Origin of the sequence: Burkholderia sp. MSMB1078WGS, assembly GCF_001528895.1 — a bacterium.
Taxonomy (GTDB): domain Bacteria; phylum Pseudomonadota; class Gammaproteobacteria; order Burkholderiales; family Burkholderiaceae; genus Burkholderia.
In genome coordinates this window covers 1-57,671 of sequence record NZ_LPDI01000088.1, presented here as the reverse complement: position 1 = coordinate 57,671, position 57,671 = coordinate 1, and the positions used below count along the sequence as shown (strand labels likewise).

46 protein-coding genes and 1 pseudogene (1 of these 47 running past the window's edge) are annotated in these 57,671 nt (G+C 68.6%); 21 read left to right on the top strand and 26 right to left on the bottom strand.

The genetic code is table 11. The features are described from left to right. On the top strand, nt 1-1,995 hold the 3' portion of the coding sequence (locus WT24_RS21940) for a xanthine dehydrogenase family protein molybdopterin-binding subunit (protein ID WP_060035842.1). It extends 231 nt beyond the left edge of the window; the window shows 1,995 of its 2,226 coding nt (coding positions 232-2,226); its start codon lies beyond the left edge, outside the window; the stop codon is at nt 1,993-1,995. A gap of 18 nt (nt 1,996-2,013) precedes the next feature. Here the strand turns inward: WT24_RS21940 and WT24_RS21935 are convergent, their stop codons facing one another. Beyond that, the gene (locus WT24_RS21935) at nt 2,014-2,934 is read right to left on the bottom strand and encodes a LysR substrate-binding domain-containing protein (RefSeq protein ID WP_059506426.1); all 921 of its coding nucleotides are present in this window, start codon (nt 2,932-2,934) and stop codon (nt 2,014-2,016) included. A gap of 110 nt (nt 2,935-3,044) precedes the next feature. On the opposite strand from WT24_RS21935, the gene WT24_RS21930 reads away from it, so the two are divergent. Both WT24_RS21930 and WT24_RS21925 read left to right on the top strand, forming a co-directional pair. Further along, nucleotides 3,045-3,683 (top strand): glutathione S-transferase family protein, encoded by a 639-nt coding sequence (locus WT24_RS21930; RefSeq protein WP_060035841.1) that lies wholly within the window; start codon nt 3,045-3,047, stop codon nt 3,681-3,683. A 142-nt stretch (nt 3,684-3,825) separates the two neighbouring features. Next, entirely contained in the window at nt 3,826-6,027 is a 2,202-nt protein-coding gene (locus WT24_RS21925; protein WP_060035840.1) for a TonB-dependent siderophore receptor, read from the top strand. 55 nt (nt 6,028-6,082) lie between these two features. Here the strand turns inward: WT24_RS21925 and WT24_RS21920 are convergent, their stop codons facing one another. Further along, nucleotides 6,083-7,351, bottom strand: a complete 1,269-nt coding sequence (locus WT24_RS21920; protein WP_060035839.1) for an MFS transporter — start codon at nt 7,349-7,351, stop codon at nt 6,083-6,085. A 106-nt stretch (nt 7,352-7,457) separates the two neighbouring features. Between WT24_RS21920 and WT24_RS21915 the strand changes: the two genes are divergently transcribed. The 3 genes from WT24_RS21915 to WT24_RS21910 all read left to right on the top strand — a co-directional run bounded on the left by WT24_RS21915 (nt 7,458) and on the right by WT24_RS21910 (nt 9,213). Further along, nucleotides 7,458-8,510 carry a LysR substrate-binding domain-containing protein gene (locus WT24_RS21915; protein WP_059506417.1) on the top strand — a complete coding sequence of 351 codons (1,053 nt, stop codon included), beginning with the start codon at nt 7,458-7,460 and terminating at the stop codon, nt 8,508-8,510. Nucleotides 8,511-8,605: 95 nt separating this feature from the next. Further along, nucleotides 8,606-8,833, top strand: coding sequence for a hypothetical protein (locus WT24_RS33340; RefSeq protein ID WP_082742258.1), 228 nt, complete (start codon nt 8,606-8,608; stop codon nt 8,831-8,833). Further along, complete coding sequence (locus WT24_RS21910; protein WP_060035838.1) at nt 8,833-9,213, top strand: type II toxin-antitoxin system VapC family toxin; 381 nt, start codon at nt 8,833-8,835, stop codon at nt 9,211-9,213. Before WT24_RS33340 ends, WT24_RS21910 begins: the two co-directional genes overlap by 1 nt. A gap of 57 nt (nt 9,214-9,270) precedes the next feature. Here the strand turns inward: WT24_RS21910 and dapA are convergent, their stop codons facing one another. Continuing rightward, nucleotides 9,271-10,164, bottom strand: coding sequence for a 4-hydroxy-tetrahydrodipicolinate synthase (gene dapA, locus WT24_RS21905; RefSeq protein ID WP_060035837.1), 894 nt, complete (start codon nt 10,162-10,164; stop codon nt 9,271-9,273). 449 nt (nt 10,165-10,613) lie between these two features. Between dapA and WT24_RS21900 the strand changes: the two genes are divergently transcribed. Next, nucleotides 10,614-11,633, top strand: coding sequence for a sulfate ABC transporter substrate-binding protein (locus tag WT24_RS21900; protein WP_060035836.1), 1,020 nt, complete (start codon nt 10,614-10,616; stop codon nt 11,631-11,633). A 165-nt stretch (nt 11,634-11,798) separates the two neighbouring features. After that, complete coding sequence (locus tag WT24_RS21895) at nt 11,799-12,767, top strand: ion channel (protein ID WP_060035835.1); 969 nt, start codon at nt 11,799-11,801, stop codon at nt 12,765-12,767. Nucleotides 12,768-12,799: 32 nt separating this feature from the next. Here WT24_RS21895 and WT24_RS21890 read toward each other — a convergent pair whose 3' ends face one another. Next, nucleotides 12,800-13,414 carry a glutathione S-transferase family protein gene (locus WT24_RS21890; protein WP_059506407.1) on the bottom strand — a complete coding sequence of 205 codons (615 nt, stop codon included), beginning with the start codon at nt 13,412-13,414 and terminating at the stop codon, nt 12,800-12,802. Between the two features lie 333 nt (nt 13,415-13,747). On the opposite strand from WT24_RS21890, the gene WT24_RS21885 reads away from it, so the two are divergent. Together WT24_RS21885 and WT24_RS21880 are read left to right on the top strand one after the other, a co-directional pair. Further along, nucleotides 13,748-14,305: a DapH/DapD/GlmU-related protein gene (locus WT24_RS21885; protein ID WP_060035834.1), complete on the top strand. Its 558-nt coding sequence runs from the start codon at nt 13,748-13,750 to the stop codon at nt 14,303-14,305. A 2,257-nt stretch (nt 14,306-16,562) separates the two neighbouring features. After that, nucleotides 16,563-20,135 (top strand): indolepyruvate ferredoxin oxidoreductase family protein, encoded by a 3,573-nt coding sequence (locus WT24_RS21880; RefSeq protein WP_060035833.1) that lies wholly within the window; start codon nt 16,563-16,565, stop codon nt 20,133-20,135. 92 nt (nt 20,136-20,227) lie between these two features. Here WT24_RS21880 and WT24_RS21875 read toward each other — a convergent pair whose 3' ends face one another. Then, nucleotides 20,228-21,895, bottom strand: coding sequence for a Na+/H+ antiporter (locus WT24_RS21875; protein WP_059506402.1), 1,668 nt, complete (start codon nt 21,893-21,895; stop codon nt 20,228-20,230). A gap of 308 nt (nt 21,896-22,203) precedes the next feature. On the opposite strand from WT24_RS21875, the gene WT24_RS21870 reads away from it, so the two are divergent. The 4 genes from WT24_RS21870 to WT24_RS21855 all read left to right on the top strand — a co-directional run bounded on the left by WT24_RS21870 (nt 22,204) and on the right by WT24_RS21855 (nt 25,256). After that, nucleotides 22,204-23,490 carry an EAL domain-containing protein gene (locus WT24_RS21870; RefSeq protein ID WP_059506401.1) on the top strand — a complete coding sequence of 429 codons (1,287 nt, stop codon included), beginning with the start codon at nt 22,204-22,206 and terminating at the stop codon, nt 23,488-23,490. A gap of 166 nt (nt 23,491-23,656) precedes the next feature. Continuing rightward, the gene (locus WT24_RS21865) at nt 23,657-24,043 is read left to right on the top strand and encodes a hypothetical protein (RefSeq protein ID WP_060035832.1); all 387 of its coding nucleotides are present in this window, start codon (nt 23,657-23,659) and stop codon (nt 24,041-24,043) included. Further along, nucleotides 24,040-24,444: a hypothetical protein gene (locus tag WT24_RS21860; protein WP_060035831.1), complete on the top strand. Its 405-nt coding sequence runs from the start codon at nt 24,040-24,042 to the stop codon at nt 24,442-24,444. Before WT24_RS21865 ends, WT24_RS21860 begins: the two co-directional genes overlap by 4 nt. Before the next feature lie 83 nt (nt 24,445-24,527). Then, nucleotides 24,528-25,256 carry a copper homeostasis protein CutC gene (locus tag WT24_RS21855; protein WP_059506394.1) on the top strand — a complete coding sequence of 243 codons (729 nt, stop codon included), beginning with the start codon at nt 24,528-24,530 and terminating at the stop codon, nt 25,254-25,256. Between the two features lie 19 nt (nt 25,257-25,275). Here the strand turns inward: WT24_RS21855 and WT24_RS21850 are convergent, their stop codons facing one another. From WT24_RS21850 to aceK, 10 genes are all read right to left on the bottom strand, one after another. Then, nucleotides 25,276-25,677, bottom strand: coding sequence for a hypothetical protein (locus WT24_RS21850; protein ID WP_059506392.1), 402 nt, complete (start codon nt 25,675-25,677; stop codon nt 25,276-25,278). Nucleotides 25,678-25,861: 184 nt separating this feature from the next. After that, the gene (bioB, locus tag WT24_RS21845) at nt 25,862-26,881 is read right to left on the bottom strand and encodes a biotin synthase BioB (RefSeq protein WP_059793540.1); all 1,020 of its coding nucleotides are present in this window, start codon (nt 26,879-26,881) and stop codon (nt 25,862-25,864) included. 41 nt (nt 26,882-26,922) lie between these two features. Then, nucleotides 26,923-27,645, bottom strand: a complete 723-nt coding sequence (gene bioD / locus WT24_RS21840) for a dethiobiotin synthase (protein WP_059506388.1) — start codon at nt 27,643-27,645, stop codon at nt 26,923-26,925. Further along, nucleotides 27,642-28,826, bottom strand: a complete 1,185-nt coding sequence (bioF, locus tag WT24_RS21835) for an 8-amino-7-oxononanoate synthase (RefSeq protein WP_060035830.1) — start codon at nt 28,824-28,826, stop codon at nt 27,642-27,644. The genes bioD and bioF overlap by 4 nt, the downstream gene beginning before the upstream one ends. Further along, on the bottom strand, nt 28,823-30,169 hold the full coding sequence (gene bioA, locus WT24_RS21830) for an adenosylmethionine--8-amino-7-oxononanoate transaminase (RefSeq protein ID WP_179949382.1): 1,347 nt from the start codon (nt 30,167-30,169) through the stop codon (nt 28,823-28,825). Before bioA ends, bioF begins: the two co-directional genes overlap by 4 nt. Nucleotides 30,170-30,683: 514 nt before the next feature. Continuing rightward, the gene (locus WT24_RS21825; protein ID WP_060035828.1) at nt 30,684-31,955 is read right to left on the bottom strand and encodes a dienelactone hydrolase family protein; all 1,272 of its coding nucleotides are present in this window, start codon (nt 31,953-31,955) and stop codon (nt 30,684-30,686) included. 106 nt (nt 31,956-32,061) lie between these two features. After that, complete coding sequence (locus WT24_RS21820; RefSeq protein ID WP_059506379.1) at nt 32,062-32,499, bottom strand: YchJ family protein; 438 nt, start codon at nt 32,497-32,499, stop codon at nt 32,062-32,064. Between the two features lie 53 nt (nt 32,500-32,552). Further along, a complete protein-coding gene (locus WT24_RS21815; RefSeq protein ID WP_059506377.1) occupies nt 32,553-33,230 on the bottom strand; it encodes an SDR family oxidoreductase in 678 nt (225 codons plus the stop codon). Between the two features lie 112 nt (nt 33,231-33,342). Further along, on the bottom strand, nt 33,343-34,110 hold the full coding sequence (gene can / locus WT24_RS21810; protein WP_059506375.1) for a carbonate dehydratase: 768 nt from the start codon (nt 34,108-34,110) through the stop codon (nt 33,343-33,345). A 56-nt stretch (nt 34,111-34,166) separates the two neighbouring features. Further along, on the bottom strand, nt 34,167-35,984 hold the full coding sequence (gene aceK, locus WT24_RS21805; protein ID WP_060035827.1) for a bifunctional isocitrate dehydrogenase kinase/phosphatase: 1,818 nt from the start codon (nt 35,982-35,984) through the stop codon (nt 34,167-34,169). 304 nt (nt 35,985-36,288) lie between these two features. Between aceK and WT24_RS21800 the strand changes: the two genes are divergently transcribed. After that, a complete protein-coding gene (locus tag WT24_RS21800) occupies nt 36,289-37,368 on the top strand; it encodes an MBL fold metallo-hydrolase (protein WP_060035826.1) in 1,080 nt (359 codons plus the stop codon). Between the two features lie 16 nt (nt 37,369-37,384). On the opposite strand, the gene WT24_RS21795 is transcribed toward WT24_RS21800, so the two are convergent. From WT24_RS21795 to argS, 6 genes are all read right to left on the bottom strand, one after another. Beyond that, a complete protein-coding gene (locus WT24_RS21795) occupies nt 37,385-39,031 on the bottom strand; it encodes an ABC-F family ATP-binding cassette domain-containing protein (RefSeq protein WP_060035861.1) in 1,647 nt (548 codons plus the stop codon). Nucleotides 39,032-39,223: 192 nt separating this feature from the next. Then, nucleotides 39,224-40,819 carry an ABC transporter substrate-binding protein gene (locus WT24_RS21790; RefSeq protein ID WP_059506368.1) on the bottom strand — a complete coding sequence of 532 codons (1,596 nt, stop codon included), beginning with the start codon at nt 40,817-40,819 and terminating at the stop codon, nt 39,224-39,226. Between the two features lie 386 nt (nt 40,820-41,205). Continuing rightward, the gene (locus WT24_RS21785; protein WP_059506366.1) at nt 41,206-41,979 is read right to left on the bottom strand and encodes an SDR family oxidoreductase; all 774 of its coding nucleotides are present in this window, start codon (nt 41,977-41,979) and stop codon (nt 41,206-41,208) included. 19 nt (nt 41,980-41,998) lie between these two features. After that, nucleotides 41,999-42,637: a thiol:disulfide interchange protein DsbA/DsbL gene (locus tag WT24_RS21780; RefSeq protein ID WP_034208512.1), complete on the bottom strand. Its 639-nt coding sequence runs from the start codon at nt 42,635-42,637 to the stop codon at nt 41,999-42,001. Between the two features lie 69 nt (nt 42,638-42,706). Beyond that, a complete protein-coding gene (locus WT24_RS21775; protein ID WP_034201311.1) occupies nt 42,707-43,597 on the bottom strand; it encodes an SPOR domain-containing protein in 891 nt (296 codons plus the stop codon). Between the two features lie 120 nt (nt 43,598-43,717). Beyond that, on the bottom strand, nt 43,718-45,499 hold the full coding sequence (gene argS / locus WT24_RS21770; RefSeq protein WP_059506362.1) for an arginine--tRNA ligase: 1,782 nt from the start codon (nt 45,497-45,499) through the stop codon (nt 43,718-43,720). A gap of 200 nt (nt 45,500-45,699) precedes the next feature. Between argS and WT24_RS21765 the strand changes: the two genes are divergently transcribed. After that, nucleotides 45,700-46,023, top strand: coding sequence for a DUF1840 domain-containing protein (locus tag WT24_RS21765; protein ID WP_059506360.1), 324 nt, complete (start codon nt 45,700-45,702; stop codon nt 46,021-46,023). A gap of 110 nt (nt 46,024-46,133) precedes the next feature. On the opposite strand, the gene metH is transcribed toward WT24_RS21765, so the two are convergent. The 5 genes from metH to WT24_RS21740 form a co-directional block, all read right to left on the bottom strand. Beyond that, nucleotides 46,134-48,851, bottom strand: coding sequence for a methionine synthase (gene metH, locus WT24_RS21760; protein ID WP_060035825.1), 2,718 nt, complete (start codon nt 48,849-48,851; stop codon nt 46,134-46,136). A gap of 42 nt (nt 48,852-48,893) precedes the next feature. Further along, the gene (locus tag WT24_RS21755) at nt 48,894-49,961 is read right to left on the bottom strand and encodes a homocysteine S-methyltransferase family protein (RefSeq protein WP_059793563.1); all 1,068 of its coding nucleotides are present in this window, start codon (nt 49,959-49,961) and stop codon (nt 48,894-48,896) included. Nucleotides 49,962-50,163: 202 nt separating this feature from the next. Further along, nucleotides 50,164-50,421 carry a DUF3567 domain-containing protein gene (locus WT24_RS21750; protein WP_006477667.1) on the bottom strand — a complete coding sequence of 86 codons (258 nt, stop codon included), beginning with the start codon at nt 50,419-50,421 and terminating at the stop codon, nt 50,164-50,166. A gap of 244 nt (nt 50,422-50,665) precedes the next feature. After that, nucleotides 50,666-51,919, bottom strand: coding sequence for a DUF3108 domain-containing protein (locus WT24_RS21745; RefSeq protein ID WP_060035860.1), 1,254 nt, complete (start codon nt 51,917-51,919; stop codon nt 50,666-50,668). Nucleotides 51,920-52,032: 113 nt separating this feature from the next. After that, nucleotides 52,033-52,899 carry an IclR family transcriptional regulator gene (locus tag WT24_RS21740; RefSeq protein ID WP_059506354.1) on the bottom strand — a complete coding sequence of 289 codons (867 nt, stop codon included), beginning with the start codon at nt 52,897-52,899 and terminating at the stop codon, nt 52,033-52,035. Nucleotides 52,900-53,026: 127 nt separating this feature from the next. Between WT24_RS21740 and WT24_RS21735 the strand changes: the two genes are divergently transcribed. The 5 genes and pseudogenes from WT24_RS21735 to WT24_RS34550 all read left to right on the top strand — a co-directional run. After that, on the top strand, nt 53,027-54,019 hold the full coding sequence (locus WT24_RS21735; RefSeq protein ID WP_059506352.1) for a fumarylacetoacetate hydrolase family protein: 993 nt from the start codon (nt 53,027-53,029) through the stop codon (nt 54,017-54,019). A 129-nt stretch (nt 54,020-54,148) separates the two neighbouring features. After that, complete coding sequence (locus WT24_RS21730) at nt 54,149-54,976, top strand: enoyl-CoA hydratase/isomerase family protein (RefSeq protein WP_006495425.1); 828 nt, start codon at nt 54,149-54,151, stop codon at nt 54,974-54,976. An 81-nt stretch (nt 54,977-55,057) separates the two neighbouring features. Further along, nucleotides 55,058-55,828: a PhaM family polyhydroxyalkanoate granule multifunctional regulatory protein gene (locus WT24_RS21725; protein ID WP_060035824.1), complete on the top strand. Its 771-nt coding sequence runs from the start codon at nt 55,058-55,060 to the stop codon at nt 55,826-55,828. Nucleotides 55,829-55,852: 24 nt separating this feature from the next. Next, nucleotides 55,853-57,079 (top strand): patatin-like phospholipase family protein, encoded by a 1,227-nt coding sequence (locus WT24_RS21720; RefSeq protein WP_059793570.1) that lies wholly within the window; start codon nt 55,853-55,855, stop codon nt 57,077-57,079. 464 nt (nt 57,080-57,543) lie between these two features. Next, nucleotides 57,544-57,671, top strand: a pseudogene (locus tag WT24_RS34550) (ferritin-like domain-containing protein); the annotation flags it as partial.

The following is a 57,671-nucleotide window of genomic DNA, read 5'->3' as shown; positions in this document are numbered from 1 at the left end:
GGCCGGCCGCCGCTGTCGCCGCCCGCCGGGCGCCGGCTCACGTTGCTGCAGGACGACACGGTGCGCTACAGCAACGAACCCGTGGCGGTCGTCGTCGCCGAAACGCTCGAGCAGGCGACCGACGCCGCGAATGCCGTGCGGGTGCGCTATCGCGCGACCGATGCCGCGCTCGATTTCGCGCATGCGAAGCGCGGCGCACGCGTGCCGCCGAAGCAGCAGGGGCGCCCGATGGACACGCAGCGCGGCGACGTCGATGCCGGCCTGCGCGAAGGCGCGGTGCGCATCGACGCAACCTATACGACGCCGATGCAGCACCACAACCCGATCGAGCCGCACGCGACGATGGCGCACTGGGACGGCCCGACGCTCACGCTGCACGATGCGACGCAGGGCGTGTCGGGCGCGAGCACGGCGGTGGCCGCCGTGTTCGGCATTGCGCCGGAACAGGTGCGCGTGATTTCGCCGTTCCTCGGCGGCGGCTTCGGCTGCAAGGGTTCGTCGTGGTCGCACGTGTCGTTGTGCGCGATGGCCGCGAAGCAGGTGGGGCGCCCGGTTCGCCTTGCGCTGACGCGGCCGCAGATGTTCGGCCCGGTCGGCGGTCGGCCGTTCACCGAGCAGCGCGTCGTGCTGGCCGCACGCCGGGACGGAACGTTGACGGCGATGCGTCACGACTCGATCGTCACGACGTCGACGTTCGAGGACTGGACGGAAATGTGCGGGATGCCTGCGCGGATCATGTACGCGGTGCCGAACCAGGCGACCACGCACCGGATCGTGTCGCTGAACGTCGGCACGCCGACGTTCATGCGCGCGCCCGGCGAGGCGTCCGGCTCGTTCGCGCTGGAATCGGCGATGGACGAGCTCGCGTGGCGGCTCGGCATGGACCCGGTCGCGCTGCGGCTCGCGAATTACGCGCAGGTCGATCCGCAGGACGGCAAGCCGTGGTCGAGCAACAAGCTGCGCGAGTGCTACGAGGTCGGCGCGCGGCGCTTCGGCTGGTCGCGCCGCACCGGCGCGCCGCGCACGATGCGAGACGGCCACACGCTGATCGGCCTCGGGATGGCGGCCGCCACGTATCCGGCCAACCGCAGCGAGGCGTCGGCGAGCGCGCGCATCTTGCCGGACGGCACGGCCGAAGTCGCGTCGGGCACGCAGGACATCGGCACCGGCACCTACACGGTGATGACGCAGGTCGCGGCCGACGCGCTCGGCTTCGCGCCGCAGAGCGTGCGCTTCGTGCTCGGCGATTCCAGCCTGCCGCGCGCGCCGGTGTCGGGCGGCTCGCAGTCGGCGGCGAGCGTGGCGCCGGCCGTGCGCGAGGCCGCGTTGCTGGCGCGCGCCAAGCTGATTGCGCTGGCGATCGCCGATCCCGGGTCGCCGCTGCACGGCGCCGCGGCCGACGACGTGACGGTCGACGACGGCTGGGTCGTGCAGCGCGGCGACCCGGCGCGGCGCGATCCGGCGGTGGCGGTGATCGCGCGCGCCGGCGGCCGGCCGATCGACGCTCAGGCGACGACGAAGCCGGGCGACGAGAAGTCGCGCTATGCGTCCCATTCGTTCGGCGCGGTGTTTGCCGAAGTGCACGTCGATGCCGCGCTCGGCACGCTTCGCGTACCGCGCATCGTCGGCGTCTACAGCGTCGGCAGCGTGCTCAACGCGAAGACGGCGCGCAGCCAGTTGATCGGCGGAATGGTGTGGGGGTTCGGCACCGCGCTCGAGGAGGGCTCGCATCTCGACGTGCGGCACGGCCGCTTCACGAACGCGAATCTCGCCGAATATCACGTCCCCGTGAACGCGGACATCGGCGAGCTCGACGTGAGTTTCGTCGACGAAAGCGACACGCACTTCAATCCGCTCGGCATTCGCGGCATCGGCGAAATCGGCATCACCGGCGTGCCGGCCGCGATCGCCAACGCGGTCTATCACGCGACCGGCGTGCGGGTGCGGGATCTGCCGATCACGCTCGACAAGGTCGTGCCGCTGACGCGCGCATGAGCGTGCCGGCAGGCGGCGTCAGCGCCGCGGCGTCCTGCGCCGCACTTCGCTGCGCAGCCAGTCGAGCCAGGTGCGGATCGCCGCTTCGCGAGGATGGCCGGGGCGCCACACGACGTAGTGCGCGTACACGTCGGTGATGCGCACCGTCGACACGCGCACGAGCGTGCCGTCCGCGAGTTCGGGCTCGATCAGCGAGCGCCGCGCGAGTGCGACGCCGCGGCCTTGCCGCGCCGCATCGATCAGCGCGTTCGCATCGGTGAAGCGCGGCGCGCGCGCGGATTCGGTGAGGTCGAGCCGCGCGGCCTGGAACCACGGTTCCCACGGCTGCGCGGGATGGCGCAGCAGCGTCGCGCGCACGAGGTCGGCCGGCGTGCGCGGCACGACGCCGTCGCGATTGCGGTACGCCGGGCTCGCGACCGGAAAGATCGTCTCGTTCATCAGCTTCTCGGCGACGACGCCGGGCCACGTGCCGGGCCCGTAGCGCAGCGCGACGTCGATGCGGTCGCGCTTGCGCAGCGGCGCGAGCGCCACGTCCGGATGCAGCGAGATCGAGATGTGCGGATGCGCGGCCGCGAAGCGCGGCAGGCGCGGCGCGAGCCAGCGCTCGGCGACGCTCGGCAGCACGCTCACGTTCAGCGTCACGTCGCAGGTGCGCGGGCGGCGGCGCACCGCCAGCGTCGGCTCGAACGCGCGTTCGAGCACGCTCAGGCCCTGGCGCACCTGCAGCGCGAGGGCATGCGCGGCGTGCGTCGGCGTCGCGCCGTTGCGCTCACGCGTGAAAAGCGGATAGCCGAGCTGCGCTTCGAGCGTGCGGATGTGCTGGCTGACCGCGCCCTGCGTGAGCGCGAGTTCGTCGGCCGCGCGCGTGAAGCTCTGCAGCCGCACGGCGGCTTCGAACGCGCGCAGCGTCTGTAGCGGAGGGAGGTGGATGCGTCGCATCGCGCATTAGTATCACTAATGCCCGAGCACGACAATTCATCGTTTGCGGCGGCGGCCCGCGCGTTCCTACACTCGTTGCGTCTTCCACAGGCCCGACGGGCAACGCCACCATGAACGCATATCGTCTTTATCTTTCGCCGGGCGCCTGCTCGCTCGCCGCCCACATCGCGCTGGAAGAAACCGGCGCGCCGTTCGACGTCGAGATCGTGTCGGTCCGCGAGCAGCAGAACCTGACCGCGGACTATCTCGCGATCAATCCGAAGGCGCGCGTACCCGTGCTCGCGATTCCGGGCGAGCCGCGCGTGCTGACCGAAACGCCGGCGATCCTCACGTATCTGGCGCGTGCGCATCCGAACGCATGCCTGCTGCCGCTCGACGATCCGCTGCGCGAAGCGCGGTGCCACGAATGGCTCGCGTGGCTGGTCGGCTGGGTGCACGGCGTCGGGTACGGCGCGTTGTGGCGGCCGGGGCGTTTCATCGGCGATCCGGCGCTGCACGGCGCGGTCAGCGCGCACGGGCGCAGCACGATCGACGCGGCGAACGTATCGATCGAAGCGGCGCTGGCCGACGGGCGCACGTGGGCCGAGCCAGGCGGCCATTCGATCGTCGATCCGTTCCTGCTCGTGCTGTATCGCTGGGGCATCGCGATCGGGCTCGACATGACGCGGCATCCCGCATGGACCGCCCATGCGCAGCGCGAGGCCGAACGGCCGGCCGCGCGGCGTGCGCTGGCGCGCGAGGCGATTTGACTCGGCGGTGCGCGGCCGACCGGTGGCCCGGCCGTTTCGTTCGGCAGTTCGTTCGGATGACGAAGTTCGGACGTGTCCAATTGCCATGTCGCATCCAATTCTATTGAATGAGAATCATTATTATCAATAAAGTGGAGTGAACATGAGCCGTTGCATCCAGTCGAGCGCGACGCCGCCGCGGCGCGCGACCGCATCCGTCGCGTTCGCGATGATGACCTGTGCGGCCGCGCCGGCATGCGCGGAGGAAGGCGAGCCGCGCCACGCGCCGCAACTGGACCCGATCGTCGTGCACGGCGCGCGCGACGCCGGTTCGCGCGTCGACCGATCGGGTTCCGCCAAGTATGCGACGCCGCTGCTCGACGTGCCGCAGACGATTACCGTGGTGCCGCGCGCGGTGCTCGACGAACAGCAGGCGCTGAGCTTGCGCGAAGCGCTGTCGAACGTCGCGGGCATCACGTTCAATGCGGGCGAGGGCGGCGGCGGGTCGGGCGACATGTTCAATATCCGCGGTTTCGGCGCGAACGCGAACATGCAGCTCGACGGGCTGCGCGACAGCGCACAGAACAATCGCAGCGACCTGTTCAACGTCGAGGCGGTCGAGGTGATCAAGGGGCCGAATTCGGTATTCGGCGGCGCCGGCACGACGGGCGGCTCGGTGAATCTGGTCAGCAAGACACCGAAGGCCGGCACGTTCACCGAGGCCGGCACGATGCTCGGCACGTCGGACTACCGCCGCGTGACGCTCGATGCGAACCGGCCGCTGCCCGGCGCCGACGGCCGCGCGGCGTTCCGCCTGAATGCGATGGCGCACGTCAACGACGTGCCCGGCCGCGACGACATCCGCAAGCGGCGCTGGGGCATCGCGCCGTCGCTCGCGTTCGGTCTCGGCACGCCGACGCGCGTCACGCTCGGCTATTTCCACCAGTACGACAACAACCTGCCCGACTACGGGCTGCCTGCGCACGACGGCCAGGTGCTGGCCGGCGTGTCGCGCGAGCGCTATTTCGGCTGGCGCAATCTCGACCGCGAACGCATCACGTCGGATACGTTCACCGTGAAGGCCGAACACGACGTGTCGTCCGGCCTGAAGGTGCAGAACCTGAGCCGCTATGCGCACCTGAATCGCGACACGGTGATTTCGGCGTCGCACGTGAACCTGCAGGGCCTGCCGCCGGGGCGCTACAAGCCGGCCGGGCCGCAAGGCTATGGCCGCGATGCGTCGACTGCGATGTGGGCGAACCAGACGAACGTCACCAGCGCGTTTTCGACGTTCGGCATCGGGCATACGCTGGTCACGGGCTTCGAGATCTCGCGCGAGACGTACGGCCGCACGACCTATTCGTACGGACTCAACCGCTTCTACCCGGCCGACGGCTTCGCGCTCGCCGCGCCGCCCGGCGTGTGGCGTGGCCCGGCGCGGCGCCAGGACAGTGCGCGCAACGACACCGCGCTGGTCGTGAAGGCGCTGTACGCGTTCGACACGATCTCGGTCGGCCGCTATTGGGACATCGACGTCGGGCTGCGGCACGACTGGATCGATGGCTGGTCGGAAGGCACCGCGGCCGGCAAGCCCACCGAGCGCGCGGATACCGCCGATCGGCATCTGAGCACGCGCGCGGGGCTCGTGTTCAAGCCGACCGACAACGGTCGTGCGTATTTCGCGTACGGCACGTCGTTCAACCCGTCCGCCGAATTCCTCGTGACCACCGGCTCCGGCGTGAGCGCGGCGACCGGCGCGCTCGCGCCCGAGAAAAACGAGAGCGTCGAACTCGGCGCGAAATGGGAAGGGCTCGCGGGCATCGCGCTGAACGGCGCGTTGTTCCAGACCGAAAAGAAGAACGCGCGCGAACGAATGGCCGACGGCAGCTATGCGCTCGCGGGCCGGCAGCGCGTGCGCGGCGTCGAGCTCGGCGCCGCCGGCAAGGTGACGCCGCGCTGGGACGTGTTCGCGAACTACACGTACCTGGCGAGCGTGACGCTCAGCTCGCCGTCGTCGCCGCGGCGCGACGGGCAGGCGCTCGGCAACACGCCGCGGCACGCGTTCAACGTATGGACGACCTATCGGCTGCCGGCGGGCTGGACGCTCGGCTACGGCTCGCACTTCGTCGGCCGGCGCAACGTGACGTCGCAGGGCGACGGCAAGCTCGGCGCGTACTGGGTGCACAACCTGATGGCGAGTTACGACGTGAGCCGCCGGCTGCGCCTCCAGCTGAACGTCGACAATCTGTTCGATCGTGCTTACGTCGAACGCGTGCGGCAGGTGTCGGGCAGCGAATCGCGGTCGTCGGCGGTCGAGCTCGGCGACGGCCGTTCGGCGATGCTGTCGGCCGTGTACAAGTTCTGACCGCGCCGTGCGACGGCGGCCCGCGCTCCGCCCGGTCGGGCGCCGCGCGCGCCCGTCATCGCGCAAACAGCGGATAGGTCGCGCCCGCGATCAACGCCGCCGCGAGCCACACCATGCTCCACGAACTCGCGGCGAGCAGCGGCGGAATCGCGAGCGGCGTCGCGAACAGCCCGAGATAGACGACCGTGTTCGCCATCCCGAGCGCGGTGCCCGCATGGTTCGCGCCCGCGAGCGTCGCCAGCTCCGTGTACGCGACGCCGTGCCATGCCGACACGCAGATGCCGGCGAACACGAGAATCGCGACGATCGCGGCGAGCGGCACATGCGGGCTGCCGGCCGTCGCCGCCGCGAGCAGCGCGAACGACCCGGCCGCGACGAGCACGGAACCGCGCAGGTACGCGCGCCGATTGCCGTGCCGGTCGGTATGGCGGCCGCTCCAGACGCGCATCGCCATCGCGCCAAGCTGCAGCGCGACCATCGCCGTGCTGATGCCGGCAAGGCCGAGCCGGCCGAAGTCGTGCAGGAACACCGTCGCGAACGTGAGCACCGCAAATTGCGGCGCGCACAGCAGGCCGATGCCGAGCACGATGCGCCACACGGGGCCGCTCGCGAGCGGGTTGCGCGCGTGGCCGGCAACCTGCGGCCGTCGGGCGGCGCGATGCGTGGCGAGGTACGCCGCGGCCGGCTCGGCGGGCGGCTCGTGCAGCCAGCGCCACGTGAGCGCGGCCGATCCCGCGCACAGCAGCATCAGCGCGCCGAACACCGCGGCGAAGCCGGCGTGCGATGCAAGCGACGGCAGCAGCGCCGCGCCGAGGCCGCCGCCGAGGGGCACGGCCGTCTGGCGGATGCTCATCGCGAGCCCGCGCTCCCGCTCGCCGAACCAGCGCATCACCGCGCGCCCGCTCGAACCGTTCACGCTGCCGCCGAGCAGGCCGACGCAGCCCATGGCCGCGACGACGCGCATCAGCGGCGGCGCCGCTTGCGCGGTCGGGACGATCGTGCACACCATCAGCGCGAGCATCGCGGCCGTCGCGACGAGCCCGGCCAGCAGCACGCGGCGGTCGCCGAAGCGGTCGGCGGCGATTCCCCACGGCAGCTCGGACAGCGCGACGCCGAAGCCGAGCGCACCGAGCACGAGGCCGAGGGCGCCGTTGTCGAGATGGTAGGCGGCGCGCATCCACACGGCCGTGGTCGGAATGCCGGCCGCGGCGGCCGAAAAGCTCATGTTGGCGGCGACGCCGGCGGCCAGCACGCGCCAGCGATGGGCCGGCCCGCGCACGTCGCGGGCAGGCGAAGAAGGAGAAGCGATGCACGAGGTATCCATGACGGCAGGCCCGGTTCGAGGTTGACGTGCACAGTTTGGCCGCCTACATTCATCCTGAAAATCGGAAAGTTTTTGATGAATCGTTCGATAAAACAGGATGATTGAGATGCCCGGACAAGACATTCCGCGCGACGGCGGCGAGCCGCTCGCGGCGGCCGATGCCGCGCTGGCGCGGCCCAACTTCGACGTCGCGGCGCTGCGAAGCCTCGTAGCGGGCGTGGATCTCGGCAGTTTCGCGAAGGCGGCGGATCGCGTCGCGCGCTCGTCGTCGGCGGTGAGCGCGCAGATCCGCAAGCTCGAGGAGCAGGCCGGCACGCCGCTGTTCGTGAAAGCCGGGCGCGGGCTCGCGCTGACCGATGCCGGCGACGCGATGCTGCGCTACGCGCGGCGGATGATCGAGCTGAACGACGAGGCGGCCGCGGCCGTGCGCGGCGTGAATCTCGACGGCTGGGTACGGGTCGGGCTGCAGGAGGATTTCGGCGAGGCGATCCTGCCGGACGTGCTCGGGCGGTTCGCGCGTGCGCATCCGAAGGTGAAGATCGAGGCGCGCGTGGCGCGCAACGCCGATCTGCTCGACCGGCTCGATGCGAACCAGCTCGATCTGGCGCTCGTGTGGGGCGATCCGGCGTCGGCGGCGCTCGTGTCGCGGGCGGGAATCGACAGCGAAGCGATCGCGCAGGTGCCGATGCAATGGATCGGCGCGGCGGCGGGCGGTGGTTTCGGTGTGCCGAATGGCGATGGGGGCGCGGGTGGGGCGGGCGGCGCCGGCGAGCCCGGCGGCCGCGCCGTGCGGGCGACGGGCGAGCCGTTGCCGCTCGTCGTGTTCGACCGGCCGTGCCGCTTCTTCGGCGCGGCGACCGATGCGCTCGATCGTGCCGGCGTGCCGTGGCGCGTCGCGTTCACGACGCCGAGCCTGGCCGGGCTATGGGCGGCCGCGGCGGCGGGGCTCGGGCTGACGGTGCGCTCGCATTACGGGCTGCCGGCGTCGGTGCGCGTGCTCGATGCCGCGTCGTGCGGGTTGCCGGCGCTGCCGAGCTTGCCGCTGATCCTGCTGCGGCGCACGTCGTCGGCGACCCCGACGGTCGACCGGCTCGCGCGGATCGTGACGCAGGCGGTGCGGGGGGCGACGGAGGAGGGCGGCGTAGCGCTCGCGGCGTGACGAGCCGCCGAGATCCGGCAGGCATCCCCCATCCGGCTGAATGGATCGTTCGGACGGACTTGACTACAGTGGTGGCATCCAAAGCGGAGGTCATCATGCAACGCGCAAATATCCCCGGCACCACGGCCAATCCATCGCAACAAGTCGACGTTCCGATTTCCGGCGAGGAAACCGCGATCTCGAACCCGCCAGCATCCGGGGATCGGTCCGTATTCGTCAAACGGCCCGTTCGGTTCGGTCTCCTGCAAGGTCAGGTTCGGATTGCGGAAGACTTCGACGCACCGCTGCCCGACGACTTGCTGGCTGCTTTTGAAGGGCGCTGATGCGGTTGCTGCTCGATACGCACATCTTCTTGTGGAGCGTGACCGATGACCCGAAGCTCAGCGCCCGAGCACGCAGGGTGATCGCGGATGCCGACGAGCGGTTCGTCAGCAGCGCGAGTATCTGGGAAGCCGCGATCAAGGCCGGCTTGGGGAAGCTCGATGTCGACGTGGATCGGCTAGTTCGCGTGCTTCGGGCGAGCGGGTTCCGCGTACTGCCGGTCCGGGCCGTACACGGGGCAGCCGTACGCAGCTTGCCGAGCCATCATCGCGACCCGTTCGATCGGCTGCTCGTTGCGCAGGCCCAGCATGAACCCCTGCAGCTCGTCACTGCCGATGGGCATCTCGCCCGGTACGGCATGTCTGTGGTTCTGACAGTCTGAAACAATCTGGCAGGCGGGAAGCCGGCGGTCGCCGGCCCCCGGTGCATGACGGGCCGTTCATACAGCCGCAGCGTGCGGTCCGATTTCCTCGAGTTCCGCACGGAGCCTGCCCAGCCTCTCCCGCAACCCGTCGCTCGCCGGCACGAACGGCAGCCTCAACCCGTCCTCGCACCACCCTTGCGCGGCGAGCACGGCCTTCACCGGCGCCGGATTCGGTTCCGCGAACAGCGCCGCGACGAGCGGCTGCAGCGCAACCGACAGGCGCCGCGCGTCGGCGAGCCGCCCGTCGCGCAGCCACGCATGAATCCGCACATGCCATTCGGGCAGCACGTGCGCGCTGCTCGCGATCGCGCCGTGCGCGCCCGCGCACATCGCCGCGAAGTTCTGGTTGTCGTCGCCGGACAGGATCGCGAGCGGCGTGTCGTGCACGAGCCGGCTCATCCGGTCGAGCGTGCCGCCGCATTCCTTGATGCCCGCGACGCGCGGATCGCGCGCGAGCGCCTGCAGCGTGTCCAGTTCGACGTTCACCCCGGTGCGGTACGGGATGTTGTAGACGAGCACGGGCAGGTCGGCCGCGTCGACGATCGCCTCGACATGGCGGCGGATGCCGTCCTGCGTCGGCCGCACGTAGACGGGCGGCGTGACGAGCAGCCCGTCGGGGCGCAGCGCCGCGAGCTCCCGCGCGCGGGAGCTCGCGAAATGCGTCGCGCTCGCGGTCAGCCCGACGACGATCGGCAGCGCGGGCGCCGCGTCGCGCAGCGTCGCGAATACCGCGTCTTGTTCGCGCGCGTCGAGCAGCACGCCTTCGCCGGTCGTCGCGCCCGCGACGAAGCCTGCGATGCCGGCGGCCGCATAACGGCGCGCGAGCCGCGCGAGTGCCGCGTGATCGACCTCGCCGTGGTGGAACGGCGTGACGATCGGCAGCCAGATACCTTCGAAACGTGTGTTCATGCAAAGCCTCATGGTGGAAACGGAGTGGGAAGGAACCGTTCCGCCGGCGGGGCCGGAGCGAGGCGTGCGTGCAAGGAGAATGAAACGACCTGCGGGCATCCCGTCCGGCATTCGCCTGACGGGACGCGACGTCCCCGTCAGTCGAGGAGTCGTTTTTTCAGTTTCAGCCCGGCCGCGCGCGCGCCTGCCGCGACGGCGGCGAGGATCGAGGGCGAGCGCAGGGTAGCGGACATGGATGAACCGTGAGTGGGCTGAGCGGCGATCTTAACACCGCGGCGGCAGGGTGCGCGAGCCCCGGCCGTCGTTTAGCAGGATTCGAGATTTGCTTTCCACGACTGATTGGAAGGCGCGCTGCGCCCGGCCGCTAGAATGCCCGCTTACGTTTCGATGACGGCGCGTACGCGTGCGGTCACGCACATTCACCACCACTGGAAACGGGGCATATCACGATGGCAAGCATCAAGGGGATCGGCCGCTGGCTGCACACGGGCGCGGCGGCGGCGCTGGTCGTGGCGGCGGCGGCCGCGCATGCGGACACGTCGATCCTGAACGTGTCGTACGACGTGACGCGCGAGCTGTACAAGGACATCAACGCGAGCTTTGCCGCCGCCTACAAGCAGAAGACCGGCGAGACGGTCACGATCAAGCAGTCGCACGGCGCGTCGAGCGCGCAGGCGCTGTCGGTGCTGCAGGGGCTGCAGGCCGACGTCGTGACGATGAACCAGCCGAACGACATCGACCTGCTCGCCGAGCGCGGCCAACTGCTGCCGAAGGACTGGCGCGCGCGCTTCCCGGACAACAGCTCGCCGTATTCGACGACGATGGTGTTCCTCGTGCGCAAGGGCAACCCGAAGGCGATCAAGGACTGGAGCGATCTCGCGAAGCCGGGCGTCCAGGTGATCATCGCGAACCCGAAGACGTCGGGCAACGGCCGCTATGCGTATCTCGCCGCATGGGGCTTCCAGAAGCAGAAGGGCGCGACCGACCAGCAGGCGCTCGACTTCGAGAAGGCGATCTTCCGCAACGTGCCGGTGCTCGATTCGGGCGGTCGCGGCGCGACGACGACGTTCACGCAGCGCGGCATCGGCGACGTGCTCGTCACGTTCGAGAACGAGGTCGCGCTGATGGACACGGGCGCGTCGGGCGCGCAGTTCGACGCGGTGTATCCGTCGGCGAGCATCCTCGCGGAGCCGCCCGTCGCCGTCGTCGACAAGGTGGTCGACAAGAAAGGCACGCGCAAGGTCGCGCAGGCGTATCTCGACTACCTGTACACGCCGCAAGCGCAGGAGATCATCGCGCAGCACCATCTGCGCCCGCGCGACGCGGCCGTGCTGAAGAAGCATGCGGCCGAGTTCAAGCCGCTGAAGACATTCAGCGTCGAGCAGGTCTTCGGCAACTGGGCGAACGCGCAGAAGACCCATTTCGCCGACGGCGGCACGTTCGACCAGGTGATCGTCGACCGGAAGTGATTACGGCGGGCGCCACGCGCGAGCCCGCATGACGATGCAGCCGGCCGCTCGCGCGGCCGGCTTTTTTTGCGGCTGCGCGGCGGTTTGCCGTTCCGAACCGCCCCGCATTCCCCGCCGCTGCCGCGCGTGCTACGCTCATCGCCTCCCTGCAACCGGCGCCGCGCGATGAACGTCGATTCGTCCTCCCCAGCCTCCCGCGGCCGTGGCCGCAAGATCTGGTCGGGCACCCGCCCGGTGATCGCGTACGGGATGCCGCCGCTCGGCTGGCGCGATTTCTATCACCGCGCGCTGACGGTGAGCTGGCCCGTGTTCTTCCTGTCGCTCGCGGTGCTGTTCCTGCTGCTCAACGGCGGTTTCGCGACGCTCTACCTGCTGGGCCATGCGCCGATCGCGAACCAGTCGCCGGCCGGCTTCGGCGGCGCGTTCTTCTTCAGCGTCGAGACGCTCGCGACCGTCGGCTACGGCGACATGCATCCGCAGACGGTTTATGCGCACCTCGTCGCGACGTTCGAGATCTTCGTCGGGATGTCGGGCATCGCGTTGGCCACGGGGCTCGTGTTCGCGCGGTTTTCGCGGCCGCAGGCGAAGATCCTGTTCGCGCGCTACGCGATCGTGCGGCCGCTGAACGGCCGGATGACGCTGATGGTGCGCGCAGCGAATGCCCGCCAGAACGTGATTGCCGAGGCGCAGGCGAAACTGCGGCTGATGCGCGTCGAAGGCACGCACGAGGGCTATTCGCTGCGCAAGATTCACGACCTGCCGCTCGTGCGCAACGAGCATCCGATCTTCCTGCTCGGCTGGAACCTGATGCACGTGATCGACGAGTCGAGCGTGCTGTTCGGCGAGACGCCCGAATCGCTCGCCGCGCGCGACGCGCAATTGCTGATCACGATCGAGGGCTCGGACGAGACCACCGCGCAGGTCATGCAGGCGCGTCATGCATGGGCGCATGGCGAGATCCGCTGGCGCCACCGCTATGTCGACCTGATGCACGACGAGGACGGCATCACGCACATCGATTACACGCATTTTCACGACGTCGTGCCGATCGACGTCGATACCGACGAGCGCGGTTCGCCGGGCGTGGTGATCGACGCGGACGCGTCGGCGCCGGGGCCGGCCGCGCAGACGTGATCGAGGGCGACGGGGGCCGCCCCCGTTGCGCCTCACCCGTGCAGCAGACGCGCCGCTTCGCGCCGTTCGATCTCGACCGCGCGGCGGAACGCGTCGCGGTCCTCGGCGCGCGCGACGTAGTCGCCGAGCACGCCTTCGTGCGGCAACAGATGCGCGTCGAACGCGATCTTCAGCGTGCTGGCGAGCAGCAGGTCGGCCGCGGTGAAGCGCTCGCCGACGAGCCAGCGACTGTGGGCGAGCGCTTGTGCGAGGGCGCGCTGCACGCGGGTGATGTTGCCCCAGCCGAACGCAACCGGATTGCCCGACGCGCCGGTGAATTTCTCGGCCATCGCCGGTTCGAGGCAGGTCGGCGTGAAGAACATCCACTGGAGGAAACGGCCGCGCAGCGGATCGTCGGGGGCGATGCCGAGCCCGGCGCCCGGGCAGCGATCGGCGAGATAGAGCAGCACGGCGCCCGATTCGGCGAACGGGGCGCTGCCGTCGTCGAGCGCGGGCAGCTTGGCCATCGGGTTGACCTGCACGAACGCATCGCTGCCCTGTTCGTGCGAGCGCAGATCGACCGGCACGAGTTCGTACACCACACCGATTTCCTCGAGCATCCACAGCGCCCGGAATGCCCGGGTCTTCGGCCAGTAGTAGAGCTTCATCGCGCCTCCGCGTTTGGGTGCAGGTGTCGAGCCGGGGGAGCCTCAAGCGTACCCGAGCCCGGGTGGTTGGGACAGGGGCCCGCGGGTCGGCTGCATGCGGTGAAGCCGGCGGAAGACGCGATGAAACCCTTATGTGATAGGGGTTCTGTAAATAACTAGTTATAAAAAAACTAGTTATTTACAGAAGACCCAGAAAACCCCGGCGAAAAAGCCGCATCACTACAATGTGCCGGGCCCGCCCGCAGCCTCCGCGCACGCGGCAACGTAATCGGCCGTTCGTCCGCGATCGTCAACGCATCGCGCAACCCCGCACCTACTGGAGACCCGTCACGCATGGCAAACGACGATTGCACCACCATCATTCCGCGCAGGACACCCGAATCGGCGGCCATGGTGGCCGAGATCAAACGGGCGATGGCGATCACCGCGCGGCTCAACCGCCTGACGTTCGACGATGCGGCGGACGTGCGCGCATTGTTCGGCGAACTGATCGGCACGCAGGTGGACGACGATTTCGTGCTGATCCCGCCGTTCCATGCGACGGGCGGCGCGGGCATGAAGCTCGGGCGCAACGTGTTCGTCAACCAGAACTGCACGTTCTACGACCTGGGCGGACTCGAGATCGGCGACGACGTGATGATCGGCCCGAACGTCAGCCTCATCACGTCCGGTCATCCGGTCGAGCCGTCGCGGCGACGCGACTGCGTGGTCGCGAAGCCGATCGTGATCGGGCGGAACGTGTGGATCGGCGCGGGTGCGACGGTCATCGGCGGCGTGACGATCGGCGAAAACGCGGTCGTCGCAGCCGCGGCCGTCGTCACCCGGGACGTGCCGCCGAATACGCTGGTCGGCGGCAATCCGGCGAAGGTCATCCGGTCGATCGCGGAATAACGTCGCCCAGGCGTGCCGGCGCGACGAAGCATCGTCGGCGGGATGTGGACAACACGCCGCCAAAGCCACTCGAAACGCTGTGCAATTGAACGGTGAGTGTGCCGCGGAGGCCTTCCGGACAAGCCTTTTCGGCTTTTCCGGGATTTCGTGCGCCAAGGCGTCCGTCGATCGGCAGATGAAGATCCGGTCGCGCCCGCGGTTGTGGATATCCGCGCGTCGAAACGACTCGGCGCCCTGTGGTTTTCACAGGTGAGGATGACCGGATGCTGCGCGAGACATGAAGCGGGTTGTGGACAACTCGCGTCCGGACGAAGCGAAATGCTGTGAAATTCAATGGTGAGCGCCGCGACCGATCCGGCTGCGCGCCCGCCCCGGCGCGGGTTTCGGGCCATTGTCGCGGTGCAGGGCGACGCGCATTCTAGCCGATGGCGCGCGTGTGCGCCCCCAAGCATGCGGGCAGGGCGACGTCGATATCCGGCTCCGGCCCCCAATCGAACGGCTGTGCATTCTAACGGTGAGCGCCGGTGCGTGGTTCGCAACGCGCGGATTTCGACGCGCTTGTCCGCCTTCTTCAACGACTCTGCGCGCTGTGCAATTCAATGGTGAGCGTGAGTTCGCGACCGGCGCGCCGCCCTTCAGGATGCGGCTGTTCGACCGCCGACGCCACGCGAAGCGATGTTCCTGTCAGGCCGAGGAGTCAGATTGCGAGCAACGGCTACGCGCATTTCCGTGTGGATATCCGTCCGCCGGAACGACTCGCGGCACTGTGTATCTCGACGGTGAGCATCGGTGCCTGATCGCGTGATGAGCCGCTTCCAGTATGGACTGCCGGTCGTCGTCGTTCTTCGAGGCGCGCGGCGGTTATCGATCGGAGAACGCTCGTCCATGTGGATATCCGGCCCACTCCACCACTCGAAGCGCTGTGGTTTTCAACGGTGAGAGTGCCCGGATGGCCAGAAGGCAACGCAGATCCGCACGTGGACAACCGCCACCGCAGCCAGTTGAGCCCCTGTGTATATCAATGGTGAGAGTGAGTCGGCAATCGTATGGCCTGCGTGTTCAGGCGAGGGCATCCGGCCCGGTCAATCACTCGAAGCGCTGTGGTTTTCAACGGTGAGAGTGCCCGGATGGCCAGGAGGCAACGCAGATCCACACGTTGACAAGGGCCACCGCAGCCAGTTGAGCCCCTGTGTATATCAATGGTGAGAGTGAGTCGGCAATCGTATGGCCTGCGTGTTCAGGCGAGGGTATCCGGTCCGGTCAATCACTCGAAGCGCTGTGGTTTTCAACGGTGAGAGTGCCCGGATGGCCAGGAGGCAACGCAGATCCGGACGTGGACAACCGCCACCGCAGCCAGTTGAGCCCCTGTGTATATCAATGGTGAGAGTGAGTCGGCAATCGTATGGCCTGCGTGTTCAGGCGAGGGCATCCGGCCCGGTCAATCACTCGAAGCGCTGTGGTTTTCAACGGTGAGGGTGCCCGGATGGCCAGGAGGCAACGTAGACCTGGACGTGGACAACTGCCACCGCAGCCAGTCAAACCCCTGTGTATTTCAAAGGTGAGTGCGAGCCGGCAATCGCGCGGCATGCGGGTTCCGGCGAGGATATTCGCCCTCCAAACCCACTCTCGACGCTGTGTATTCGAGCAGTGAGCGCAAGCAGAGGACCGACGAAACCCCGCGATTTCCGATGTGGATATCCATCGCCGCGACCCACTCGCCAAGCTGTGAATTTCAACGGTGAGCGCCGCTGCCAGGGGCGTCCCGCATGTCGATTCCGGATGTGGACATCCCGGCTCCGACGCCACTCGAAATGCTGTGCAATCGAACGGTGAGCGTGCGAGCCCGATCGGGCCGAAGGGCGCGGCATTGTGGACATCCGTCGCTTCCGGCCACTCGGAACGCTGTGCATTTCAATGGTGAGGATGACGGCCGATGCCGCCGAAACCCTTGCCGGTCGGGGTTCGAGCGCCGATCGCCGGTCGGGCGGCGATCCTTGCGACTTGCGCCGGCTTTTCCGCCCGAGCGTCGACCGCCCCCGACGCATCACCCACCGCGCTCCCGCTGCCCGCGCGAAAACTCTCTCAAATATCGGCAGAAAGCTGCGCAGTTTTTCTCGCCGCATGCCGCTCCGAGCAAGATGAGGAAAAACATTCTCGGCTGCGCGCGAAAAAATAGAGCCATTCGCTGCCGGCGCCCCGCGTCACCCGACGCCCCGCCGCGCACGGCCCAGAACAGCACAATCCGGAGACTCCCCCCATGACCGCCCGCCTGCCCGTCGACGGCACGCCTGCCCTGTCCGACTACCGCCTGACCGACAACCTGACCGCGACGCGCGGCCGGATCTTCCTGACCGGCACGCAGGCGCTGATTCGCCTGCTGCTGATGCAGCGCGCGGCCGACGTCGAGCAGGGGCTGAACACGGCCGGCTTCGTCAGCGGCTACCGCGGCTCGCCGCTCGGCATGGTCGACCAGCAGCTGTGGAAGGCGAAGAAACTGCTCGACGCGAGCGGCGTGCGCTTCCTGCCCGCGATCAACGAGGAACTCGGCGGCACGGCGGTGCTCGGCACGCAGCGGGTCGAGGCCGACCCGGAGCGCACGGTCGAGGGCGTGTATGCGATGTGGTACGGCAAGGGCCCGGGTGTCGATCGCGCGGGCGACGCGCTGAAGCACGGCAACGCGTACGGTTCGTCGCCGCACGGCGGCGTGCTGGTCGTCGCGGGCGACGACCATGGCTGCGTGTCGTCGTCGATGCCGCACCAGAGCGACTTCGCGATGATGGCGTGGCACATGCCGGTCGTGAACCCGTCGAACATCGCCGACATGCTCGAATTCGGCCTGTACGGCTGGGCGTTGTCGCGCTACTCGGGCGCGTGGGTCGGCTTCAAGGCGATCTCGGAAACGGTCGAGTCGGGCTCGACCGTCGACCTCGATGCATTGCAGACGCGCTGGCCGGCACCGGAGAGGTTCACGCCGCCCGCAGGCGGCCTGCACAACCGCTGGCCCGACCTGCCGAGCCTCACGATCGAGGCGCGCCTCGCGGCGAAGCTCGACGCGGTTCGCCATTTCGCGCGCGCCAACAGCATCGACAAGTGGATCGCGCCGAGCGCGCACGCGAACGTCGGGATCGTCACCTGCGGCAAGGCGCACCTCGACCTGATGGAAGCGCTGCGCCGCCTCGACCTGACGGTCGCCGATCTCGACGCGGCCGGCGTGCGGATCTACAAGGTCGGCCTGTCGTATCCGCTCGAGATGACGCGCGTCGAGACCTTCGTCGACGGGCTCGCCGAAGTGCTGGTGATCGAGGAGAAGGGGCCGGTCGTCGAGCAGCAGATCAAGGACTACCTGTACAACCGCACCGAAGGCGCGCGCCCGCGCGTGCTCGGCAAGCATGACGCGGCCGGCGCGTGCCTGCTCTCCGAGCTCGGCGAGCTGCGCCCGTCGCGCATCCTGCCGGTGTTCGCCGACTGGCTCGCACGGCACAAGCCGGCGCTCGACCGCCGCGAACGGGTCGTCGATCTCGTCGCGCCGCAGATCCTGTCGAACGAGGCCGATGCGGTGAAGCGCACGCCGTACTTCTGCTCGGGCTGCCCGCACAACACGTCGACGAAGGTGCCGGAAGGCTCGATCGCGCAGGCCGGCATCGGCTGCCACTTCATGGCGTCGTGGATGGAGCGCGACACCACGGGGCTGATCCAGATGGGCGGCGAGGGCGTCGACTGGGCCGCGCACGCGATGTTCACCAACATGAAGCACGTGTTCCAGAACCTCGGCGACGGCACCTACTTTCACTCGGGCATCCTCGCGATCCGCCAGGCGGTCGCCGCGAAAGCGAACATCACGTACAAGATCCTCTACAACGACGCGGTGGCGATGACGGGCGGCCAGCCGGTCGACGGCAGCATCTCGGTGCCGCAGATCGCGCGGCAGGTCGAGGCCGAAGGCGTGTCGCGCTTCGTCGTGGTGTCCGACGAACCGGAGAAGTACGACGGCCATCACGGGCAGTTCCCGGCCGGCACGACGTTCCATCACCGCAGCGAACTCGACGCGGTGCAGCGCGAATTGCGCGAGACGCCGGGCGTCACCGTGCTGATCTACGACCAGACCTGCGCGGCCGAGAAGCGCCGCCGCCGCAAGAAAGGCGAATTCCCCGACCCGGACAAGCGCCTGTTCATCAACGACGCGGTGTGCGAAGGCTGCGGCGATTGCGGCGTGCAGTCGAACTGCCTGTCGGTCGAGCCGCTCGAAACGCCGCTCGGCCGCAAGCGCCGCATCGACCAGTCGTCGTGCAACAAGGACTATTCGTGCGTGAACGGCTTCTGCCCGAGCTTCGTGACGGTCGAAGGCGCGGCGCTGAAGAAGGCGGCCGGCGCCGCATTCGACGAAGCGGCGCTCGCCGCGCGCGTCGACGCGCTGCCGGTGCCGGCGACGCATCTCGACGCGGCGCCGTTCGACATGCTCGTGACGGGCGTCGGCGGCACGGGCGTCGTGACGGTCGGCGCGCTGATCAGCATGGCCGCGCACCTCGAAGGCAAGAGCGCCTCGGTGCTCGACTTCATGGGCTTCGCGCAGAAGGGCGGCTCGGTGCTGTCGTTCGTGCGGATCGCATCGAGCGACCGGTGGCTGAACCAGGTGCGCATCGACACGCAGCAGGCCGACGTACTGCTCGCATGCGACATGGTCGTCGGCGCGAGCGCCGAAGCGCTGCAGACGGTGCGTCACGCGCGTTCGCGGATCGTCGTCAACACGCACCGGATCCCGAATGCGTCGTTCGTGCAGAACCCCGACGCGAACCTGCACGCGGATGCGCTGCTCGAGAAGATGCGCCACGCTGCCGGCGACGGCTACCTGTCGAGCTGCGACGCGCAGGCGCTCGCCGCGAAGTTCCTCGGCGACTCGATCGGCGCGAACATCCTGATGCTCGGCTTCGCATGGCAGCTCGGCCTCGTACCGGTGTCGCTCGCCGCGATGATGCGCGCGATCGAGCTGAACAACGTCGCGGTGCCGATGAACAAGCTCGCGTTCTCGATCGGCCGGATGGCGGCCGGCGACGCGGCGGGCCTCGACGCGTTGTGGAACGCGCGGCATGCGGTGGCCGCCCACGCCGCGCCGGAGACGCTCGCGGAGCTGATCGCCGATCGCGAAGCGCGCCTCGACGCATACGGCGGCGCGCGCTACGTCGAGCGTTACCGTGCGCTGGTGAACGCGGCGCGCGCGAAGGGCGACGACGCGCTCACGCGCGCGGTCGCGACGACGTTCTACCGGCTGCTCGCGGTGAAGGACGAATACGAAGTCGCGCGGCTGTACACGGACGACGCGTTCCGCACGGCGCTCGAAGCGCAGTTCGAAGGCGTGCCGGGCCACGCGTACCGCGTGAAGTTCAACCTGGCGCCGCCGACGGTCGCGAAGGCCGGCAGCGACGGCGCCGCGCCGAGGAAGCGCGTGTTCGGCCAGTGGATGTGGCCGGTGCTCGGCATGCTGGCGCGCGTGCGTAGCCTGCGCGGCACGTGGCTCGATCCGTTCGGCCGCACGGTCGAGCGCCGGATGGAGCGCGCGCTGGCCGACGACTACGAAACCACGCTCGCGCGTGCGTTCGCCGCGATGACGGCCGGCAATGCGGCGCAGGTCGTGCAACTGGCCGACCTGCACGCCCGCGTGCGCGGCTTCGGCCACGTGAAGGTGCGCAACCTCGCCGGCGTGAAGCGCGCGGAACGCGAGCTCGCATTGCAGCTCGGCATCGACGCGGCGACGAGCGCGGCCGTGCAGCACGCGCTCGACGAGATGAAGGGCGCGGGGATGCTGAAGGGGATCCCGGTCGTCGTCGCGAAGTAACGCGATCGCGAGCGGAGGTGAGGACGGCGACGCCGATGCGTCGCCGTTTTTTCATGCCCGCGGGCGGCGGCGCGCAGGCCGGGGCCGGTCGCTCAAAGAATGCCTTTCTTGCGCGTCGACAGCGCGGTTTCGGACAGGTCGATCTCGCGAAGCAGCTTCGTCAGCGTCTCGTCGGAAATCTTGCTGTCGCTGCGCAGCCGATACAGCGCCGAGCGTTCCGCACGCACGGCCGCGATCCGCATCTGCAGCTCCATCGTTTCGGCCTGCTGCGCTTGCGCGCGCGGCGTGGGGCCGTCCTCGGCCAGCGCGGCCAGCCGGCGGCGGTACTGGTCCATCACGCGTGCGGAGATGTCCGCGCAGCGTGCCGCGCCCGATTCGTCGAGATCGGCCGAGATCGCGTCGTGCGACGAATCGACCGCGCGGATCGCGGCCTGCGCGGCGGCCGAGCGTGCAATGCGCTCCTCGTCGCCGAGCGGGTTGCGCGTCGAGCGCACGCCGCGCAGCAGCAGCGGCAGGCCGATCACCGCGACGATCAGCGAGCCCAGGATCACGGCCGACGCGATGAAGACCGCGGTGTCGCGGCCCGGCAGCGGCACGCCGTCGGACAGCGCGACCGGGATCGACAGCACACCGGCGAGCGTGACCGCGCCGCGCACGCCGCCGACCGTCATCACCGCGATCGTGCGCACGCCGGCCATCGTGCCGGCGAGGCCATGGCGCGCGGCGCGGCGGCTCGCGAACCAGCGCAGCAGCCACACCCACAGGAAGCGGATCGCGTACAGCGCGAGCATCATCGCGCACACGTTGAAGATCATGCGGCCGACCAGCGCGTCGCTCGTATGGTGCGCATCGACGAGTGCGCGGCCGATGATGTGCGGCAACTGCAGCCCGAGCATGATGAACACCATGCCGTTGAACACGAACTCGATCATCGCCCACGTGCTTTCGGCGCGCACGCGCGACGCGACGGTGCTTTTGCGCGAAAAGCTCGTGTAGTTCATCATCATCCCGGCCGACACGGCCGCGAGCACGCCCGACAGGTCGAGGTGCTCGGCGAACAGGTAGGCCGCGAACGGCACCAGCAGCGTCATCACGATGCCGGGGGCCGGGTCGCCTTCCTGCTCGGCATTCAGGAAGCGCGTCGACAGCGCGCTGAACACCCACGACACGATCGCACCCGTCGCGAGCCCGCCGGCCGCGACGATCACGAACGTGACCGATGCGGCGCGCAGCGAGAACACGCCGGTCAGCGCGGCCGCGATCGCGAACTTCAGCGCGACGAGGCCCGACGCGTCGTTCATCAACGCCTCGCCTTCGAGGATGTGCATCAGTTGCGGCGGAATGCGCCCCTTGCCTGCGATGCCGGACAGCGCGACCGCGTCGGTCGGCGACAGCACCGCCGCGAGCGCGAACGCGATCGGCAGCGGCAACTCGGGAATCAGCCAATGCGCGAAGTAGCCGACTGCGAGTACCGTCATGAACACGAGCCCGAACGCGAGCATCAGGATCGCGCGGCGCTGCAGGTAAAGCTCGCGCTTGGGAATTCGCCAGCCGTCCGCGAACAGCAGCGGCGGAATGAACAGCAGCATGAAGATTTCGGGGTCGAACGTGACGTGCAGGTTCAGCTTCGGCCACGCGAGCATCGCGCCGAACGCGATCTGCATCAGCGGCAGCGGCAGTTGCAACGGCAGGAGGCGCGTGACGGCGCCGGACAGCGCGACGGTCAGCAGCAGGATGAGGACTGTGAAGACGATTTCCATCGATACGGCGGATAGGCAGAATGAAACGGTCGTACGGAGTGTAGCGTGCCGACGTGACGGATGCGCTCGAGCGGCCGGTGCGTGCGCACGGAAATGGTGCGTCGGCGGTGCGCCACGATGGTGCGGCGGCCCCGCGCGGCCGTGCGGCGCATGGGGTCCGCGCACCTTGCACGGAGCTTGCTTGAAGGTAGGCAGCCGCCCGGCCCGAGCCGGGCAACCGAGGGTCCAACCATGACATTGCGCGCGCCGTCCCGTTCGTCGTCCGTTTCGCCGGACGCCGCGTTCGACTGCATCACCAGGAGAAGGGCATGACGATCGTGCAACAGGAGCGTCCGGCCACCGCGTCGCCGTACCGGTTCGAGCGGGAGATGAGCTCCGGCTTCGAACGGCTCGCGACGCAGCACCGCGACCTGACGCTCACGACCGTATTCCAGCCGATATTCAGCCTGTCGCACCAGCGTGCGGTCGGCTACGAGGCGTTGCTGCGCGCGCACGATGCGCTCGACCGCGCCGTGTCGCCGCTCGACGTGTTCGGCGAAGCCGCGCGCCGCGGCGAACTGCTGCAGCTCGACCGGCTCGCGCAGGCGCTGCATCTGGAGAACTTCGCGCTGCTCGGCGCGGAGCGCGAGTGGCTGTTTCTCAACGTCCACCCGGGCGTGCTCACGGATCCGTTCCAGGCGGCCGCGCTGCTCGCGAACCTGAAGCGGCTCGGCATGCCGCCGCGACGCGTCGTGCTCGAAGTGCTCGAACAGCGCGCGGACGACATCGAGCGGCTCGCGGAGGCCGTGCGCGAATTCCGCACGCACGGCTTCCTGATCGCGCTCGACGATTTCGGCGCGGGCCACTCGAACCTCGAGCGGATCTGGCAACTGAACCCGGACATCGTGAAGCTCGACCGGATCATGCTGTCGCACGCGGCGCACCGGACGGGGCTTACCGCGATCCTGCACGGGCTCGTGACGCTGTTGCACGAGGCCGGCAAGCTGGTGCTCGTCGAAGGGATCGAGACCGAGCACGAAGCGCAGATCGCGCTGTCGTGCGAGGCCGATTTCGTGCAGGGCTACTACTTCGGCCGGCCCGCGCCGGGGCTGCCCGACAGCGCGGCCGCGACCGGCTGCATCGGCGAGCTGACCGAGCGCTTTCGTCAGCAGACCGAAGCGCGCGAGCGGCGCGACACGCAGCGGCTCGCCCCGTACCTGCGTGCGTTCGAACGGGCGGCCGAACGCCTCGAGGCCGGCGAGCCGCTCGACGAGGTGTGCTGGAACTTCCTCGCGCTCGACGCGGCCGCGCGCTGTTTCCTGCTCGACGCGCAGGGCCGGCAGTCGGGCCGCAACGTCGTGCTGCGCGCCGATCGCGCGCTGGCCGAGGCGCGCTTTTCGCCGCTGGCGGACGCGCAGGGCGCGAACTGGCTGCGCCGGCCGTATTTCCGCTCGGCGATCGCCGAACCGGGGCGCGTGCAGGTCACGCGGCCGTACCTGTCGATCAACGAGGCGCAGCCGTGCGTGACGCTGTCGGTGGCCGTGCGCGTCGGCGATGCGCAGCGCGTGCTGTGCGGCGACATCGACTGGAGCGACGAGGAGGCGCCGGCCGGTTAGCGCCGTGCGCCGCGCATGCGGCGATTGTCACGATCCGGACGCGCCGGCGCCGCACCATCGTTGCGCTCGACGCGTGCTTCCTCGACAATGGCGCGATCGCGGCCGCCGTGGCCGCGATCGCGCCGTCCCGGGGGCACCATGACGGCGGATAACAACAGGAAAACAAATGAAAAGACCGATTTCGCTGACGATCCTCGCGTGGATCCTGATCGTGACCAATGCGATCGCGTGCATCTATACGCCGTTCTCGATCCGCGCGCCGGCTGCGCAGGCGCTGATGTCGCACTATCTGCTGCCCGTCTGGGCGACGCTCGGCGTCAGCGTGATCGTCGAAGCGACGAACGTCGCGATCGGCGTCGCGATCCTCAAGGGCCGCGAGTGGTCGCGCAACGCGTATTTGGCGACGTCCGGGTTCGGCTTCGCGTTCTCGCTCGTCAACATGCCGTCGACGATGTTCGTCGCGATGATTCCCGGCGTGCTGCTGTTCGCGCTGTTCGTCTACCTGCTGTTCCGGCGCCCGGCGACCGCGTATTTCCGGCAGGCGCTCGCATGAAGGTTCTGCGTAACGCACTGGCGATCGCACTGTTCGCGATCGCTGGCATGTGCGTGCTCTGCGCGCAGACGATGGCGTTCATCAGGATCGGCCATCCGGGCTTCATGATCGTATTCGGCGCCGTGCTGTTCGCGGTGTCGGCCGTGCTCCTTGCCGTGGGCGCGTTCGCCGGCGCATTTCGGCCGCGTACGCGCGGCGTGGGCATCGCGTTGCTCGTCGCGACCGCGACCACCGCGCTCGGGATGATCGGCTGGGTGGCGATGCTGATGTCGCCTGAGTTCATCGACGTGATGCGGCAGCAGGGGCTGCACGTCAGCGTGCGGATGTTCCGGTTCATGCCCGGTTTCGCGGTGACGGCGTTGTCCGGCCTGGCTGGCGCCTGGCTCGTGCGGCGCGGCTGACGCGGGCGGCGGCCTGCCCGCTGGCGCGGGTCGCGCCGCTCCGCTACGATGCGCGCATTGTCCTGACGATACGCGAGCCGCCGATGATCCGAACCGCTGCTTCTTCCGTGCTCCTCGAAGTGATCGCCACGACCGTCGGCGATGCGAAGACCGCCGCCCGCGCGGGCGCCGACCGGCTCGAACTCGTGACCGCGATCGGCGAAGGCGGGCTGACGCCGAGCGTCGGCCTGATCGAAGCCGTCGTGGCCGCCGTGCCGATTCCGGTGAACGTGATCGTGCGGCCGCACAGCCGTTCGTTCGTCTACGACGCCGACGATCTGCGCGTGATCGAGCGCGACGTACGCGCAGCTGTCGCGGCCGGCGCGAACGGCATCGTGTTCGGCGCGCTCGATGCGCGCGGCGACATCGATCTCGACGCGCTCGCGCGCATCGCGGCCGCCGCGGACGGCCGCGACCTGACGTTCCACCGCGCATTCGACGTCGCGCGCGACCTGAACGCCGCATTCGACGCGCTGCTGCGCGTGCCGGCCGTCACGTCGGTGCTGACGTCGGGCGGTCATCCGTCGGTGCTCGATGCGGCCGCGACGATCGCGCGGATGGTGCGGCACGCGGAAGGCTCGACGTGCACGGTGCTGGCCGGCTCGGGGCTGACCGTCGATGCGGTCGGCGATTTCGTCCGTACGACGGGCGTGCGCGCGGTGCACTTCGGCTCGGGCGTGCGGCCGCGCGGCGAGGTGCTGGCGCCGGTCGACGAGCGGCTCGTCGCGAGGGCGCGCGCAGCGCTCGACGACGTGGCGCGCGTGCCGCGTTGACAACACGCGTGCGTGCTCGTCAGTCGTAGCGGATCGTCAGATCCTTCAGAATGTCGACGCTTCCCCATTTGAACGAACAGCGGCGGCCGACCTCGAGCGCCGTGCCGTCGCGCGTCTCGCTGACCGGCGCGCAGCCGCCCGAGATCTTCACCGTCGGCGTGCCTTGCCGCGACAGCGGGAACTCGATCGCCGCGTCCTGTGGAATCGTGTGCGTCAGCGCGACGTCTTCGACGTAATCGTCCGGCAACGTGAAGATCAGTGCGCGATCGACCTTCAGCGTGTAGTAGTCGTGCTGGAACGGTACGCTCGTCACGCACAGCTCGCTGGTGTGTCCGTTCAGCGTCTGCGTTGAACATTTCGGTTCTGCGGCGTGCGCGGTAGCCGCGACGAAGCCGAGCACGGCGACGGCGATTTTGTTCATTCCTGTTTCCCCCGAGTGTGATTGGATGTCGGCCCGACGGGCCGTGTGTCCCCGCGCGCGATCGCTACGGCGAACGGGGGAAATATTAGTGCGGACGCGATTGCGATGCACACAGCCCGTGACGTTCGTTGACAAAAAAAGCCGGGACACGTCCCGGCTTTCGTCGCAGCAATGAAACTGCCGCTTACGCGTTTTCCGCCAGCGCATCGGCCTGGCTCGCGCGAATCCCGAGGCGCTCGAACAGCGCGCGATCGCGCTGCGTCTGCGGGTTGCTCGTCGTCAGCAGCTGGTCGCCGTAGAACATCGAGTTCGCGCCTGCGAGGAAGCACATCGCCTGCATCGCGTCGTCGAGCTGCTCGCGGCCGGCCGACAGGCGCACGACCGCCTTCGGCATCGTGATGCGCGCGACCGCGATCGTGCGCACGAACTCGAACGGATCGAGCGGCGCGGTGCCTTCGAGCGGCGTGCCTTCGATCGCAACGAGGTTGTTGATCGGCACCGATTCCGGATACGGGTTCAGGTTCGCGAGCTGCGAGATCAGGCCCGCGCGCTCGCGGCGCGATTCGCCCATCCCGATGATGCCGCCGCAGCACACGTTGATGCCCGCGTCGCGCACGCGATCGAGCGTGTCGAGACGATCCTGGTAGGTGCGCGTCGAGATCACCTGACCGTAGAACTCCGGCGACGTGTCGAGGTTGTGGTTGTAGTAGTCGAGGCCCGCGTCGGCGAGCTGCTGCGCCTGCTCGTCCTCGAGCATGCCGAGCGTCATGCAGGTTTCGAGGCCGAGTTCCTTCACGCCGCGCACCATTTCGGTCAGCGCCGGCATGTGGCGCTCCTTCGGGTTGCGCCATGCGGCGCCCATGCAGAAGCGGCTCGCGCCGTTTGCCTTCGCCGCGCGCGCGGCGTCGAGCACCGCGTCGACGTCCATCAGCTTCTCGGCCTTCAGGCCCGTATCGTGATGCGACGACTGCGAGCAGTAGCCGCAATCTTCCTCGCAGCCGCCCGTCTTGATCGACAGCAGCGTCGACAACTGCACCGCGTTCGCGTCGAAGTGCTCGCGATGCACCTGCTGCGCGCGGAACATCAGGTCGTTGAACGGCAACTCGAACAGCGCGACGACGTCGGCGACGCGCCAGCGTTGCGGGGCCGGTGCAGCGACGGGAATCGAGTCGGGTTGCACGGCGGCGGTCTGGGCTTGGGTCATTTCGTTTTCCTGTCCTGGGCGGGATGGGGGGATCGGTCGGGTCAATGCCGCGCGGCGCGCAGCGACTCGACGAGCGCGGCGATGTCGAGCATCGCCGCGGCGGATTCGGGGGCGGCCGGCGTCATGTGCGCGATGCGGCCGACGAGCGGCGCGCGGTGCTCGCGCGCGAGCCAGTCGCGGATCGTCGCGACGTTCTCGTCGGCGAACGACATGGCCGGGTCGACGTGGTTCGCGACCCAGCCCGCGAGCGTGAGGCCGCGTGCGCGAATCGCGTCGGCCGTCAGCAGCGCATGGCTGATGCAGCCGAGCCGGACGCCGACGACGAGCACGACGGGCAGGCCGAGCGCGACCGCGAGATCGGCGGTGTCCTGCGTGTCGTTCAGCGGCACGCGAAAGCCGCCGACGCCTTCGACGACGACGACGTCCGCGCGCGTCAGCGCTTCGCGATGGCACGCGACGATCGTGTCGAGATCGAGCGTCACGCCTTCTTGCGCGGCGACGATGTGCGGCGCGGCGGGCGCCTTCAGCAGAAACGGCGTGCGCAGCTCGGGCGGCAGCGCGACGTTCGCGGCGGCGTCGAGCTGATCGGCATCCTCGTTGCGCCACACGCCGTCGCGTTCGTACGCGCCGGCCGCGACCGGCTTCAGCGCGGCCGCGCGCAGCCCGTGCCGCGCGAAGCCGTGCAGCATCGCGGCCGACACGAAGGTCTTGCCGATTTCGGTGTCGGTGCCGGTGACGAAGACGGAAAGCGGGGCGGCGGTCATGCGGCTGCCTCGCTGGCTTCGATCAACGCGGCTTCGAGCCGCGTGAGATCGTCGAACGAATGCGCGGCCGACAGCGACACGCGCAGCCGCGACGTGCCGGCCGGCACCGTCGGCGGCCGGATCGCAGGCACCCACAGGCCGTGCGCGTCGAGCGCGCGCATCGCGGCGAGCGTCGCGTCGTTGCTGCCGATCACGAGCGGCTGCACGGCCGTGTGCGAATCGACCGGCTGCCAGCGCGTGTTGCGCAGCAGCGCGCGCGTGCGTTCGATCAGCGCGGCGAGGTGCGCGCGGCGCGCGTCGCCTTCGTCGCCCGCGATCAGCTTCAGGCTCGCCGAGACCGCATGCGCGACGGCCGGCGGCGCGGCGGTCGTGAAGATGTAGCTGCGTGCGCGCTGGATCAGCCATTCGATCACGGTTTCATGCGCGATCACGAACGCGCCGGCGACGCCGGCCGCCTTGCCGAGCGTGCCGACGTACACGAGATGCGGCGAACGCAGCGCGGCGGCCGCGAGCGCGCCACGACCCTGCGGGCCGAGCACGCCGAAGCCGTGCGCGTCGTCGACGACGAGCCACGCGCGGTGGCGTTCGGCCAGCGCGACGAGTTCGGCGAGCGGCGCGACGTCGCCGTCCATGCTGAACACGGTATCGCTGACGATCAGCTTCGTTTCGGCGTCCGACGCATCGAGCAGCGCGGCGAGCGCGGCCGTATCGGCGTGCGGATAGACCTGCACGTTCGCGCGCGACAGCCGCATGCCGTCGATCAGCGATGCGTGGTTCAGTGCGTCGGAAAAGATCGTCGCGCCCTTGCCGGCGAGCGCCGTCATCGCGGCGAGATTCGCCATGTAGCCGGTGCTGAAGTACAGCGCGCGCGGCGCATCGGAGAAGCCGCCCGCGAAACCCGCGAGTTCGTCCTCGAGCCGGGCATGCGCGCGCGAATGCCCGCCGAGCAGGTGCGAGCCGCCGCTGCCGGAGCCGTAGCGCTGCGCGCCTTGCGCGAACGCGGCGACGAGCGCCGGATGCGCGGCGAGGCCGAGGTAGTCGTTGCTCGCGAAGCCGACAATTTCGCGGCCGTTCACGGTCATGCGCGCGTCGCACGCGGTATCGGCGATGCGGCGCACGCGGCGCAGCCCTTGGGCGTCGAGATCGGCGAGGCCGCGTTGCAGGGTGTCGAGCAGGCTCATCGGCCGAGGTCCTCCAGCGTGGCGTCGAGCGTGTCGCGCGTGTGTTGCGCGAGCCACGCGATGTCGTCGTCGCTCATCACGTACGGCGGCATCAGGTACACGGTCGTGCCGATCGGGCGCAGCAGCAGTTCGTGCGCGAGCGCCTGTTCGAAGAAGCGTCGCGAGAAGCTGCGTGCCGCATCGCCGTCGAGCGCGACGTCGAACGCGAACAGCGTGCCGCGCTCGCGCAGGTGGCGCACGTGCGGATGCGCGTCGAGCGGCGCGAGCGCCGCGCGCAGCGTCGCCGATTTGCGGGCGTTGCTCGCGAGCACGTCGTCGCGCGCGAACAGATCGAGCGTTGCAACGGCCGCGCGGCACGCGAGCGGGTTGCCCGTGTACGAATGCGAGTGCAGGAAGCCGCGCGTCGTGTCGTCGTCGTAGAACGCCGCGAACACGTCGTCGCGCGTGAGCACGAGCGACAGCGGCAGGTAGCCGCCGCTGATGCCTTTCGACAGGCACATGAAATCGGGCCAGACGCCGGCCTGCTCGCACGCGAAGAAGGTGCCCGTGCGGCCGCAGCCGACCGCGATCTCGTCGGCGATCAGGTGCACGCCGAATTCGTCGCACAGCGCGCGCAGCCCGCGCACGTACGACGGATCGTGCATCGCCATGCCGGCCGCGCACTGCACGAGCGGCTCGACGATCAGCGCGGCGATCCGGTTGCCGCGTTCGACGAACAGCCGCCGCACGTCCGCGAGCGCGCGGCCCGCGACGTCGGCGGCCGTCTCGCCCGGCAGCGCGCCGCGCGCATCGGGCGACGCGACGACGTGCGCGTGGCGGATCAGCGGATCGTACGCATCCTTGAACAGCGCGACGTCGGTCACGCCGAGCGCGCCGATCGTCTCGCCGTGATAGCTGTTCGCGACGCAGACGAATTCCTGCTTGTTCGCGCGGCCGCGGTTGCGCCACGCGTGGAAGCTCATCTTCAGCGCGATCTCGACGGCCGACGCGCCGTCCGATGCGAAGAACGCATGGCCGAGCGTGCGCGCGGTGAGCGCATGCAGCCGTTCGGCGAGTTCGATCGCCGGTTCGTGCGTGCAGCCGGCGAGCATCGCGTGCTCGAGCGTGTCGAGCTGGTCCTTCAGCGCCGCGTTGATGTCCGGGTTCGCATGGCCGAACAGGTTGACCCACCACGAGCTGATCGCGTCGAAGTAGCGGCGGCCGTCGCGGTCGTACAGCCACACGCCCGCGCCGCGCGCGACGGGGACGAGCGGCAGGCGCTCGTGATGCTTCATCTGGGTGCAGGGATGCCAGACCGCGCGCAGGCTGCGCGCGACCCAGTCGTCGGTGGCTGGCGTACTCAAGGCGACTCCGGGGGTAAAACGGCCGCGCGGCATCGACGGGATGCCGCGCGGCGGAACACGAAACGCGCAGAGATTAGCGTGTTCCGCCGGACGTTGCACTAGCGGTTACAAACGCCGCAAAGCCTTGCGGGGCGGGAGTTCGGCGCAGTTCGGCGGGGCTCGGGACGGAACGCGGCGGATCGGGCGAAATGCGCGCAGATGACGACGTTCGAGTGACACCCCCCGACAGAAAAAATCGCAGGGCGAGGGGCGGCGTAGCGGTGAAATAAGGGGAACGATGATGGTGCGGCGTGGGACGCGTGGGAGGCGTCAAGGGGCGATCTCGTTTCGCGGATTTGCCTGATCGACGGGGCGGCGCAAGGGCTGACGACGGGACGAAAAATCCGGGGCGAATTCACGTCGATCGCTCGTAAAAACGAGCGTGACGCAGTGTGTGCTCGATTTGACGAGCCGGTAGTGGCGCGCCGCGACGACCTTGATGGGCGGAGCGCGAAGGGAGGACGGCAGCCGCGCGTCAGCGCGAAGCCAGTGCGCGCGTATCGACGTCGCGGGCGTGATCGTCGCCGTTGTCGGCCGTCTGCGTCGCGTTGTCGCTCCACACGACGCGGTCGTTGACCGCATACAGCCGGCACGCGCCTGCCCCTTGCTTCGCGCAGTTGTCGAGCGCCAGCGCCATCGGATCGTCGCCGCCTTCGGCCCACGACCACGCGCCTTCCGACGACACCGCGAACGCGCGGCTCGGATGCTGGTTCAGGAAGCGGCGATAGCCTTCGCGGCCCGCTTCGTCGACGTAGGGCACCGCGTTGACCGCATCGATCGACGCATAGCCGGTGGCCTTCGGTTCGTGCGGATCCGCGACGGCATAGCGCACCGCGGTCGGCAGGTTCAGTTCGGCGAGGAACGCGTGCACGGCCGGCCACCACACGGGCACGCCGTCGCGATCGACGATCAGCCGGTGCGCGTCGTCCTTGTAGCGGCCGAAATCGATGAACTGGGCCTGCGTGCCGTGCGACACGTATGCGTCGTGCATTTGCGCGACGAGCGCGGGCGTCCACACCGAATCGTTGTCGCCGTACAGCCACAGCGACCGCACGGCGGTATGCGCGCCGTACTGGTCGAACGCGTCGACGAGGTTGCGCTGCCAGCCGTCGCACAGGTCCTGGCGCAGCCCGCCGGAGAAGTTGATGATGCCGCGCACGCCCGCTGCGGCTTCGGTGCCGTATGCGATCGACACGAGGCCGCCGTGCGACGTGCCGGCGACGACGATGCGCGACGCATCGACGTACGGCTGGCGCGACATGTAGCGCACCGTCGCATCGACGTCGGCGGCCTGGGCGAGGCCATTCTTGCCGACGTTGCAGCCTTCCTGCCGGTACGTGCCGTCCGAACCGGCGAAGCCCTGGCGATTCGGCGCGATCACCGCATAGCCGCGGCGCACGAATTCGCGCGCGAACGCGAGCGGCCGGCTGCGCGGCTGCAGATGGAGATCGCCGGTATTTTTACCGTGGTTGAAGACGACGAGCGGGAACGGGCCGGGGCCGTTCGGCTTGAAAAGCGTCGCCTCGAGCGTGACGGCGCCCGACGCGTCGGCCGGAATGCGGAGGATCTGTTCGTTGAGGTCGGCAGCGATCTGCGGCAGGTTCGAGTCGGCGTAGTCGAAGTGCTCCGCGTGGGCGAGCGACCCGCTGGCGCCTGCACCCGTATTGGCGCTCGGCAGCGTACCGGCCTGAGCGGCCGACAGCGCACAGGCCGCCATCCATCCCACCAATACCTTGCTGAACGCCATCCGTAAGCCCTGCCATGCAACATGACCAATTCGAGGCCATCGTAGCCCGACAAAATCGGGTTGTGCAATGCGGGAATTACCCGGCGTCTGACAGGGCAACTATTTGTCAGCGTTCACTTACTTCGCCGTCGACATAGCGCCAGAATCCCTGCTCGTCGCGCTCGAAGCGGCTCGTCTCGTGGAGCCGGTACGCGCGTCCGCCGACCTTGTAACGGGCCACGAATTCGACCTCCGCATGCCGGTCGTCGAGCGGCACGTGGCGTTTGACCGCGAGGCCCAGCCAGCGCGGCGCGTCCGGTGCGTCCGGGTCGGTGTCGAGATCGGGCGGGCAGGTGCGCGCGGCCCATGTCGCGCGCAGATAAGCGGTCGCTCCCAGCACGTACGCGCTGTACCGCGAACGCATCAATTCGAGAGCGGTCGGGGCGGCTTCGCCGCCATCGATGAAGCGGCCGCAGCAGGCCGCATAGCGGGGCGCCGGCGCTTTGCCGGCGTGCGCGGGCGACGCGCCGCCGCACGGGCATGCATCAGGTCGGTTCAAAATCATGCGGAATGTGAATTAACAACGCTCGGTTGACAACGCCCGGTTGCCGGCGCCGCTCACCAACTGAGCTCGATGCCGTCGTACTGGAAGAACCGGCCGTTCGCCTGAGACAGGTCCGAAGCGGATTCGGCGATGACGCGACGCATCCCGGTCACGCTCGTTTCCGGGTCGATCGCGGCTTGCGCACCGCCCATGTCGGTGCGCACCCAGCCGGGATGCAGCGAAATGCACGCGGCATGGCGGGTCTGCAGCGACGCGATGCGCAGCGCGTCGTTCAGCGCGGCCTTGCTCGCGCGGTACAGCCAGCCCGTCGTGCCGGTCGCCTCCGCGATGCTGCCCATCCGGCTCGACACGACGGCCAGCACGCCGCGCGCGTCCTCGACGAGCGGCAGCAGGATCGGCAGCAACTGCATCGGCCCGCGCACGTTCGTATGCATCACCGCGTCGAAATCCTCGGCGGTGATCGTCTCGACGCCTTCGGTGCGCGGCCCGTACACGCCCGACACGAGCACGGCCGCATCGAGCCGCTCGCCGTCGAGCTTCCAGCCGAGCGCCGCGATCTGCTCGGGCTGCGCGATGTCGAGCGCATGCGGCTGCGCGCCGAGCGCGCGCAACGCGTCGAGCGACGCCGCGTCGCGCGCGGTGGCGATCACGTTCCAGCCGTCGCGCCGGTATTGCCGGACGAATTCGCGGCCGAGGCCGCGCGATGCACCGACGATCAATACGGTTTTCATGCCCGTCGCTCCTTGGGTTGGCGCCGCCGTGGCAGCGCCGGTGTCAGATCCGTTCGACGCGTGCCGCGCCCGCGCGGTAGCCGCCGCCAGACGGCCGGCCCGTCATTGCGCGTTACTGCGCGTCGTCGCACGGCTTGAGCGTGGCGGCGACTGCCTGCGCGACGCCGTCGAGCTGCGCGGCGTCCGCCGCGACCATGTCGTTGTCGGGCGCATGCTGGCCGCGTGCGGTCAGCGCCGCCACGCAGCGCCGGTAGGTTTCGTCGAGCGCATCGAAGTTCGACACGGACATCCCGAGGTTGCGCATCCGGCCGTCGTGCACGCCGTACACGAGCCCGTGCACGGTCAGCGACTGGCCCCGCGCCCATGCGTCGTTGACGATCGTCGTGCGGCACACGTTGACGACCTGTTCGATCGAATTCAGCTCGATCAGGCGGCGGTACCGCGCTTCGCCGACCGGCCATTCGTCGAGCAGCGCCGCATGGCGCTCGCGCACGTCCTGCACGTGGTGCAGCCAGTTGTCCGCGAGGCCGACACGGCGGTTGTGCAGCGCCGCGTTCACGCCCGAGCAGCCGTAGTGGCCGACGACCATGATGTGCTTCACGCGCAGGATGTCGACCGCGAACTGGATCACCGACAGGCAGTTCAGGTCGCTGTGCACGACGACGTTCGCGATGTTGCGGTGGACGAACACCTCGCCCGGCGGCAGGCCGATGATCTGGTTGGCCGGCACGCGCGAATCCGAGCAGCCGATCCACAGATATTCCGGCGCCTGCTGGTCGGCGAGCCGTGCGAAGAAATCGGGATCGTCGGCGAGCTGGCGCTTGACCCAGGCATCGTTGTTGTCGAACAGATGTGAAAGCGGATTGTCTTGGGTAGTCATCGGTGTGGATTCCGTTGGCGGAAATCGGGTCGATAATGATTGCGGTGTTGCCGGCGTCAGGCGGCGCGCTGCGCGCCGCCTTCGCCGTCGTTCCGGTCCGTCGCGCCGAAGCGCGCGGGGTAGCGCACGCAAAAGCGCAGCGCCGCGTCGTACGGATAAAAATCGGGCAACTCGCCCTGCATCAGCTTGTCCTTGCTCGCCTGCCACAGCGCGGGATCGAAAAAGTCCGCGTGATGCTTCATGAAGACGCCGCGCACGCGCGGGTCGCCGAGCAGGAACGGCCCGTAGGTCTCCGGAAAGATGTCGTGCGGGCCGACGGTATACCACGGTTCGCCGGACAGCTCGTCTTCCTCGTTGCGCGGCGGCGGCACGCGCCGCACGTTGCAGTCGGTCAGGTACTCGATCTCGTCGTAGTCGTAGAACACGACGCGGCCGTGGCGCGTGACGCCGAAGTTCTTGTACAGCATGTCGCCCGGAAAGATGTTGGCCTTCATCAGCTCCTTCACCGCGTTGCCGTATTCCTTCACGCCATGCTCGACGTCCGCGTCGGTGCCGTTCTGCAGGTACAGGTTGAGCGGCGTCATCCGGCGCTCGATGTACAGGTGCTTGATCACGAGCTTGTCGTCCTCGTATTCGAGCAGCGACGGCACTTCCTTCTCGAGTTCGCGCACGAGCGCGTGATCGAGCCGCGCGAGCGGCAGCGCGACGCTCGAATACTCGAGCGTGTCGGCCATCCGCCCGAGGCGGTCGTGGCGCTTCACGAGCTGGTACTTCTCCATGATCTGCGCGCGCGTCGTGTCCTTCGGCGGCGGGAAGTGATCCTTGATGATCTTGAACACGTACGGGAACGACGGCAGCGTGAACACGAGCATCACGAGGCCCTTGATCCCGGGCGCGACGATGAAGCGGTCGCTCGAATGCGACAGGTGATGCAGCAGGTCGCGGTAGAACAGGTTCTTGCCCTGCTTCTGGAGCCCGACCGAAGTATAGATCTCGGCCTTCGGCTTGCCCGGCATGATCGTGCAGAGGAAATCCACGTACGCGGACGGCACGCCCATGTCGACGAGGAAGTACGAATGCGAGAAGCTGAAGATGATCTGCAGCAGGTCGCGGCGCAGCAGCACGGTGTCGAGCGCGAGCAGGCCCGGGCGCACGTGGCGGATCGGCACGGCGAACGGCAGCACGCGGTCGGCGTTGATGATGCGGCCGACGATGTACGCGCTCTTGTTGCGGAAGAACAGCGACGACAGCACGTGGATCTGGAAATTCGGCGCTTCGTCGAAGTGGCCGAATTCGTCGTCGATCGCCTGCATCACGCAGCCGATGTCGCGCGCGAGATCCTCGAACGCCGGCTCGAGCTGGAAGTTCGTGACGATGCGCTCGAGCGTGACCGCGAGCCCGTCGGTGCCCGGGTAGTACGCGCGGTAGGTCGGCTTCGCGGCCGGCTCGTCGTTCTCCAGGTACTCGGTCGAAATCGCCGGGCGCACGAAGATGAAATCGTTGTTGAAATACGAGCGGTGCAGGATCTTGCAGCACACCGAATTGAAGAAGGTTTCCGCGCACTCGGGCTGGCGGTGCGACGTGAGCAGCCCGATGTAGTGCAGCTTGATCTGCTGCCACACTTCGTCGTCGATGTTCTCCGCGTCGTACTCGTCTTCCAGCACCTCGACGCATTCCTTCACGCGATCGTCGTACGACGTGATCCGCTCGCGCGCGAGCCGCTGCAGCCCGTGCCAGTCGCCGCGCTCGAACAGCGTCTTCGCATCGACCGCCGCTTCGCGGAAGATCCGGTAATGGCGATCGAAGTATTCGAGCATCGTCTGCGCGACGTCGAAACCGATCTGCGACGACAGCAGTTTGGGGAAGTGATTCATCGCGTGCAGGCTCGTTCAAGGGGCTGTAAGCACTCGCCATTTTAGCGCCCAAGGCGGCGTTTCAATGACTTTCGCGGTGACGCGCGAATGGCCGTCAATCGGCGTGTTGATCGCCGTTGGGCGCCGTTCGATGCATCTTCGCGTAAAGATACGGGTACGGAACCGATTCTGACACGAACTTTTTTCCGGCGGGCCGGCGCTCGTCGGGCACCTGTTTCGCGCGACGGCGATAGAATCGACGCACCGCCCGCCGCGCCCTGCCGCCGGCACGCATTCGCACCGATAACGACGAGACGCCCCACCGATGAACGCCCTGGAACACCAACTCGACTACCCCTTCGCCGATACGCTGCCCGCCCCGGGCGACACGTTCGAGGTCGCGCCGGGCGTGCGCTGGCTGCGCATGCCGCTGCCGTTCTCGCTCGATCACATCAATCTGTGGCTGCTGCGCGACGAGATCGACGGGCAGGCCGGCTGGACGATCGTCGATTGCGGGATCGCGTCGGACGCGATCCGCACGCACTGGGAGCAGATCTTCGACACGCATCTCGACGGCCTGCCGGTGCTGCGCGTACTCGTCACGCACTGCCACCCCGATCACTTCGGCCTCGCGAACTGGCTGTGCGAAGGCGGCGACAAGGGCCGCTGGAACGTGCGGCTGTGGATGACGCTCGGCGAATACCTGTTCGGCTGCCTGATGGCGGCCGGTAACGGCTCGAACGCGGGCGGCGCGGCCGCCGCCGATCACTTCGCGCGCCACGGGCTGACCGATCCGGCCGCGCTCGACAAGTTGCGCAACCGCCGCAGCTATTACGCGGATCTCGTGCCGGCCGTGCCGCCGCGCTACCGGCGCCTGCGCGAAGGCGACGCGGTCGCGATCGGCGCGCGTACGTGGCGCGTCGTCACCGGCTTCGGCCATTCGCCTGAACATTGCGCGCTCCACTGCGAAGCGGACGGCGTGCTGATTTCCGGCGACATGGTGCTGCCGCGCATCTCGACGAACGTGTCGGTGTTCGATCTCGAGCCGGAAGCGAACCCGCTCGCGTTGTATCTCGAGTCGCTCGGCCGCTACGAGACGATGGCGCCCGACACGCTCGTGCTGCCGTCGCACGGCAAGCCGTTTCGCGGCGTGCGCACGCGCATCGCGCAACTGCGCGAACACCACGATGCGCGCCTGGCCGAAGTGCGCGTCGCATGCGCGGAGCAGCCGCGGAGCGCGGCCGACATCGTGCCGATCATGTTCCGCCGCCGCGAGCTCGACATCCACCAGATGACGTTCGCGCTCGGCGAGGCGCTCGCGCACCTGAACCTGCTGTGGCTCGCGGGCGAACTCGTGCGCGAACAGGGCGACGACGGGGTGCTGCGGTTCCGCACCGCCGGCTGAGACTGCTTCGTTCTCCTTACGCGACGGGTTCGTAGCGCCACCCGTCACGCTGCCACTGCATCGTGTGCGTCGGTTCGAGCGCCGCGAGAAACGCGGCGTCGTGCGACGCGACCACGATCGCACCCGGGAAGCCGGCCAGCGCCGCTTCGATCGCGCGCACCGATTCGAGATCGAGGTGATTGGTCGGCTCGTCGAGCAGCAGCAGTTGCGCGGGCGTGCCGCGCCACAACGCGCATGCGAGCGCGGCCTTCAGCCGTTCGCCGCCGCTCAGTTGCCGCGCCGGTTGCGTCGCCCGCGTCGCGTCGAGTTGCAGCAGCGCGAGGCGGCTGCGCAGGTCGCCTTCGGCAAGCGGCGTATCGAGCAGGCTCAACTGTTCGACGATCGAGCGCTCCAGGTCCAGCAGCGCGAGCCGCTGATCGAGATACGCGGCGCTCACGTGCGTCGTGCAGGTGCCGGCGCGCGGCGCGAGCTCGCCCGCGAGCATCCTCAGCAACGTCGACTTGCCGCAGCCGTTCGGGCCAGTCAGTGCGATGCGCACCGCGCCGCTCGCCGACCACGTGATCTCGCCGGCGTCGCCCGCGACGCGCCACGGCAGTTGCGCGCGTTCGAGCGTGAACAACTGGCGGCGCGCGCTGACCTCCGTGCCCGGCAGCGACACCAGCACGGGCGCGGCGGCGTCGACCCGCGCGGCCGCCTGCTGTACGCGTTCGTCGAGCGTTGCCTTGAAATCGTCCTGTTGGCGCTGGACCTGTCCCATGATGCTGCGCGCCGCACCCTTGCGGCGCTGTTTCGCCATCGACGACAGGTTGGCCGTCTTGGCGTCGCGCAGCGCGCCGGCCGCGTGACGCTGGATCGTGTCGTGTTCCCGTTCGAGCCTGCGCCGCACGCGATCGCGCTCGGTGCACGCATGGTCGAGCGCCGCTTGCGCGGCTTCCTGTTCCGCATCGCGCTGCGCGCGGTAGAGCACGTAGTTGCCGCCGTACGAGCGCGCACCGTGCGGCGTCAGCTCGACGATGCGTTGCACGCCGGCGAGCAGCGCGCGGTCGTGGCTCACGACGACGACCCCGCCGCGCCAGCCGTCGAGCGCCGCGCGCAGCCACGCGCGGCCCGGTGCGTCGAGATGGTTGGTCGGTTCGTCGAGCACGAGCAGGCCCGCGTCCGACAGCAGCGCGCCGATCAGCGCGACGCGCGCGAGCTGGCCGCCGCTCAGCGTATGCGCGGGCGTGTCGGCGTGGACGTCGTGCAGGCCGGCCGCGTCGAGCGCGGTGCGCAGCCGCGCCGCGAGATCCCAGCGATCGCCGATCAGGTCGAAGTCGTGCGGCACCGCGTGGCCGTTGGCGAGACGCGCGAGCGCACCGAGCGGCGCATCGAGTGCGGCGATCTGCGCGACGGTGCGCGGGGCGGCCGCCGTGTCGTCGCGGTCGTGCTGCTGCGCGACGTAGGCGACCTGCGTATGCCGCTCGACGGCACCCGCGCTCGGCGCGCGGCGGCCCGCGATCAGTTGCGCGAGCAGGCTCTTGCCGACGCCGTTGCGGCCGACGATGCCGGTCGGCGTGCGGTCGATGGAAAGGTCGAGCGAATCGAACAGCGTGACGCCGTCGTCGAAGCGGAAGGAAACGTGATGAAGCGCGACGAGCGCGCCGGTGGGCGTGGCTGCAGCCATCAGCACCTCCAAAAATGCGTGAAGACCTTCGCGCGCGGCGTGCATGGCACGGGCGGCGAAAACATTTCGGGAAGGCTTAATTGTTCACTTTGGCTGGCGTCCGGCAGGAGGAACAGGCGCGCAGTGTAGCAAGCGCGGCGCGCGGGCCGCAAGCGAGCGGCGCACGCGCCGTCGCCTGCGCGCCACGCGCGGTTACTGCACGGCGACCGTCGTGAAGTTCTGCCGCCCGAACGGACTCACGCGATAGCCGCTCACGTTCGTGCGCGTGAGCGCGGCCGCGGTCGGGTAGCCGAGCGGGATCCACAGCGCCTGGTCGTGGATGATCTTCTGCGCGCTTTCGTACAGCTTCGCGCGCTTGGCCTGGTCGGCGGTCGACTTGCCGTCGGCGATCAGCTTGTCGAGCTGCGCATCGCAGAAGCGCGCGAAGTTGATGCCCGACTTCACCGCGTTGCAACTGAACAGCGGCGACAGATAGTTGTCCGGATCGCCGTTGTCGCCGGCCCAGCCCATGAACAGCATGTCATGCTGGCCGAGCTTCGCCTGCTTGATCAGCTCGCCCCATTCGATCACCTTGACCTCGGCCTTCACGCCGATCTTCGCGAGGTCGGCCTGCAGCAGTTCCGCGCCGACCTTCGGGTTCGGGTTCAGCACGCTGCCGGTCGGGCGCGTCCAGATGGTCGTCGAGAAACCGTTCGGGAAGCCGGCCTGCGCGAGCAACTGTTTCGCCTTCGCGGGATCGTACGCATACGGCGCGACGTCCTTCGCGTAGCTCCACGTGTTCGGCGGATACGGGTTGTTCGCGGCCGTCGCGGTATTGTCGAACACGACCTTCAGGTAGGTCGCGCGGTCGAACGCGAGATTCAGCGCCTCGCGCACCTTGTCGTTGTCGAGCGGTTTCTTCTGCGTGTTCAGCGCGACGAACGCGGTCATGAACGCAGGCGTCTGCACGACCTTCAGCGCGCTTTCGCCCTTCGCGGCGAGCACGTCCTGCGGCTTCGGCGACAGCGCGATCTGGCATTCGCCGGCCTTCACCTTCTGCAGGCGCACCGACGGGTCGGGCGTGATCGCGTAGATCAGCCGGTCGACCTTCGGCTTCGTGCCCCAGTACGTCGGATTCGCGTCGTAGCGGATCAGCGCGTCCTTCGTGTAGCTCTTCAGCACGAACGGGCCGGTGCCGACCGGCTTCGCGTTCAGGTCGGCCTGCTTGCCGGCCTTCAGCAACTGGTCGGCGTATTCGGCCGAGTAGATCGACGCGAAGCCCATCGTCAGGATCGGCACGAACGTCGCGTTCGGTTCGTTCAGCACGAACTTCACCGTGCTGTCGTCGACCTTCGCGACCGACTTCACGAGCTTCACGAGGCCCATCGACTGCGCATGCGGGAAGCCGCTCGCGCCGGCCACCTTGTGCCACGGGTTCGCATCGTCGAGCATCCGGCTGAATGTGAACACGACGTCGTCCGCGTTCAGTGGGCGGCCCGGCTTGAAATAGTCGGTGGTCTGGAACGCGACGTTCGGGCGCAGGTGGAACGTGTACGTGAGGCCGTCGGCGCTGGCTTCCCATTTGTCGGCGAGCGCGGGCACCACCTTCTTCGCGGCTTCGTCGTAGGACACGAGCGTGTTGAAGATCACGTCGGCCGATGCGTTGGTCGTGACGAGCGAGTTGTACTGCACGACGTCGAAGCCGTCCGGGCTCGATTCCGTGCAGACGGTGAGCGGCTTGGCGGCGGCGAGGCCGGGGGCGGCAAGGGCGGCGGCGACGGCGGCCGCGGCGAACAGCTTGACGTGCATAGGATCTCCCACGTGGCTCGTGTTTTTCGCTGGATGACGGAGGCGGGCGCGGCCCGAAAGCAGGCAGGGCCGGCGCGGCTGGCGAATAGCATACCGTCAAAGCGCGCGACGCGTGAAAAAAGGCGCCGGAACGCGGCGAATTGACCGAAAAACGGCTGCGTTCGCGACGGAACGGGCGTCGATGCAGCGAAAGGTGCGGCGGAAGCGGCGGGCGGGGCGAGGCGGCGGGCGGGGCGGGAGAGCGGGGCGGCGCAGAGGCGGGCCGGCGCGCCGAAGCATGCGGCGAACGCGGTGAAGATGCCGTGGAAGGTGCCGCAAACCGGCGCGTCGACGCGTCGGCGCGGCGAGACGGCCCGGCGTACATCGCACGCCGCTTCGGCGGATCGTCAGTGCGCGCCGGCCTTCGGCTTGCGCGGCGCCTTTTCGAACAGGCGATCGTACAGCCAGCGCGGCAGCACGTGCAGCACCTTCGCGACGACACCCATTTGCCACGGAATCACGCGGAATGCGTGCTGCCGGGCGATCGCGCGTGCGGCGCGCGCGGCGAAGCGGTCGGCGTCCATCAGGAACGGCATCCGGTATGGGTTGTGCGCGGTCATCGGCGTGCGAATGTAGCCGGGCGCGATCGTCACGACGCCGACGCCGGCCGGGCGCAGCTCGACGCGCAATGCCTCGAGATACTTGATCGCGGCCGATTTCGACGCGCTGTACGCGCCGGAGCCGGGCAGTCCGCGCACGCCGGCGACGCTCGCGACGCCGACCAGCGTGCCGTGGCGCGCGGCCGTCATCGGGCCGACGAACGGCTCGAACGTCGCGACCATCCCGTAGTAGTTGATGTCCATCACGTCGCGGAACGCCGCGAGATCGCCCTGGCCCGTGACGGCGCCTTGGCTGATGCCCGCGTTCGCGATCACGACGTCGGGGCAGCCGTGCGCGGCGATGAACGACGCGGCGGCCGTTGCGAGCGCATCGGCGTCGCGCACGTCGGCGGAATAGACGGAGACGGACAGCTTCGGGAAACGCCGCGCGAACGCATCGAGTGCATCGGTGCGTCGCGCGACGAGCGCGAGCGTGGCGCCCTGGCGGGCGTATTCCTCGGCCATCGCGAGGCCGAGGCCGCTCGACGCGCCGGTGATGAAGACCTTCAGCGGAGTAGTCATGCCGGCGCGCGGGCGGGGATCAGAGCTTCTTGTCCTGGACCTGCTTCACGAGGAAGTCGAGCACCTGCGCGGTACCCGGGATGCTGTTCGTGTAAGCGGGGCCCGTCTTGTACTTGCCCTGCACGACGACCGTCGGCACGCCGTCGATCGCGTAGTCCTTCAGCAGCTTGGCCGACTGGTTCACCTCGCCCTGCACGCTGAACGAGTTGTACGCGTCCATGAACTTCTTCTTGTCGACGCCCTGCGTGGCCAGGAAGTCGGCCTGCGCCTGCGGCGTCAGCAGGTAGTTCTTCTGCTTGTGGATCGCGTTGAAGATCGCCGGCGTGACCTTCTCGGAGATGCCGAGTGCGGACACCGCATAGAACAGCTTCGAGTGCGGGAGGAAATCGTCACGGAACGCGACCGGCACGCGCTTGAAGTCGATGTTGTTGCCCTGTTTCTTCACCCAGGCCTCGATCGTCGGCTCGAATTCGTAGCAGTGCGGGCAGCCGTACCAGAAGAACTCGATCACCTCGACCTTGCCGGCCGGCGCGGACACCGGCTGCGGCGACTTCATCACCTCGAAGTCCTTGCCGGACACCGGGGCGGCGGGCGTCGCCTGGGCCAGGCCAGCAGCCAGGCCGAGGGACAGAAGGAGCGTGCTAAGCAGTTTTTTCATGTTGTGGACGTCGAATCGGTTGCTCGGGTTACGAAACGTAACGGGTTCTGCGTGGGTGCGGCCGGCTGCTTACTGCTTCGTGAAGCGGATCACCGCCGTATCGACACCTGCATCGGACAGGCGCTGACGGGCCGAGTTCATATCCTCGAACTTCGAGAACGGGCCGACGCGCACGCGGAAATAGGTCACGCCGCTGACGTCGCGCTTCGACACCTTCGATTCGAAACCCTGGAAGCCGAGGCGCGCACGCTGCTGCTCGGCATCGCCTTCCGTCTTGTACGCACCGACCTGCAGGAAGTAGCCGGTGTTCGCGTCGTTCGCGGTCGGCGGCTTCGCTGCCGCCGCGGCCGTGGCCGACGACGTCGGCTTCGGCGTGTTCGCGGCCTGCTGCTGTTGCTGCTGCTTTTGCGCGGCGGCTTGCTGCGCCTGCTTCTGCGCGGCGAAGCGTGCGAGGTCGTCCTCGCCGCCTTGCTGCTGTTGCTGCGCCTGCTGCGTCTTCTTCGGCGGCGGCGTGGTGTCGGCCGGCTTCGGTGCGACGGCGACGCCGTTGCCCGACGACGGCGTGTTCGATGCGGTGGTGTTGCTCGAGCCGGTGGCGCCGTTCGTGTTGCCCGACGGCGGCACTTCGACGATCTGCGGCTCGGGCAGCAGGCCGCCCTGGGTCTGGTTCGCGGCCTGGCCGGGCGCGGTGTTCGGCGGTGCGGGCTGCGCGGCCTGCGGCACCGGCTGGCCGGGCGTCTTGCCCTGCAGCGCGCGGTTCGGGTCGAACTGCTGCGGCTGGCTCGCGCCGTTGTCGGCCGGCGGCGGCGCGACCTTCGACACGAACGGCGACGGCGAACGCGTGATGTAGAGCGCCACCACCACGGCGATCGCGAGGCCGACGATCAGGCCCAGCACGATTCCAAGAAATGTTCCTCCGGCTTGTTTCGATTGTTTCGAAGTGCGGCGTGGTTGTGCCATTGCTTGAGTCACCTGCAAAAAGAATCGTGAAAAGGCTGCGACGGGCATCCGGCGACGGGCATCCGGCGGCGGGCGCTGCCGCGGCCATTCGCGGCCCGGTTCGGGGCCGCGCTGACATCCTTACATCTTGACGGGCGCGGATACGCCGAGCACCGCCAGGCCGTTCTCGAGCACCTGCCGGGTCGCAGCAAGCAGCGCGGCGCGCGCGTTGCGCGGCGCTTCGTCGTCGACCAGCACGCGCTCCGCATTGTAGAACGAGTGGAATTCGCCAGCGAGATCGCGCAGGTAGAACGCGACCGCGTGCGGCGCGAGTTCGTTCGCCGCATGCGTGAGCATGTCCGGGTACTCGGCCAGCTTCTGCATCAGCGATGCCGCTTGCGCGCTGGTCAGCTGCGACAGGTCGGCGCCCGGCAGTTGCGCGACGTCGACGTTGTAGCGCGACTTCAGTTCGTTGAGCACCGAGCAGATCCGCGCGTGCGCGTACTGGACGTAATAGACCGGGTTCTCGTCGTTCTGTTTCAGCGCGAGGTCGATGTCGAACACGAACTCGGTATCGGCCTTGCGCGAGATCAGGAAGAAACGCACCGCGTCGCGGCCGCGCGTGATGGTCGCCTCGTCGATCAGGTCGGGCGCCGCTTCCTGGCCCGCCGCCGCGCCGCCCGACCATTCGATCAGGTCGCGCACCGTCACGTAGCTGCCCGCGCGCTTCGAGATCTTCACTTCCTGGCCGTCGCGCATCACGGTGACCATCTTGTGCAGCACATAGTCGGGATAGCCCTTCGGGATCCCGATGTGCAGCCCCTGCAGGCCGGCGCGCACGCGCGCGATCGTGCCGTGGTGGTCCGAACCCTGGATGTTGATCACCTTCGTGAAGCCGCGCTCCCACTTCGTCACGTGATACGCGACGTCCGGCACGAAGTACGTGTACGTGCCGTCCGACTTGCGCATCACGCGATCCTTGTCGTCGCCTTCGTCGGTCGTGCGCAGCCACAGCGCGCCGTCCTGCTCGTAGGTCATGCCGGCCTTGATCAACGCGTCGACCGTCTTCTCGACGCGGCCTTCGCTGTACAGCGACGATTCGAGGTAGTACTGGTCGAACTTCACGCCGAACGCCTGCAGGTCCATGTCCTGCTCGCGACGAAGGTACGTGACCGCGAACTTGCGGATCGCGTCGAGATCCTCGACGTCGCCCGCGCCCTTGACCGGCTCGCCGTCCGATGCGGCGACCGTTTCGCCGTTCAGGTAGTCGCGCGCGATGTCGGCGATGTATTCGCCGTTGTACGCGGCTTCCGGCCAGCCCGCATCGCCCGGCTTCAGGCCGCGGGCACGCGCCTGCGTCGAGATCGCCAGGTTGCCGATCTGCACGCCCGCGTCGTTGTAGTAGAACTCGCGGTGCACCGCGTAGCCCTGGCTCGCGATCACGTTCGCGAGCACGTCGCCGAGCGCGGCCTGGCGGCCGTGGCCGACGTGCAGCGGGCCGGTCGGGTTGGCCGACACGAATTCGAGCAGCACCTGCTTGCCTTTCTCGCGATCCGACGTGCCGAACGCGCGGCCCTGGTCGAACACGGCGGCGATCACCGCCTGCTTCGCGGCGGCCGACAGGCGCAGGTTGATGAAGCCGGGGCCGGCGATCTCGGCGGCTTCGACGAGGCCTTGCGCGGCCGGCTGCGCGGTGAGTGCGGCGACGATCTGTTCGGCGAGCTGGCGCGGGTTCGTGCCGAGCGGCTTCGCGAGCTGCATCGCGACGTTGCACGCGACGTCGCCGTGCGCGGCGACCTTCGGGCGCTCCAGCGTGATGGCCGGGGCGACGAATGCCGCGTCGGCGCCTTTCAGCGCGTGTGCGACCTGCTTGACGCTATCCGCGAGCAGGGCTTCGAGGGTCTGTTTGTGTGCTGGCAGCATGCTGGTAGAAGGCTTCGTTGGTGGCGGCCGGAAACGCCGGGCCGCCGGCGCGCTTTTTAAGCGCGCGTTTCAGGGATCGCAGAATTTTAACAGGTGCTAATATGCCGCTCAGGCGGCCCGCGTCCGCGAGGCCGGACGCCGGTCTGGCGGCGTTCCCCAACCGCGCCGCGCAGGCACAACAAGATGAAAAGGGAATTGTCATGATTACGTTCAAGAGCAAGGCGGCACAGGATCTCGACGTGCTGAAGGATTTCGCCGTGTATGTGCTGGGTCTCGTCGGCAAGCAGCTGGGCGAGCGCGGTGTGATCACGCACGACGAACTGGACCACGCGATCGCCAAGCTGGAAGGCGCGGTCGCGCAGGCGAAGCAGGAGCGTGCCGAGCACGCCGGCCATTTCCACGAGGACGAAGCCGACCACGCGCACCACGAAGTGCCGCCGAGCCTGGCCCAGCGCGTCGCGCCGTTCCTGGCGATGCTGCGCGAGGCGAAGGCCGGCGAGGCCGACGTGCACTGGGGCTTCTGAGCTTCCTTGCTTGGCGGGTCGACAGGTTCGCCAGACACGAAAAAGCCCGCTTTCGAGCGGGCTTTTTCTTTTGTCTGATCAAAAGGAGGCCGAGCCTCCGTTTGCATCGATCAGAGTTGCGGCGCGAGCGCGCGGCGCGCGTCGTCGAGCGACAGCGCCATGCGCTGCGCGTAGTCCTCGAGCTGATCCTGCCCGATTTTGCCGACCGAGAAATAGCGGCTGTCCGGATGCGCGAGGTAGAAGCCCGACACGCTCGCCGCCGGCAGCATCGCCAGCGAATCCGTCACGCTCATGCCGATCTCGTCCGCGTGCAGCACGTCGAACATGTCGCGTTTCACGAGGTGATCGGGGCAGGCCGGGTAGCCGGGCGCGGGGCGGATGCCCGCGTACTTCTCGGCGATCAGCGCGTCGTTGTCGAGCGTCTCGCCGCTCGCGTAGCCCCACAGCTCGCGCCGCACGCGTGCGTGCATCGCTTCCGCGAACGCTTCTGCGAAACGGTCGGCGAGCGCCTTCAGCATGATCGCGCTGTAATCGTCGTGGTCGGCTTCGAACTGCTTTTCCTTCGCGTCGACGCCGAGGCCGGCCGTCACCGCGAACATCCCGATGTAGTCGGCGACGCCCGATTCCTTCGGCGCGATGAAATCGGCGAGCGAGCGGTTCGGCCGCATCACGCCGTCGACCACCGGGCGCACGCTCTGCTGGCGCAGGTTGCGCCACGTGAGCAGCACTTCCGAGCGCGACTCGTCGCTGTAGATCTCGATGTCGTCGTCGTTCACCGTGTTCGCCGGCAACAGCGCGATCACGCCGTTCGCGGTCAGCCAGCGGCCCTGGATCAGGCGCGCGAGCATTGACTTCGCGTCCGAAAACACGCGCCGGGCCGATTCGCCGACGATTTCGTCGTTCAGGATCGCCGGGTACGGCCCCGCGAGGTCCCAGGTCTGGAAGAACGGGCCCCAGTCGATGTAGTTCGCGAGCTCGTTCAGGTCGTAATTCCTGAACACGCGGCGGCCGATGAACTTCGGCTTCACCGGCTGGTAGCCGGCCCAATCGACCTTGGTCTTGTTCGCGCGCGCCTGCTCGAGCGTGACCATCGGCTGCGCCTTGCGATTCGCGTGCTGGTCGCGGATGCGTTCGTAGTCGGACTTCAGCTCGTCGAGGTACTTCGCGGCGCCTTCGTCGGACAGCAGGTTCGACGCGACCGACACCGAGCGCGACGCATCCGGCACGTAGACGACCGGGCCTTCGTAGTGCGGCGCGATCTTCACGGCCGTGTGCACGCGCGACGTCGTGGCGCCGCCGATCAGGAGCGGGATCTTCTTCACGCGGAAGTAGTCGTCGCGCTGCATTTCGGACGCGACGTACGCCATTTCCTCGAGGCTCGGCGTGATGAGGCCCGACAGCCCGATGATGTCCGCGCCTTCGACCTTCGCCTTCGCGAGGATCTCGTTGCACGGGACCATCACGCCCATGTTGACCACTTCGAAGTTGTTGCACTGGAGCACGACCGACACGATGTTCTTGCCGATGTCGTGCACGTCGCCCTTCACGGTCGCGATGACGATCTTGCCCTTCGCGCGCACGTCGCCGCCGGCTTCCGCGAGCAGGCGCTTTTCTTCCTCGATGAACGGGATCAGGTGGGCGACCGCCTGCTTCATCACGCGCGCCGACTTCACGACCTGCGGCAGGAACATCTTGCCCTGGCCGAACAGGTCGCCGACGATGTTCATCCCGTCCATCAGCGGCCCTTCGATCACGTTGATCGGGCGACCGCCGGCGGCGGCGATCTTCGCGCGCGCTTCTTCGGTGTCCTCGACGATGAAGTTCGTGATCCCGTGCACGAGCGCATGCGCGAGCCGCTTCTCGACCGGCTGGTTGCGCCATTCGAGGTTTTCTTCCTTCTTCGCGGCGCCGGTCTTGAACTTGTCGGCGATCTCGAGCAGGCGGTCGGTCGAATCCGGCCGGCGGTTCAGGATCACGTCCTCGACGCGCTCGCGCAGTTCGGGATCGAGATCCGCGTACACGCCGAGCTGGCCCGCGTTCACGATCCCCATGTCCATCCCGGCCTGGATCGCGTGATACAGGAACACGGTGTGGATCGCCTCGCGCACCGGGTCGTTGCCGCGGAACGAGAACGACACGTTCGACACGCCGCCGCTCACCTTCGCGTACGGCAGGTTCTGCTTGATCCAGCGGGTCGCCTCGATGAAGTCGACCGCGTAGTTGTTGTGCTCGTCGATGCCGGTCGCGACCGCGAAGATGTTCGGGTCGAAGATGATGTCTTCCGGCGGGAAGCCGACTTCGTTCACGAGGAAGTCGTACGAGCGCTTGCAGATCTCGGTCTTGCGTTCGTAGGTGTCGGCCTGGCCGGTTTCGTCGAATGCCATCACGACCGCGGCCGCGCCGTAGCGGCGGATCAGGTTCGCGTGGTGGCGGAACGCATCCTCGCCCTCCTTCAGCGAGATCGAGTTCACGATCGCCTTGCCCTGCACGCACTTGAGGCCGGCTTCGATCACGTCCCACTTCGACGAGTCGATCATGATCGGCACGCGCGCGATGTCGGGCTCCGACGCGATCAGGTTCAGGAAGCGCACCATCGCCGCCTTCGAATCGAGCATCGCCTCGTCCATGTTGACGTCGATCACCTGCGCGCCGTTCTCGACCTGCTGGCGCGCGACGGCGAGCGCCTCGTCGAACTGGCCGTTGAGGATCATCCGTGCGAACGCCTTCGAGCCGGTGACGTTGGTGCGTTCGCCGACGTTGATGAAGAGCGTCCCGGGCGTGACGTTGAACGGCTCGAGGCCGGCAAGGCGCATCATGTGATCGGTCATGGCGGTGCGGATTCTGGTGATGAAGGACGTGGGGCGGTCGGGTCAGGCGTTGTCGCTGTACTGGTTCGGCCAGCGGCGCGGCTTCACGCCGGCGAGCGCCTTCGCGATCTCGGCGATGTGCTCGGGCGTCGTGCCGCAGCAGCCGCCCGCGAGGTTCACGAGCCCGGCCTGCGCGAATTCCTTCAGCAGGCCCGACGTGACGTCGGGGGTTTCGTCGAAACCGGTGTCGCTCATCGGGTTCGGCAGGCCCGCGTTCGGGTAGCACGACACGTAGGTGTCGCACAGCTTCGCGAGCTCGGCGATGTACGGGCGCATCAGCGCCGCGCCGAGCGCGCAGTTCAGGCCGAACGTGAGCGGCTTCGCGTGACGCAGCGAATTCCAGAACGCTTCTACCGTCTGGCCCGACAGGATTCGGCCGGACGCATCGGTGACGGTACCCGAGATCATGATCGGCAGGCGCTCGCCGGTGTCCTCGAACAGCTCGTCGAGCGCGAACAGCGCGGCCTTGGCGTTCAGCGTGTCGAAGATCGTCTCGACGAGGAACAGGTCGACGCCGCCGTCGAGCAGCGCCTTCGCCTGCTGGTAGTACGACGTGCGCAGTTCGTCGAACGTGACGTTGCGCGCGCCCGGATCGTTGACGTCCGGCGAGATGCTGGCCGTCTTCGGCGTCGGCCCGATCGCGCCGGCGACGAAGCGCGGCTTGTCCGGCGTCGCGTATTTCGCGGCCGATTCGCGTGCGAGCTTCGCGGATTCGACGTTCATCTCGACGACGAGCTCTTCCATCCCGTAGTCGGCCTGCGCGACGGTCGTCGCGCCGAACGTGTTGGTTTCGACGATGTCGGCGCCGGCCGCGAAGTACTGGTCGTGGATCTCGCGGATGATCTGCGGCTGCGTGAGCGACAGCAGCTCGTTGTTGCCCTTGATGTCGCGCGGGAAATCCTTGAAGCGCTCGCCGCGATACGCGGCCTCGTCGAGCTTGTAGCGCTGGATCATCGTGCCCATCGCGCCGTCGAGGATCAGGATGCGCGATTTCAGCAGCGCGGGCAGGGCGGCGCCGCGCGTATAGGGCGCGTCGAGCGGGACGGAAGCGGCGAGAGGAGTCGCAGACATGGGCGGAAGACCGGCGAAGACGGAAAACCGTCATTGTAGCCGGTGCGTCAAGGGGGTGCCGACCCTTGCCGCGCCGGCCGGACGGCCCGTCAAATGAAAGCCCCCGCCGGCGAACCGGACGGGGGCAGGATCGGAGTGCACGCGGCGCCGCGCGGGTGCGCGGCGAATGGCCCGGCCGCGCGACGCGCCGGGCCGCGAGTCGTCAGTGCAGCACGACGGGCATCATCATCAGGCTGTCGAATTGTCCGAGGAATTCGTCGACTTCGTCGAGCGACGGTTCATCCTCGATCAGCTGCTTCACGTGCGCGCGGAATCGCTCGGCAAGTTCGCCGTCGATGAAGATTTCGCGCTGCGCGTTCTTGTCGACGATTTCGTATCCGCCGGCATTCATCAGGTGATGGCCGGCCTGCGGCGCAAATTCGACGACGCAGTAGTTGGGGCTGTTGTAGATCATTTGCATGGCGGCACTCCTCTTCGCAGTGGCATCTGGCCTTGTTGTCCCCTAGGTGGGGCGAGCCTTGCCGGTTTCAAGGGGCTTGCGCTGCACACCCCGTTCTCCCGTTTGCGTGGGGTGTATCGGTTAGAAGCCGATGTCTATCAAACGTTTCTCATTGTGAGCCGGTGGACTGAAATAGTTGTTAAAGAGTGTCATCGGCCATTTTTCGGAAATCTGTAGTCGGTCGAAATTGCCGATTCGTGCGCGTTCACTGTGTGACAGCCGATGAGGCAGGCGGTTGCATCGTCGCGGGCGGTGCAGTTTGCGCGGGCGGCGCGGCCGATGCATCGGCGGCCGGTGCGGCGGCGGGCGCGTTCGTTGCGCCGCTTGGCGGTGCGGTATCGGCAGGCACGTTCGGTGCGGCGAGGCGGCCGTGCCACAGCAGTTCGATCTGCGCACCGTTCGGCTCGCTCTGCACGAGCCGCGCGGGCAGCCAGCCGAGCGACGGCGCGAGCCACATGTCGATGCGGCGCGTGTCGCCGGCGCGGCGCGGCAAGCGCATGAAGTGCCGCGCGGCGATGATGCCGGCCTGTGTCTGCACCTGTTCGTCGCCGATCACGGTGATCGGCCAGGTCTCGCCGCTGTTGTTGTCGATCACGAAGAATTGCTGCGTGACGCCCGGTTTGTAGGCGGCGGGATTGCCGCGCACGAGCCCCGACAACTGCATCAGCATGCTGAAGCGGTCCTGCACGCCGTCGGGCAGCGGCGCGTTGTTCGGCGTGCGCGTGAACACGACCTGCCGGATCTCGCGGTTGAAGATCGCGATGTCTTCCGGCCGCTTGCCGCGCTTCTCGACGTAACGGTCGGGCGCGACGCCGAATGCGTCGATGCGGCCTTCGCTGCGATAGGCGAACGGGCCGACGAACGGCACGGGCATCGATACCGACAGGTCGTAGGTGTGCCCGTCGGTGCGCCAGTGGATCGTGCCGATCATGTTCTGCATGCCGTTGTAGAACGTGTCGTACTGCAGGTCGCCGGACGGCGGTACGGCGAACTTCACGCCGCTCGTCGCGGGGCCCGGTGTCGCGGCGCCGGCGCTGGCGGACGAGGCGGCGTGTGTGCTCGACGCGCCCGGGGGCCCCGATGCGCCGCTCGCGGCGGATGCGGCGGCAGCCGGCGGTTCGCCGTGCTCGGCCGTCTGCGTCGACGCGAGGACCGGCTCCTGCGACGGCGCGGGTTTCGGCGGGGCCGCCTGCGGCGCGGCGGCCTTGGGCGCGGCCGGGCGTTCGACCGGCTTCGGCTCCGGCGGCTCCGGCCGGCGCTCGATCGGCTGCGGTTTCAGCAATTCGATCTGCACGGGGATGTCGGCGGGCGGCGGCGGCGTGAACGATTCGCGGTTGCGCATCAGCCAGAAGCCGGCGAGCGCATGCAGCACCAGCACGGCGACGAGCGCGACGGCCACGCGCGGCCAGCGGCGGGGCAGGGCGTGACTCGGGCGAAGGTCGGCAGGCTGCATGGGCATCGGAACGGGATCGGGGCGCTTGCTTGACGTCGGGCGCGCGGCGCGCGCCACAGGAATCGGACCGTCGGATGCGCCGCGCGTTCGCGATGCGTGACGTGGCGTGAACCGATGCGTCAGGCGTCGCGTGCGTCGGGACTATAGCCGAGTTCGTAAGACAGTTTCCGTGCGCATGCGCGCAGCGCGGTGTCGATCTCGCCGCCCCACGCGATGTCGAACGAGCCTTCCTGGCCGAGCGCGACGATCGCGAGCGCGAGTTCGCCGACCGCGTCGAACACCGGCATGCAGAACGCGTGGATCGTCGGCAGCAGCATCCCTTCGACGCGCGCGGCCTGGTGCGCGCGCACGTCGGCGAGCACCGCATCGACTTCGTCGAGCGTGCGCGGGCCGCCGTGGTGCGGCGAGCGGCGCGTATCGGCGAGTTCGCGCTCGAGCATCGCGGCGGTCTTGCTGCGCGGCAGGTACGCGGCGAACAGCAGCCCCGTCGCGGAGCCGAGCAGCGGCATCACGTCGCCGAGCTTCAGCGACGCCTTCGCCGGATGGCTCGATTCCATCCAGTGCACGATCGTCGGCCCCTGGTTGCCCCATACCGCGATGCCGACCGTCTGGTCAAGACGGTCGCGGAATTCGGTCAGCGCGATCCGCGCGAGCTTCACGCCGTCGACGCGCGCGAGCCGCGCGAGGCCCATCTGCAACGCGAAGCCGCCCAGCTCGTAGCGGCCCGAGACGGGATCCTGCGACACGACGCCGAGCCGCGAGAAGCTGACCAGATAGCGGTGCGCCTTCGCCGGGCTCATGCCCGCGCGCTGCGCGAGATCGCGCAGCATCATCGCGCGCGGCTCGCTCGTCAGCACGTCGAGCAGGCGGAAGCCGACCTCGATCGACTGGATGCCGGAACGGACCTTCTCGCCGTGCTCGCCGGAGGCGGCGTCGTCGGTATCGGAGTCGGCGAGATCGTCGTCGGGAAGCGGGCTGGCGGGCATGGGCAACGGGTGCGCGAAAATGCGACAGGAAACGGGGCGAAAACGGCGTGCGCCATCATGGCGCGCCGCATGGATTCACCATCGTAAAATAGATTCCCTCCATCGTCACTAAAACGGCCAATCCCCTATGAAACTTGCTTCGCTGAAGGACGGCACGCGCGACGGCCAGCTGATCGTCGTGTCGCGCGACCTGCACACCGCGGCGATTGCCGATGCGATCGCGCCGACGCTGCAGCGCGTCCTCGACGACTGGGCGTTCTATGCGCCGCAACTGCGCGACCTGTACGACGCGCTGAACCACGGCCGCGCGCGCAACGCGTTCGCGTTCGATCCGGCCAACTGCATGGCGCCGCTGCCGCGCGCGTTCCAGTGGGCCGACGGCTCCGCGTACGTGAACCACGTCGAACTGGTGCGCCGCGCGCGCGGTGCCGAGATGCCGCCCGAGTTCTGGACCGATCCGCTGATGTACCAGGGCGGCAGCGACGATTTCCTGGGGCCGCGCGACGACGTCGTGTGCCCGTCCGAGGAATGGGGCATCGATTTCGAGGCGGAAGTCGCGGTGATCACCGGCGACGTGCCGATGAGCGCGTCGCCCGACGACGCGCTGAAGGCCGTGCGGCTCGTCACGCTCGCAAACGACGTGTCGCTGCGCAACCTGATTCCGGCCGAACTCGCGAAGGGCTTCGGCTTCTTCCAGAGCAAGCCGGCCACCGCGTTCGCGCCGGTCGCCGTCACGCCCGACGAGCTCGGCGACGAGTGGCGCGCCGGCCGCGTGCACCGCCCGATGATCGTCCACTGGAACGGCAAGAAGGTCGGCCAGCCCGACGCCGGCACCGACATGGTGTTCCACTTCGGCCAGCTGATCGCGCACGCGGCGAAAACGCGCAACCTGCGTGCCGGCTCGATCGTCGGCTCCGGGACGGTATCGAACAAGGACGCGAAGCGCGGCTACTGCTGCATCGCCGAGAAGCGCTGCCTCGAGACGATCGAGCACGGCGCGCCGCAGACCGAATTCATGCGCTACGGCGATACCGTGCGCATCGAGATGTTCGACGCGGCCGGCAAGTCGATCTTCGGCGCGATCGAGCAGTCGGTCGCCCCGCCCGACGGCGCGGCATAAGCGGCGCGGCGCACGCCACGCAGCGGCGAAACCCTTCGGTCCGCGCGCCGGGTTTCGCCCGATGTTTGACCGCGCGGGCTTGGCTACACTCGATTCAAGCGTTCGAGCACGTCGAACAAGGAGCAGCAGATGGCCGATCTTGCCGCGTACGGCGGTTACGAAGCACTGAAGGTGACGCGCCGCGACCATGGCGTGCTCGACATCGTGATGAGCGGCGAGGGCGCGAACCGCAGCGGCCTCGCGACCGCGAACGCACGCATGCATCGCGAGCTCGCCGACATCTGGCGCGACGTCGATCGCGATCCCGACACGCGCGTCGCGGTGATCCGCGGCGAAGGCAAGGGCTTTTCGGCGGGCGGCGATCTCGCGCTCGTCGAGGACATGGCGAACGATTTCGACGTGCGCGCCCGCGTATGGCGCGAGGCGCGCGACCTCGTCTACAACGTGATCAACTGCAGCAAGCCGATCGTGTCGGCGATGCATGGCCCGGCCGTCGGCGCGGGGCTCGTCGCCGGGCTGCTGGCCGATATCTCGATCGCCGCGAAGGACGCGCGCATCATCGACGGCCACACGCGGCTCGGCGTCGCGGCCGGCGACCACGCGGCGATCGTGTGGCCGCTGCTGTGCGGGATGGCGAAGGCGAAGTACTACCTGATGCTGTGCGAGCCCGTGAGCGGCGAGGAGGCCGAGCGGATCGGGCTGGTCTCGCTCGCGGTCGAGCCGGCCGACCTGCTGCCGAAGGCGTACGAAGTGGCCGAGCGGCTCGCGCACGGGTCGCAGTCGGCGATCCGCTGGACCAAGTACGCGCTGAACAACTGGCTGCGCACCGCCGGGCCGACCTTCGATACGTCGCTCGCGCTCGAATTCATGGGTTTTTCGGGGCCCGACGTGCAGGAAGGCATCCGTTCGCTGCGCGAGCGGCGCCCGCCCGCGTTTCCCGGCGACGCGCCGTTCTGACGTGCGCGCTATGATCGAACCACGCGCGGCTGCGCGACGCACGGCGGCCGCCTCGCTCCCCCAGTCAACCAGGATGCCCGTATGACGACCGATGCCTCCGGCGCCAACCCTTTCGCCGGTTTTGCCGGGTTCCAGCCCGCCGACATGATGGACCGGATGTGGGACATGATCCGGATGTCGCCGTTCGGCGGGATGGCGCCGTTTCCGGGCGCCGCGCACGGGCTGCCGCCGTCGCTGTCGAGCATGTCCGACATGATGTCGCCGCTCACGAACGTCGAGGAGCTCGACAAGCGGATCACCGACCTGCGTGCGGTCGAGCAGTGGCTCAAGCTCAATCTCGGGATGCTGCAGTCGGCGATCCAGGCGCTCGAGGTGCAGCGCGCGACGCTCGCGACGCTGCGCGCGTTCGGTGCGTTCGCGCAAAGCTCGATGTCGGCGGCCGAGGAAGCGGCTGTGGCCGCCGCGCAGGCCGCGAAAACCGCGTCCGCGGGCGAGGCCGCGCCCGCGCCCGACCCTGCGGCATCGGCCGCCGCAGCGTCCGCCCCGGATGCGCCGGATGCGCCGGCGGGCGACCCCGCGCAGCAGCCGTTCGACCCGGCCGGCTGGTGGAATCTGCTGCAAACGCAATTCAACCAGCTCGCGAGCCTCGCGATGGCGCAGCCGGGCATGCAGCCTGCCGCGCCGGGCGCCGCGCCGCCGCAGGCCGCTGCCGCGCCGGAACCGGCCGCGAAGCCGGCCGCGGCTGCGTCGCGCAAGCCCGCCGCGAAGCGTGCGAAGCCGTCCGGTTCGGCCGCGGCCCGCGCGGCGGCCGCTTCGTCGCCCGAAACGCGTCCGCCGAAGCGCTCGACGTGATGCGGCGCAGGTAGCAGGGCGATCATGCGACTCGCGCTCGTTCTGATGGGAGGCGGCGCGCGCGCCGCATACCAGGTCGGCGTGCTCAAGGCGCTGGCCGAGATCGCGCGCGAGGCCGATCCGCGGCGGCACACGCTGCCGTTCGCGGTCGTGTGCGGCTCGTCGGCCGGCGCGATCAACGCGACGTCGATCGCCAGCCACGCGGACGACTTTTCCCATGGCGTGCGGCGCCTGCTCGAATTCTGGGAGCCGCTGCGCGCCGAATACGTGTACCGCACCGACTGGCTCGGCATCGCGGCCGCCGGCGCGCGCTGGCTCGCGACGATGACGTTCGGCTGGGCGGCTCGCCGCTCGCCGCGCGGGCTGCTCGACAACACGCCGCTCGCGCACCTGCTGCAGCGCGAGCTGAGCTTTCACCGGATCGAGCAGATGCTCGAGGCGCGCCTGCTGCACGCGCTCGCGATCACCGCGCTGAGCTATTCGAGCGGCCGGCATCTCACGTTCTACCAGGCCGCCGAGCCGATCCAGGCGTGGCGGCGCGCGCAACGCACCGCGCGGCTCGTCGACCTGTCGGCGTCGCACCTGCTCGCGTCGTCGGCCATTCCGTTCGTGTTTCCGGCCGTGCCGCTCGTGCTCGACGGGCAGATCGAGTACTTCGGCGACGGCTCGATCCGGCAGATCGCGCCGCTGTCGCCGGCGATCCACTTCGGCGCGCACCGGATCGTCGTCATCGGCGCGGCCGATCCGCGGCCCGAGATTCCGGCCGCGAACGGCGCGGGCCGGGCACGCGGCTACCCGACGCTCGCGCAGATCGGCCAGCAGGTGCTCGCGAGCGTGTTCCTCGACTCGATCGGCTCGGACATCGAACGGATCGAGCACATCAACCGGATGATCGAGCACCTGCCGCACCAGGTCGAAGTCGACAGCGGCTGGCGGCACGTCGACGTGCTCGCGATCGCGCCGTCCGAGCGCATCGAGCTGATTGCCGCGAAGCACCTGAAGCAGATGCCGGCGACGATGCGCGGGCTGCTCGGCGCGATCGGCGGCAGCCAGCCGGCCGGCGCGTCCTTCGCCAGCTACCTGCTGTTCGAGGAGGCGTTCACGCGCGAGCTGATCGAGCTCGGCTACCGCGATGGCCGGGCGCAGCGGGAGACGCTCGCCGACTGGATCGCGCACGCGGACGGCAGCAGCGCGCCGGCGGCCGGCACGCCGCCGGAAGACGGCCTCGCGACCGGTGAAATGCGGGTCTGACACGCGCAGGCGCACTGTAAGGTTGTGTTTTCGCGACGGTCGGCCGCGACCGATCGCCGCACCGCGGCTGGCGGCACGCGACCGGGCCGGCGTCTCGGAACCGTCATGCACGCGTGCTATCATGGCCGCCGCCGTATATACCATATCGAGCAGCCCGCCGATTCGGCATCCGCACGGGACCTATCGGGGAACCCGCGTGGGGCAGGGGACGGGTGCGCCATCGAGCCGGCCAGCGCCGGCCCCCACTCAGGCATGCGCGTCCGGCCCCGTCCGAATTGAGCGGGGTGGCGGCATGCTCCATGGCGGCAACGCGGCCGCCTGGCCGCCGGACAAGGAATCGGCGTCCGGTGGGCCGGTTTCCCGCGTAAAATTACAGTCTTGGCTGCAAAAAGCGCGTGGCGCGCTTGCGCGGCAACAGTCACGTTTAGAGAAGTCGCATTGCGCAGAACAGGGGTGGGACCATCATGAACACCATGCTTTATCCGGAACTTTACAGGTCGCTCGAAGCCGTCCGTTGGGACATGGAGAAGGACATTCCGTGGGACAAGTTCGACGCTTCGCTGCTCACCGACGAGCAGGCGAAGACGATCAA

Coding starts and splice junctions, on each gene's coding strand:
- WT24_RS21935 (WP_059506426.1), bottom strand. CDS start 2,934: ATGCGACGCATCCACCTCCCTCCGCTACAGACGCTGCGCGCGTTCGAA.
- WT24_RS21930 (WP_060035841.1), top strand. CDS start 3,045: ATGAACGCATATCGTCTTTATCTTTCGCCGGGCGCCTGCTCGCTCGCC.
- WT24_RS21925 (WP_060035840.1), top strand. CDS start 3,826: ATGAGCCGTTGCATCCAGTCGAGCGCGACGCCGCCGCGGCGCGCGACC.
- WT24_RS21920 (WP_060035839.1), bottom strand. CDS start 7,351: ATGGATACCTCGTGCATCGCTTCTCCTTCTTCGCCTGCCCGCGACGTG.
- WT24_RS21915 (WP_059506417.1), top strand. CDS start 7,458: ATGCCCGGACAAGACATTCCGCGCGACGGCGGCGAGCCGCTCGCGGCG.
- WT24_RS33340 (WP_082742258.1), top strand. CDS start 8,606: ATGCAACGCGCAAATATCCCCGGCACCACGGCCAATCCATCGCAACAA.
- WT24_RS21910 (WP_060035838.1), top strand. CDS start 8,833: ATGCGGTTGCTGCTCGATACGCACATCTTCTTGTGGAGCGTGACCGAT.
- dapA (WP_060035837.1), bottom strand. CDS start 10,164: ATGAACACACGTTTCGAAGGTATCTGGCTGCCGATCGTCACGCCGTTC.
- WT24_RS21900 (WP_060035836.1), top strand. CDS start 10,614: ATGGCAAGCATCAAGGGGATCGGCCGCTGGCTGCACACGGGCGCGGCG.
- WT24_RS21895 (WP_060035835.1), top strand. CDS start 11,799: ATGAACGTCGATTCGTCCTCCCCAGCCTCCCGCGGCCGTGGCCGCAAG.
- WT24_RS21890 (WP_059506407.1), bottom strand. CDS start 13,414: ATGAAGCTCTACTACTGGCCGAAGACCCGGGCATTCCGGGCGCTGTGG.
- WT24_RS21885 (WP_060035834.1), top strand. CDS start 13,748: ATGGCAAACGACGATTGCACCACCATCATTCCGCGCAGGACACCCGAA.
- WT24_RS21880 (WP_060035833.1), top strand. CDS start 16,563: ATGACCGCCCGCCTGCCCGTCGACGGCACGCCTGCCCTGTCCGACTAC.
- WT24_RS21875 (WP_059506402.1), bottom strand. CDS start 21,895: ATGGAAATCGTCTTCACAGTCCTCATCCTGCTGCTGACCGTCGCGCTG.
- WT24_RS21870 (WP_059506401.1), top strand. CDS start 22,204: ATGACGATCGTGCAACAGGAGCGTCCGGCCACCGCGTCGCCGTACCGG.
- WT24_RS21865 (WP_060035832.1), top strand. CDS start 23,657: ATGAAAAGACCGATTTCGCTGACGATCCTCGCGTGGATCCTGATCGTG.
- WT24_RS21860 (WP_060035831.1), top strand. CDS start 24,040: ATGAAGGTTCTGCGTAACGCACTGGCGATCGCACTGTTCGCGATCGCT.
- WT24_RS21855 (WP_059506394.1), top strand. CDS start 24,528: ATGATCCGAACCGCTGCTTCTTCCGTGCTCCTCGAAGTGATCGCCACG.
- WT24_RS21850 (WP_059506392.1), bottom strand. CDS start 25,677: ATGAACAAAATCGCCGTCGCCGTGCTCGGCTTCGTCGCGGCTACCGCG.
- bioB (WP_059793540.1), bottom strand. CDS start 26,881: ATGACCCAAGCCCAGACCGCCGCCGTGCAACCCGACTCGATTCCCGTC.
- bioD (WP_059506388.1), bottom strand. CDS start 27,645: ATGACCGCCGCCCCGCTTTCCGTCTTCGTCACCGGCACCGACACCGAA.
- bioF (WP_060035830.1), bottom strand. CDS start 28,826: ATGAGCCTGCTCGACACCCTGCAACGCGGCCTCGCCGATCTCGACGCC.
- WT24_RS21825 (WP_060035828.1), bottom strand. CDS start 31,955: ATGGCGTTCAGCAAGGTATTGGTGGGATGGATGGCGGCCTGTGCGCTG.
- WT24_RS21820 (WP_059506379.1), bottom strand. CDS start 32,499: ATGATTTTGAACCGACCTGATGCATGCCCGTGCGGCGGCGCGTCGCCC.
- WT24_RS21815 (WP_059506377.1), bottom strand. CDS start 33,230: ATGAAAACCGTATTGATCGTCGGTGCATCGCGCGGCCTCGGCCGCGAA.
- can (WP_059506375.1), bottom strand. CDS start 34,110: ATGACTACCCAAGACAATCCGCTTTCACATCTGTTCGACAACAACGAT.
- aceK (WP_060035827.1), bottom strand. CDS start 35,984: ATGAATCACTTCCCCAAACTGCTGTCGTCGCAGATCGGTTTCGACGTC.
- WT24_RS21800 (WP_060035826.1), top strand. CDS start 36,289: ATGAACGCCCTGGAACACCAACTCGACTACCCCTTCGCCGATACGCTG.
- WT24_RS21795 (WP_060035861.1), bottom strand. CDS start 39,031: ATGGCTGCAGCCACGCCCACCGGCGCGCTCGTCGCGCTTCATCACGTT.
- WT24_RS21790 (WP_059506368.1), bottom strand. CDS start 40,819: ATGCACGTCAAGCTGTTCGCCGCGGCCGCCGTCGCCGCCGCCCTTGCC.
- WT24_RS21785 (WP_059506366.1), bottom strand. CDS start 41,979: ATGACTACTCCGCTGAAGGTCTTCATCACCGGCGCGTCGAGCGGCCTC.
- WT24_RS21780 (WP_034208512.1), bottom strand. CDS start 42,637: ATGAAAAAACTGCTTAGCACGCTCCTTCTGTCCCTCGGCCTGGCTGCT.
- WT24_RS21775 (WP_034201311.1), bottom strand. CDS start 43,597: ATGGCACAACCACGCCGCACTTCGAAACAATCGAAACAAGCCGGAGGA.
- argS (WP_059506362.1), bottom strand. CDS start 45,499: ATGCTGCCAGCACACAAACAGACCCTCGAAGCCCTGCTCGCGGATAGC.
- WT24_RS21765 (WP_059506360.1), top strand. CDS start 45,700: ATGATTACGTTCAAGAGCAAGGCGGCACAGGATCTCGACGTGCTGAAG.
- metH (WP_060035825.1), bottom strand. CDS start 48,851: ATGACCGATCACATGATGCGCCTTGCCGGCCTCGAGCCGTTCAACGTC.
- WT24_RS21755 (WP_059793563.1), bottom strand. CDS start 49,961: ATGTCTGCGACTCCTCTCGCCGCTTCCGTCCCGCTCGACGCGCCCTAT.
- WT24_RS21750 (WP_006477667.1), bottom strand. CDS start 50,421: ATGCAAATGATCTACAACAGCCCCAACTACTGCGTCGTCGAATTTGCG.
- WT24_RS21745 (WP_060035860.1), bottom strand. CDS start 51,919: ATGCCCATGCAGCCTGCCGACCTTCGCCCGAGTCACGCCCTGCCCCGC.
- WT24_RS21740 (WP_059506354.1), bottom strand. CDS start 52,899: ATGCCCGCCAGCCCGCTTCCCGACGACGATCTCGCCGACTCCGATACC.
- WT24_RS21735 (WP_059506352.1), top strand. CDS start 53,027: ATGAAACTTGCTTCGCTGAAGGACGGCACGCGCGACGGCCAGCTGATC.
- WT24_RS21730 (WP_006495425.1), top strand. CDS start 54,149: ATGGCCGATCTTGCCGCGTACGGCGGTTACGAAGCACTGAAGGTGACG.
- WT24_RS21725 (WP_060035824.1), top strand. CDS start 55,058: ATGACGACCGATGCCTCCGGCGCCAACCCTTTCGCCGGTTTTGCCGGG.
- WT24_RS21720 (WP_059793570.1), top strand. CDS start 55,853: ATGCGACTCGCGCTCGTTCTGATGGGAGGCGGCGCGCGCGCCGCATAC.